Annotated in this window: 61 protein-coding genes, 1 tRNA gene and 1 pseudogene (1 of these 63 running past the window's edge); 47 read left to right on the top strand and 16 right to left on the bottom strand. The window is 35.6% G+C overall.

What is annotated here, in order from left to right; all coding sequences use genetic code 11:
• Nucleotides 1-601, top strand: the 3' portion of a protein-coding gene (locus tag MLD65_RS04010) for a Nif3-like dinuclear metal center hexameric protein (protein WP_243290585.1). 521 nt of this gene lie to the left of the window's left edge; the window shows 601 of its 1,122 coding nt (coding positions 522-1,122); its start codon lies off the left edge, out of view; it ends in the stop codon at nt 599-601.
• A gap of 32 nt (nt 602-633) precedes the next feature.
• Here MLD65_RS04010 and MLD65_RS04005 read toward each other — a convergent pair whose 3' ends face one another.
• Both MLD65_RS04005 and vrrA read right to left on the bottom strand, forming a co-directional pair.
• Nucleotides 634-1,578 carry a 4-hydroxy-3-methylbut-2-enyl diphosphate reductase gene (locus MLD65_RS04005; protein ID WP_243290584.1) on the bottom strand — a complete coding sequence of 315 codons (945 nt, stop codon included), beginning with the start codon at nt 1,576-1,578 and terminating at the stop codon, nt 634-636.
• A gap of 174 nt (nt 1,579-1,752) precedes the next feature.
• Nucleotides 1,753-2,340, bottom strand: a complete 588-nt coding sequence (gene vrrA, locus MLD65_RS04000) for a VrrA/YqfQ family protein (protein WP_243290583.1) — start codon at nt 2,338-2,340, stop codon at nt 1,753-1,755.
• A 151-nt stretch (nt 2,341-2,491) separates the two neighbouring features.
• Here vrrA and MLD65_RS03995 point away from each other — a divergent pair, with 151 nt between their 5' ends.
• The gene (locus tag MLD65_RS03995) at nt 2,492-3,805 is read left to right on the top strand and encodes a DEAD/DEAH box helicase (RefSeq protein ID WP_243290582.1); all 1,314 of its coding nucleotides are present in this window, start codon (nt 2,492-2,494) and stop codon (nt 3,803-3,805) included.
• A 13-nt stretch (nt 3,806-3,818) separates the two neighbouring features.
• The gene (locus MLD65_RS03990; protein ID WP_243290581.1) at nt 3,819-4,712 is read left to right on the top strand and encodes a deoxyribonuclease IV; all 894 of its coding nucleotides are present in this window, start codon (nt 3,819-3,821) and stop codon (nt 4,710-4,712) included.
• 36 nt (nt 4,713-4,748) lie between these two features.
• On the opposite strand, the gene MLD65_RS03985 is transcribed toward MLD65_RS03990, so the two are convergent.
• Nucleotides 4,749-5,003 (bottom strand): DUF2624 domain-containing protein, encoded by a 255-nt coding sequence (locus MLD65_RS03985; protein WP_243290580.1) that lies wholly within the window; start codon nt 5,001-5,003, stop codon nt 4,749-4,751.
• Between the two features lie 185 nt (nt 5,004-5,188).
• Here MLD65_RS03985 and MLD65_RS03980 point away from each other — a divergent pair, with 185 nt between their 5' ends.
• From MLD65_RS03980 to zur, 4 genes are all read left to right on the top strand, one after another.
• On the top strand, nt 5,189-6,013 hold the full coding sequence (locus MLD65_RS03980) for a YitT family protein (RefSeq protein WP_243290579.1): 825 nt from the start codon (nt 5,189-5,191) through the stop codon (nt 6,011-6,013).
• A gap of 110 nt (nt 6,014-6,123) precedes the next feature.
• Nucleotides 6,124-6,882, top strand: coding sequence for a metal ABC transporter ATP-binding protein (locus MLD65_RS03975; RefSeq protein ID WP_243290578.1), 759 nt, complete (start codon nt 6,124-6,126; stop codon nt 6,880-6,882).
• 20 nt (nt 6,883-6,902) lie between these two features.
• Nucleotides 6,903-7,751 carry a metal ABC transporter permease gene (locus MLD65_RS03970; RefSeq protein WP_243290577.1) on the top strand — a complete coding sequence of 283 codons (849 nt, stop codon included), beginning with the start codon at nt 6,903-6,905 and terminating at the stop codon, nt 7,749-7,751.
• Nucleotides 7,748-8,158: a zinc uptake transcriptional repressor Zur gene (gene zur / locus MLD65_RS03965; protein WP_243290576.1), complete on the top strand. Its 411-nt coding sequence runs from the start codon at nt 7,748-7,750 to the stop codon at nt 8,156-8,158. Before MLD65_RS03970 ends, zur begins: the two co-directional genes overlap by 4 nt.
• Nucleotides 8,159-8,193: 35 nt before the next feature.
• Here the strand turns inward: zur and MLD65_RS03960 are convergent, their stop codons facing one another.
• Complete coding sequence (locus MLD65_RS03960; protein WP_243290575.1) at nt 8,194-8,787, bottom strand: hypothetical protein; 594 nt, start codon at nt 8,785-8,787, stop codon at nt 8,194-8,196.
• A 151-nt stretch (nt 8,788-8,938) separates the two neighbouring features.
• Here MLD65_RS03960 and MLD65_RS03955 point away from each other — a divergent pair, with 151 nt between their 5' ends.
• On the top strand, nt 8,939-9,313 hold the full coding sequence (locus MLD65_RS03955; RefSeq protein ID WP_243290574.1) for a DUF4190 domain-containing protein: 375 nt from the start codon (nt 8,939-8,941) through the stop codon (nt 9,311-9,313).
• Between the two features lie 52 nt (nt 9,314-9,365).
• Here MLD65_RS03955 and ispG read toward each other — a convergent pair whose 3' ends face one another.
• Both ispG and MLD65_RS03945 read right to left on the bottom strand, forming a co-directional pair.
• A complete protein-coding gene (gene ispG, locus MLD65_RS03950; RefSeq protein WP_243290712.1) occupies nt 9,366-10,475 on the bottom strand; it encodes a flavodoxin-dependent (E)-4-hydroxy-3-methylbut-2-enyl-diphosphate synthase in 1,110 nt (369 codons plus the stop codon).
• A gap of 111 nt (nt 10,476-10,586) precedes the next feature.
• Nucleotides 10,587-10,922, bottom strand: a complete 336-nt coding sequence (locus MLD65_RS03945; RefSeq protein ID WP_243290573.1) for a hypothetical protein — start codon at nt 10,920-10,922, stop codon at nt 10,587-10,589.
• Nucleotides 10,923-11,002: 80 nt separating this feature from the next.
• Here MLD65_RS03945 and MLD65_RS03940 point away from each other — a divergent pair, with 80 nt between their 5' ends.
• Nucleotides 11,003-12,193 (top strand): MFS transporter, encoded by a 1,191-nt coding sequence (locus MLD65_RS03940; RefSeq protein WP_243290572.1) that lies wholly within the window; start codon nt 11,003-11,005, stop codon nt 12,191-12,193.
• Nucleotides 12,194-12,379: 186 nt separating this feature from the next.
• Here the strand turns inward: MLD65_RS03940 and MLD65_RS03935 are convergent, their stop codons facing one another.
• Complete coding sequence (locus MLD65_RS03935; protein WP_243290571.1) at nt 12,380-13,153, bottom strand: DUF1189 domain-containing protein; 774 nt, start codon at nt 13,151-13,153, stop codon at nt 12,380-12,382.
• A gap of 224 nt (nt 13,154-13,377) precedes the next feature.
• On the opposite strand from MLD65_RS03935, the gene MLD65_RS03930 reads away from it, so the two are divergent.
• The 10 genes from MLD65_RS03930 (at nt 13,378) to phoU (ending at nt 24,530) form a co-directional block, all read left to right on the top strand.
• Entirely contained in the window at nt 13,378-15,009 is a 1,632-nt protein-coding gene (locus MLD65_RS03930) for a Na/Pi cotransporter family protein (protein ID WP_243290570.1), read from the top strand.
• A gap of 111 nt (nt 15,010-15,120) precedes the next feature.
• Nucleotides 15,121-15,194: transfer RNA gene (locus MLD65_RS03925), tRNA-Ile, on the top strand.
• 195 nt (nt 15,195-15,389) lie between these two features.
• Nucleotides 15,390-15,998 carry a superoxide dismutase gene (sodA, locus tag MLD65_RS03920; RefSeq protein ID WP_243290569.1) on the top strand — a complete coding sequence of 203 codons (609 nt, stop codon included), beginning with the start codon at nt 15,390-15,392 and terminating at the stop codon, nt 15,996-15,998.
• Between the two features lie 241 nt (nt 15,999-16,239).
• Nucleotides 16,240-17,520: an MFS transporter gene (locus tag MLD65_RS03915; RefSeq protein WP_243290568.1), complete on the top strand. Its 1,281-nt coding sequence runs from the start codon at nt 16,240-16,242 to the stop codon at nt 17,518-17,520.
• Between the two features lie 221 nt (nt 17,521-17,741).
• Entirely contained in the window at nt 17,742-19,811 is a 2,070-nt protein-coding gene (locus tag MLD65_RS03910; RefSeq protein WP_243290567.1) for a peptidoglycan D,D-transpeptidase FtsI family protein, read from the top strand.
• 195 nt (nt 19,812-20,006) lie between these two features.
• Nucleotides 20,007-20,981: a PstS family phosphate ABC transporter substrate-binding protein gene (locus MLD65_RS03905; RefSeq protein WP_243290566.1), complete on the top strand. Its 975-nt coding sequence runs from the start codon at nt 20,007-20,009 to the stop codon at nt 20,979-20,981.
• 64 nt (nt 20,982-21,045) lie between these two features.
• Nucleotides 21,046-21,987 carry a phosphate ABC transporter permease subunit PstC gene (gene pstC, locus MLD65_RS03900; RefSeq protein ID WP_243290565.1) on the top strand — a complete coding sequence of 314 codons (942 nt, stop codon included), beginning with the start codon at nt 21,046-21,048 and terminating at the stop codon, nt 21,985-21,987.
• A gap of 1 nt (nt 21,988) precedes the next feature.
• Nucleotides 21,989-22,867, top strand: coding sequence for a phosphate ABC transporter permease PstA (pstA, locus tag MLD65_RS03895; RefSeq protein ID WP_243290564.1), 879 nt, complete (start codon nt 21,989-21,991; stop codon nt 22,865-22,867).
• Nucleotides 22,868-22,916: 49 nt separating this feature from the next.
• A complete protein-coding gene (gene pstB / locus MLD65_RS03890; protein WP_243290711.1) occupies nt 22,917-23,735 on the top strand; it encodes a phosphate ABC transporter ATP-binding protein PstB in 819 nt (272 codons plus the stop codon).
• A 135-nt stretch (nt 23,736-23,870) separates the two neighbouring features.
• Nucleotides 23,871-24,530: a phosphate signaling complex protein PhoU gene (phoU, locus tag MLD65_RS03885; protein ID WP_243290710.1), complete on the top strand. Its 660-nt coding sequence runs from the start codon at nt 23,871-23,873 to the stop codon at nt 24,528-24,530.
• 80 nt (nt 24,531-24,610) lie between these two features.
• On the opposite strand, the gene MLD65_RS03880 is transcribed toward phoU, so the two are convergent.
• Both MLD65_RS03880 and MLD65_RS03875 read right to left on the bottom strand, forming a co-directional pair.
• On the bottom strand, nt 24,611-25,165 hold the full coding sequence (locus MLD65_RS03880; protein ID WP_243290563.1) for an endolytic transglycosylase MltG: 555 nt from the start codon (nt 25,163-25,165) through the stop codon (nt 24,611-24,613).
• Nucleotides 25,162-25,524 (bottom strand): hypothetical protein, encoded by a 363-nt coding sequence (locus MLD65_RS03875; RefSeq protein WP_243290562.1) that lies wholly within the window; start codon nt 25,522-25,524, stop codon nt 25,162-25,164. The genes MLD65_RS03880 and MLD65_RS03875 overlap by 4 nt, the downstream gene beginning before the upstream one ends.
• A 654-nt stretch (nt 25,525-26,178) precedes the next feature.
• On the opposite strand from MLD65_RS03875, the gene MLD65_RS03870 reads away from it, so the two are divergent.
• The 6 genes from MLD65_RS03870 (at nt 26,179) to MLD65_RS03845 (ending at nt 32,138) form a co-directional block, all read left to right on the top strand.
• On the top strand, nt 26,179-28,521 hold the full coding sequence (locus MLD65_RS03870) for a sugar phosphate nucleotidyltransferase (RefSeq protein ID WP_243290561.1): 2,343 nt from the start codon (nt 26,179-26,181) through the stop codon (nt 28,519-28,521).
• A gap of 77 nt (nt 28,522-28,598) precedes the next feature.
• Nucleotides 28,599-28,748 carry a 50S ribosomal protein L33 gene (rpmG, locus tag MLD65_RS03865; protein ID WP_243290560.1) on the top strand — a complete coding sequence of 50 codons (150 nt, stop codon included), beginning with the start codon at nt 28,599-28,601 and terminating at the stop codon, nt 28,746-28,748.
• Between the two features lie 159 nt (nt 28,749-28,907).
• Nucleotides 28,908-29,480, top strand: coding sequence for a 5-formyltetrahydrofolate cyclo-ligase (locus MLD65_RS03860; protein WP_243290559.1), 573 nt, complete (start codon nt 28,908-28,910; stop codon nt 29,478-29,480).
• Entirely contained in the window at nt 29,470-30,258 is a 789-nt protein-coding gene (locus MLD65_RS03855; RefSeq protein WP_243290709.1) for a DUF92 domain-containing protein, read from the top strand. The genes MLD65_RS03860 and MLD65_RS03855 overlap by 11 nt, the downstream gene beginning before the upstream one ends.
• A gap of 61 nt (nt 30,259-30,319) precedes the next feature.
• The gene (locus MLD65_RS03850; protein WP_243290558.1) at nt 30,320-30,496 is read left to right on the top strand and encodes a hypothetical protein; all 177 of its coding nucleotides are present in this window, start codon (nt 30,320-30,322) and stop codon (nt 30,494-30,496) included.
• A 106-nt stretch (nt 30,497-30,602) separates the two neighbouring features.
• Nucleotides 30,603-32,138, top strand: coding sequence for a rhomboid family protein (locus MLD65_RS03845; RefSeq protein ID WP_243290557.1), 1,536 nt, complete (start codon nt 30,603-30,605; stop codon nt 32,136-32,138).
• Here MLD65_RS03845 and MLD65_RS03840 read toward each other — a convergent pair.
• On the bottom strand, nt 32,113-32,997 hold the full coding sequence (locus MLD65_RS03840) for a hypothetical protein (protein WP_243290556.1): 885 nt from the start codon (nt 32,995-32,997) through the stop codon (nt 32,113-32,115). The genes MLD65_RS03845 and MLD65_RS03840 overlap by 26 nt on opposite strands.
• A 137-nt stretch (nt 32,998-33,134) precedes the next feature.
• On the opposite strand from MLD65_RS03840, the gene MLD65_RS03835 reads away from it, so the two are divergent.
• From MLD65_RS03835 to MLD65_RS03805, 7 genes are all read left to right on the top strand, one after another.
• Nucleotides 33,135-34,598 (top strand): spore germination protein, encoded by a 1,464-nt coding sequence (locus MLD65_RS03835; protein WP_243290555.1) that lies wholly within the window; start codon nt 33,135-33,137, stop codon nt 34,596-34,598.
• A 217-nt stretch (nt 34,599-34,815) separates the two neighbouring features.
• Entirely contained in the window at nt 34,816-35,028 is a 213-nt protein-coding gene (locus MLD65_RS03830; protein ID WP_243290554.1) for a YqgQ family protein, read from the top strand.
• 12 nt (nt 35,029-35,040) lie between these two features.
• Complete coding sequence (locus MLD65_RS03825) at nt 35,041-36,006, top strand: ROK family glucokinase (protein ID WP_243290553.1); 966 nt, start codon at nt 35,041-35,043, stop codon at nt 36,004-36,006.
• Between the two features lie 492 nt (nt 36,007-36,498).
• On the top strand, nt 36,499-38,394 hold the full coding sequence (locus tag MLD65_RS03820) for an LTA synthase family protein (RefSeq protein WP_243290552.1): 1,896 nt from the start codon (nt 36,499-36,501) through the stop codon (nt 38,392-38,394).
• Between the two features lie 114 nt (nt 38,395-38,508).
• Complete coding sequence (locus MLD65_RS03815; protein WP_243290551.1) at nt 38,509-39,636, top strand: M14 family metallopeptidase; 1,128 nt, start codon at nt 38,509-38,511, stop codon at nt 39,634-39,636.
• 202 nt (nt 39,637-39,838) lie between these two features.
• Nucleotides 39,839-40,930 (top strand): YqgU-like beta propeller domain-containing protein, encoded by a 1,092-nt coding sequence (locus MLD65_RS03810; protein ID WP_243290550.1) that lies wholly within the window; start codon nt 39,839-39,841, stop codon nt 40,928-40,930.
• A gap of 17 nt (nt 40,931-40,947) precedes the next feature.
• On the top strand, nt 40,948-41,262 hold the full coding sequence (locus MLD65_RS03805; RefSeq protein WP_243290549.1) for an MTH1187 family thiamine-binding protein: 315 nt from the start codon (nt 40,948-40,950) through the stop codon (nt 41,260-41,262).
• An 87-nt stretch (nt 41,263-41,349) separates the two neighbouring features.
• Here MLD65_RS03805 and MLD65_RS03800 read toward each other — a convergent pair whose 3' ends face one another.
• Nucleotides 41,350-41,523, bottom strand: coding sequence for a DUF2759 domain-containing protein (locus tag MLD65_RS03800; RefSeq protein WP_243290548.1), 174 nt, complete (start codon nt 41,521-41,523; stop codon nt 41,350-41,352).
• A gap of 501 nt (nt 41,524-42,024) precedes the next feature.
• Between MLD65_RS03800 and MLD65_RS03795 the strand changes: the two genes are divergently transcribed.
• Together MLD65_RS03795 and MLD65_RS03790 are read left to right on the top strand one after the other, a co-directional pair.
• Nucleotides 42,025-42,666 carry an MBL fold metallo-hydrolase gene (locus tag MLD65_RS03795; protein WP_243290547.1) on the top strand — a complete coding sequence of 214 codons (642 nt, stop codon included), beginning with the start codon at nt 42,025-42,027 and terminating at the stop codon, nt 42,664-42,666.
• Between the two features lie 4 nt (nt 42,667-42,670).
• Nucleotides 42,671-43,771 carry an SAM-dependent methyltransferase gene (locus tag MLD65_RS03790; RefSeq protein ID WP_243290546.1) on the top strand — a complete coding sequence of 367 codons (1,101 nt, stop codon included), beginning with the start codon at nt 42,671-42,673 and terminating at the stop codon, nt 43,769-43,771.
• 39 nt (nt 43,772-43,810) lie between these two features.
• Here the strand turns inward: MLD65_RS03790 and MLD65_RS03785 are convergent, their stop codons facing one another.
• Nucleotides 43,811-44,056 (bottom strand): DUF2626 domain-containing protein, encoded by a 246-nt coding sequence (locus MLD65_RS03785; RefSeq protein ID WP_243290545.1) that lies wholly within the window; start codon nt 44,054-44,056, stop codon nt 43,811-43,813.
• A gap of 372 nt (nt 44,057-44,428) precedes the next feature.
• On the opposite strand from MLD65_RS03785, the gene comGA reads away from it, so the two are divergent.
• The 9 genes from comGA to MLD65_RS03740 are packed head-to-tail and all read left to right on the top strand — an operon-like array spanning nt 44,429 to nt 49,154.
• The gene (gene comGA, locus MLD65_RS03780; protein WP_243290708.1) at nt 44,429-45,499 is read left to right on the top strand and encodes a competence type IV pilus ATPase ComGA; all 1,071 of its coding nucleotides are present in this window, start codon (nt 44,429-44,431) and stop codon (nt 45,497-45,499) included.
• Entirely contained in the window at nt 45,486-46,517 is a 1,032-nt protein-coding gene (gene comGB, locus MLD65_RS03775) for a competence type IV pilus assembly protein ComGB (protein WP_243290544.1), read from the top strand. The genes comGA and comGB overlap by 14 nt, the downstream gene beginning before the upstream one ends.
• Before the next feature lie 11 nt (nt 46,518-46,528).
• Nucleotides 46,529-46,819: a competence type IV pilus major pilin ComGC gene (gene comGC, locus MLD65_RS03770; RefSeq protein WP_243290543.1), complete on the top strand. Its 291-nt coding sequence runs from the start codon at nt 46,529-46,531 to the stop codon at nt 46,817-46,819.
• 3 nt (nt 46,820-46,822) lie between these two features.
• Nucleotides 46,823-47,260, top strand: a complete 438-nt coding sequence (gene comGD / locus MLD65_RS03765; RefSeq protein ID WP_243290542.1) for a competence type IV pilus minor pilin ComGD — start codon at nt 46,823-46,825, stop codon at nt 47,258-47,260.
• Nucleotides 47,154-47,570 carry a competence type IV pilus minor pilin ComGE gene (gene comGE / locus MLD65_RS03760; RefSeq protein ID WP_347709263.1) on the top strand — a complete coding sequence of 139 codons (417 nt, stop codon included), beginning with the start codon at nt 47,154-47,156 and terminating at the stop codon, nt 47,568-47,570. Before comGD ends, comGE begins: the two co-directional genes overlap by 107 nt.
• Complete coding sequence (gene comGF / locus MLD65_RS03755; protein ID WP_243290707.1) at nt 47,554-47,997, top strand: competence type IV pilus minor pilin ComGF; 444 nt, start codon at nt 47,554-47,556, stop codon at nt 47,995-47,997. Before comGE ends, comGF begins: the two co-directional genes overlap by 17 nt.
• Nucleotides 47,990-48,367 (top strand): competence type IV pilus minor pilin ComGG, encoded by a 378-nt coding sequence (comGG, locus tag MLD65_RS03750; protein ID WP_243290540.1) that lies wholly within the window; start codon nt 47,990-47,992, stop codon nt 48,365-48,367. Before comGF ends, comGG begins: the two co-directional genes overlap by 8 nt.
• Nucleotides 48,368-48,418: 51 nt before the next feature.
• The gene (locus MLD65_RS03745; RefSeq protein ID WP_243290539.1) at nt 48,419-48,940 is read left to right on the top strand and encodes a shikimate kinase; all 522 of its coding nucleotides are present in this window, start codon (nt 48,419-48,421) and stop codon (nt 48,938-48,940) included.
• A gap of 25 nt (nt 48,941-48,965) precedes the next feature.
• On the top strand, nt 48,966-49,154 hold the full coding sequence (locus MLD65_RS03740; RefSeq protein ID WP_243290538.1) for a YqzE family protein: 189 nt from the start codon (nt 48,966-48,968) through the stop codon (nt 49,152-49,154).
• A 29-nt stretch (nt 49,155-49,183) separates the two neighbouring features.
• Here MLD65_RS03740 and MLD65_RS03735 read toward each other — a convergent pair whose 3' ends face one another.
• The 3 genes from MLD65_RS03735 to MLD65_RS03725 all read right to left on the bottom strand — a co-directional run bounded on the left by MLD65_RS03735 (nt 49,184) and on the right by MLD65_RS03725 (nt 50,282).
• Complete coding sequence (locus MLD65_RS03735) at nt 49,184-49,498, bottom strand: DUF3889 domain-containing protein (RefSeq protein ID WP_243290537.1); 315 nt, start codon at nt 49,496-49,498, stop codon at nt 49,184-49,186.
• Between the two features lie 66 nt (nt 49,499-49,564).
• Complete coding sequence (locus tag MLD65_RS03730) at nt 49,565-49,705, bottom strand: DNA-binding anti-repressor SinI (RefSeq protein WP_279325956.1); 141 nt, start codon at nt 49,703-49,705, stop codon at nt 49,565-49,567.
• Between the two features lie 199 nt (nt 49,706-49,904).
• Nucleotides 49,905-50,282 (bottom strand): helix-turn-helix domain-containing protein, encoded by a 378-nt coding sequence (locus MLD65_RS03725; protein WP_243290536.1) that lies wholly within the window; start codon nt 50,280-50,282, stop codon nt 49,905-49,907.
• Nucleotides 50,283-51,192: 910 nt separating this feature from the next.
• Here MLD65_RS03725 and MLD65_RS03720 point away from each other — a divergent pair.
• The 3 genes from MLD65_RS03720 (at nt 51,193) to MLD65_RS03710 (ending at nt 55,148) form a co-directional block, all read left to right on the top strand.
• Entirely contained in the window at nt 51,193-52,467 is a 1,275-nt protein-coding gene (locus MLD65_RS03720; RefSeq protein ID WP_243290535.1) for a glycosyltransferase family 2 protein, read from the top strand.
• The gene (locus tag MLD65_RS03715; protein WP_243290534.1) at nt 52,464-53,210 is read left to right on the top strand and encodes a WecB/TagA/CpsF family glycosyltransferase; all 747 of its coding nucleotides are present in this window, start codon (nt 52,464-52,466) and stop codon (nt 53,208-53,210) included. Before MLD65_RS03720 ends, MLD65_RS03715 begins: the two co-directional genes overlap by 4 nt.
• 165 nt (nt 53,211-53,375) lie before the next feature.
• Entirely contained in the window at nt 53,376-55,148 is a 1,773-nt protein-coding gene (locus MLD65_RS03710) for a DUF2334 domain-containing protein (protein WP_243290533.1), read from the top strand.
• A gap of 47 nt (nt 55,149-55,195) precedes the next feature.
• Here the strand turns inward: MLD65_RS03710 and MLD65_RS03705 are convergent, their stop codons facing one another.
• On the bottom strand, nt 55,196-56,788 hold the full coding sequence (locus MLD65_RS03705; protein WP_243290532.1) for a DNRLRE domain-containing protein: 1,593 nt from the start codon (nt 56,786-56,788) through the stop codon (nt 55,196-55,198).
• Nucleotides 56,789-57,219: 431 nt separating this feature from the next.
• Here MLD65_RS03705 and MLD65_RS03700 point away from each other — a divergent pair.
• Nucleotides 57,220-57,435, top strand: a pseudogene (locus MLD65_RS03700) (UDP-N-acetylglucosamine 2-epimerase); the annotation flags it as partial.
• Between the last annotated feature and the right edge of the window lie 236 nt (nt 57,436-57,671).

Here is a 57,671-nt window from a genome sequence, read left to right as displayed (position 1 = left end):
AGAAGGGACTGGCACGTTTAAACCACAAGAAGGAACAAACCCATTTATCGGTGAAAAAGGCAAGCTAGAAAAAGTAGATGAAGTCCGTATTGAATCTGTTTTTCCTGCCTCTATTCAAGGAAAGGTCATGAAGGCAATGATTCAAGCACATCCTTATGAAGAAGTAGCTTATGATATTTATTCTCTTGATAATGAAGGGGAAGTACTCGGTCTTGGACGAATTGGTGAATTAAAAGAACAGATGTCTTTAAAACAGTTTGCTGAGCATGTAAAGACGTGTTTCCAAGTGGATAGCGTGCGGGTTGTTGGCTCGTTAACAGATAAGGTGAAAAAGGTTGCTATAGTGGGTGGTGACGGGAATAAATATATTCATCAAGCGAAAATGAGTGGTGCAGACGTTTATGTAACAGGAGACATCTATTACCACGTTGCCCATGATGCGATGATGTTAGGGCTTAATATGGTTGACCCTGGTCACCATGTTGAAAAGGTGATGAAAGAAGGCGTTACCGAAAAATTAAAACACATTTGCGAAAAAGAAGGATTAAATGTAACAATCTTTCCGTCTGAACCGTCGACAGACCCATTTACGTTTGTATAAGAAAAAGCACTTAAGCTAAAGCGCTTAAGTGCTTATTTTTTTATCTTCACTTTCGGTAATATTTTTTCAATAGGAACGTTAGATTCGATGTTCCATGTTGATTCGTCGTTCGGATCATATTTTTCTATAAATTGAATGACTTCCTTTACGATTGGAGTTGGGGTAGAAGCGCCTGCTGTCACGGCAACTTTTTCAACTCCTTTTAACCATTCCAGTTTAATTTCAGTGACGTTGGCAATTCGATAAGCTTTTGTTCCAGCGATTTCTTCTGACACTTGGGCTAAACGGTTTGAGTTATTACTTCTTGGATCACCAACGACCAATGTTAAATCCGCTTCTTTTGCTTGTTCAGCGACCGCCTCTTGTCGAACTTGTGTTGCTAAACAAATTTCTTGATGAAATTCTACATGGGGATACTTTTCTTTCACCTTCTCCATTATATCGTGGACATCCCATTGACTCATCGTCGTTTGATTCGTTACGATTATTTTTTCACTATTTATATGAAGTTCCTCAACATCTTCTTCGTTTTCAACAAGATGGACGATATCTGGTGCTACCCCAACAGCACCTTCTGGTTCTGGATGCCCTTTCTTTCCGATGTATATAACTTGATACCCTTCTGCTTTTTTCTCTCGAATTAAGTCGTGTGTTTTCGTCACATCAGGACATGTTGCATCAATGGTTACAAGTCCTTTCTCTTTTGCAAGCTTTCGAATTTGAGGAGACACCCCATGTGCGGTAAAGATGACGGTTCCTTTGTCTACTTTTTTTAATATTTCAAGTCTATTTTTACCATCTAATGTAATAATTCCCTCAGCCTCAAAAGCATCTGTTACGTGTTTATTATGAACGATCATTCCTAAGATGTAGATCGGTCTCGGTAATGTTTTGTCTAGTGCGGCATTTTTGGCAATGACCATTGCATCTACTACACCATAACAGTAGCCGCGAGGTGAAATTTTAATGACTTCCATTAGAGTTTCCTCCTAATGCATAGTACGAAATGAAAAAAGCCGTCAAAACGGCTTGTTCTTCTTCGTCTTCTTCTCCCATTATATCTGACATTGAAAGATAATACAAAGCCTTCATGAACTTTACGGAGAGTAAACGTCAAAAAGAAAACCCATTATAAAATAACGGGTCCGGTCTTAAATATATAGTTTTGGTGTAGATTGACCTGATGAGGTTTTCTTTTTTTCACTTTGCTTTGACTTAACTCTTGAAGAGGCCTTCGCTTTATCTTTTTGTGTCTTATTTTCTTCTTCATTCTCCTTAGTGCTATCCTCTTCTTCTGACTCTTCTAAAATATCTACATCTGAGGTTTCTTCCTCTTCATCAGCATCATCACTGCTTTTCAATTCTCGATACAGCTTAAACATGGCAGGTAAATTTTTTACTAACGGACCATATTGTTGGACAACGGGTGTAATTTGCTGTGCCATCCCTAGAGCCTTTTGTACATTCCCAAGCATACTAGAAATATTTGTAGGGTTTGTAAGTCCTTGCACTCCTCCTGCAACGTTACTCGCAGTATTCATCACTCCCATCGGTGCTTGACTCGATGGGAAAACCCTTGATATAAGCCCTTTTAATCCACCACCACGCCCAACTGCTCCGCCCATCATTGGATTCGGTCTTACAGGCATTGGTCTGAAAGGTTGAAGGAAAGGATTCATCGGTGGTCGTGGTACCATCGGCTGCTGTGGAAACGGAGGACCTGGTCGTCCAGGAAACATCTTTTTTCCCCCTTTCTATTTGCTTCACTACAAATAAAGTATGCAAAACATAGAGAAAATGTTTTTTCGAATTGGAGTTTTTCTCTTATTTTGTTTATAATCAAGAAATGGATTTAATGAATTTCGTATGTAAAAAGGAGTTGTAGAAGGAATGGCAACGAAATTTACAAAGTTTTCGTTTCAACCTTTTCTAATAGATGCGATTGAATCGTTACGTTTTTATGAACCAACTGAAATACAAGAGCGAATGATACCGCTTGTATTAAGTGGTAAAAGTGCAATCGGACAATCGCAAACCGGAACGGGAAAAACACATTCGTATCTTTTGCCGTTAATTGAAAAAATCGATCGTCATAAGCAGGAAGTTCAAGTTGTTATTACAGCACCAACGAGGGAATTAGCGAGACAGATTTATCAAGAAGTGTTGAAAGTAACAAAATTCAGTGAAAAAGATGTGCCAATTCAGGCACGTTTATTTATCGGTGGAACAGACAAGCTTCGTACAATTGATAAACTAAAAACGCAACCGCATATCGTCGTTGGTACACCCGGTCGTATTTTTGACTTAGTGAAAGACCAGGCGTTAAATATTCATACTGCAACAAGTCTTGTCGTTGATGAAGCAGACTTAATGCTTGATTTAGGGTTTATTTATGAGGTAGACCAAATAGCCAGTCGCTTACCTGAAGATTTACAAATGCTCGTATTCTCTGCAACAATTCCAGAAAAGTTAAAGCCCTTCTTAAAAAAGTATATGGAAAATCCTGAATATGCTCATGTCGAGCCTAAAAAAGTAACAGCTGAAAAAGTTGAACAAATTCTTGTGCCTCAACGCCATCGAAATAAAGTAAATTTAGTTCATGATATTCTCGTTTCACTTAATCCGTATTTAGCTATTGTTTTTGTGAATACGAAAACGAAAGCTGATGAAATGGCTGATGCCCTATTACAGAAAGGGTTAAAAGTGGGGCGTATTCATGGAGGATTAACACCGCGCGAACGAAAGAAAATGATGCGTCAAATCAATGATTTAGATTTTCAATATATTGTTGCGACAGATTTAGCGGCTCGGGGAATTGACATAGAAGGTGTATCTCATATTATTAATGCCGAAATTCCGTCGGATTTAGATTTTTATATTCATCGCGTCGGACGAACAGCTCGAGCAGGTCATTCCGGTTTTGCCTACACCATATATGACGAAAAGGATGAAGAAGCGTTACTCCAGCTTGAAAAAAGAGGGATTGAGTTCGAAAACATGGATATTCAAGCTGGAACGTGGAATAAAATCGATGATCGTCACCGTCGTAAAAAGAGGAAAAAGCAAGCGAATGAAGCAGATATGATGGCAAAACGAATGGTGAAAAAACCGAAAAAAGTAAAGCCAGGATATAAGAAGAAAATGAAAGAACAAATGGAACAAATAAAAAAGAAACAATATCGCGCAAGAAAAAAGGGAAAGTAGGGAGAGGGAAAGAATGTTGAAAATTGGTTCTCATGTTTCCATGAGTGGGAAAAAGATGTTACTTGCTGCAAGTGAAGAAGCAGTATCCTATGGCGCCAATACGTTTATGATTTATACAGGTGCTCCGCAAAATACGAGAAGAAAAAAAATTGAAGAATTAAATATTGAAGCGGGAACAGAGCATATGAAAATGCACGGCATTGAGGAAATTGTCGTACACGCTCCTTACATTATTAACATTGGGAATACGAATAATCCTAGTACGTTTCAACTTGGTGTTGACTTCTTAAAAATGGAAATTGAGCGTACGGAAGCTTTAGGAGCAAAACAAATCGTTCTACACCCTGGCGCACACGTTGGGGCAGGTGCAGAAGCAGGAATCAAAAAAATTATTGAAGGTTTAAATGAAGTGATTGAAAAAAATCAAACTGTTCAAATTGCATTAGAGACAATGGCGGGTAAAGGATCTGAGTGTGGACGTTCGTTCGAAGAAATTGCCCAAATTATTGATGGTGTTACTTTTAATGAACATTTATCGGTCTGCTTTGATACGTGTCATACACACGATGCAGGCTATGATATTGTGAATGATTTTGATGGTGTGTTAAATCAATTTGATCAAATAGTAGGCTTAGATCGCATAAAAGTTCTTCATATTAATGACAGTAAAAATGAAAAAGGAGCAAGAAAAGACCGACATGAAAATATCGGTTTTGGTCATATCGGGTTTAAAGCATTGAACTACATCGTTCACCACCCGCAATTAAAAGATATTCCTAAAATCTTAGAAACACCATATGTAGGTGAAGACAAAAAAAATAAAAAACCACCTTACAAAATAGAAATCGACATGCTTCGAAATCAAACATTTGACGAAGATGCTTTACAAAAAATTGAACAACAATAACAAAAAGAGCTGCCATGACATTTGGCAGCTCTTCTACTATTCAATAAAATCTAAAAAAATCTTATTTACTTTTTGAGCTGTTTCATTTGACGTGATCTTTGCTATTTTTTTTAGAAGGTTTATACGTTCTTGATCGTCAAAAATATTAATGTTTTTGCCCCGAATAAGTTTGACGATTTGCTTTGCTTGCGTTTCTGATAATGCAATTTGATGCTGCTTTGCATAATTTAATAATTCATCATACTTTAAATTATTTATTTTTTGATTCACTATTTTTTGAAATAAAATCATACCCTCTCCTCCCTCTTCAATGTTAATGTATGGTGAAATAAAAAAAAGTTGAGTTATTTCTGTGAATAATGAAGCTTTTTTATCGTGATTGTCATCGTTTTTTAATACAATAAAGAAAAGGGGGGATTGATATACAGAAGCAACATAAGAAGGAAAAGATAGGCCATATCATTTTCCGTTTTTGCATGATTTATATTGGTGCATCACTTGCAGCATTAAGTATCGAGCTTTTATTAATGCCAAATAATATTATCGATGGAGGAATTATCGGCATTTCGCTTATCATTGATTATTTATTTGCGGATAAAGTATCGCTATTAAACTTTGCGATTGTTGTCGTTTTATTAAATTTACCATTTATGTATTTTGGGTATAAGCAAATTGGTAAAACGTTTATGTTTTCCTCTTTATTTGGAATTATTAGCTTAGCGATAATGGAACGGTTTCTTCATCACTTTGATGCCTTTACGACAGAGCCGATACTTGCAACCGTCTTTGGTGGCTTAGTATTAGGAGGGGGAGTAGGCCTTGTTATTCGCCACGGTGGCTCCCTTGACGGAACCGAGATTTTAGGGATTTTATTAACGAAAAGGCTACCATTTTCTATTGGGGAATTTGTCATGTTTTTTAACGTTTTTATTTTCCTTTGGGCCGCGTTTGTTTTCGGTGTAGAACAAGCGATGTATTCAGTTATTGCCTATTATGTCGCCTTTAAGATGATCGATGCCGTCATTCAAGGATTAGACGAAACAAAAGCTGTCATTATTGTATCGGATAAATATGATGAGGTGTCTGAAGCGATTTTACATCGATTAGGGCGTGGAACGACAAAGTTAAAAGGAAAAGGCGGTTACACAGATGATGAAAAAGAAGTTATCTATGCTGTCATTACAAGGCTTGAAGTAACAAAATTAAAATCAATTATCCATGAAATTGATCCAGATGCATTTATTACCATTATGAATACACAAGAAACAAAAGGGGCAAAATTTAAATCGGCCATCCATTAATGGGGTATATAGCCATGAGAATTGATTTCTTTACAAACAATTTTCATTGCTGTATACTCTTTTTGTTATATAAATAAATCGTAATGATTCTGAAAAGTAAGGTGAAAATTATGATAAAGGACCCGGTTATTGACATACGGAACTTATCTTTTCAATATGATCAACGGATTGTACTTGAAAATATAAATTTAACCGTTGAAAAAGGAGCCTTTTTAGGACTTGTTGGTCCAAATGGATCTGGAAAGTCAACATTATTAAAATGTATACTCGGTTTATTAAAACCGCAAAAGGGTAATATTCAATTATTTGGTCAAGACATTCAAAAATTTAAAGAGTGGAGTCGAATTGGTTTCGTTTCCCAAAAAGCGAATAGTTTTAATTCTGGATTTCCGGCAACGGTTTTTGAAGTCGTTGCAAGTGGGTTAACAGCGAAAATAGGCCTGTTTAAATTTTTTACTCGTTCGTATCATCCGAAAGTGTTTGATGCTTTAAAAGCAGTGAAAATGGAGCAATTTGCTAACCGAAATATTGGAGAGTTATCCGGAGGTCAACAACAACGAGTTTTTATTGCAAGAGCACTCGTAAGTAATCCGGATGTACTCATTTTAGATGAACCAACAGTTGGAATTGATGCAGATACTGTTCAAAGCTTTTATGAACTGTTAGAAAAATTAAATAAAGAATTGAATATTACACTTATTTTAGTTACACATGATACAGGAACGGTTACAGATAAAGTGACACATGTGGCTTGCTTGAATAAGTCACTGCATTTCCATGGAAAGTCAAAGGAATTTAAGGATATTCAAGAAAAAGAGCTTACACAATTTTACGGACATTCTGTTCATGTGTTAACACATGAGCATTAGTAGTAGGTGGAGGAAATCAAATGCTTCAAAACATTTTTCAATATGAATTTTTACAAAATGCATTTTTATCAGGGATTTTAATTGGCTTAATTGCTCCTTTACTTGGTGTGTTTATAGTCGTAAGAAGAATGTCCCTAATAGCCGATGCCCTAAGTCATGTCACGTTAGCTGGCATTGCTGCTAGCTTACTTTTATCAAAAAAAGTACTTATTTTTTCTCAAGTAAATCCGATTTATTTAGGAATGGGCTTTTCTGTTACAGGTGCTCTCTTTATTGAGAAGCTTCGTACGGTGTATAAACATTATGAAGAGCTTGCTATTCCAATCATTTTATCTGCTGGAATCGGGTTAGGTGTCGTATTTATTTCTTTAGCGGATGGCTTTAATACCGATTTATTTAGTTATTTATTCGGTAGTGTAAGCGCCGTGACGAGAACAGATTTATACGTTATTATAGGTGTAGCCACTTTAGTTTTTTTCTTTGTTATTTCATTTTTTAAAGAGCTGTTTAATTTGTCATTTGATGAGGAACATTCTGTTGCTTCGGGAATTCCCGCAAAGTTTATTCACTTTTTATTTATATTAACGGTTGCTCTTGTGATAAGTGCTTCTATGCGAATTGTCGGTATTCTTTTAGTGTCATCTTTAATGACACTTCCAGTCGCTGCAAGTCTACGTTTAGCCAATGGTTTTAAACAAACTGTCATACTTTCTGTTGTGTTAGGAGAGGTTGCTGTCATCTGTGGGTTATTTTTAGCTTATTATTTAGATCTTGCCCCAGGTGGAACGATAGTTGTCCTTTCTGTTCTCATTTTAATCCTCTCTATTCTTTGGACGAAGGCTAAAGTTAAAAGGAGTCAAGAGATATGAACGTACAAGAGGCTTTAGAATGTTTAAAGGAGCAAGGATATAAATATACTGCCAAGCGTGAGGAAATGCTTGAAATTTTTGCACGTTCAAATAAATATTTAACAGCAAAAGATGTATTGGAAATGATGAAAGACGACTATCCTAGTTTAAGCTTCGATACGATTTATCGCAACTTGTCGTTGTTTGCACAATTAAATATTTTAGAAATGACGGAGCTTTCTGGTGAAAAGCATTTTAGGTTTAGTTGTAATTTAAACCATCATCATCACCATTTTATTTGTTTGGATTGTGGAAAAACGAAGGAAATTCATTCGTGTCCAATGGACTCTTTAAAAGAGCGTTTAAGTGGGTATGAAGTAAGTGGACATAAATTTGAAATATACGGGACTTGCCCTGATTGTAAATAAATTGAAACAAGAAAAGCCGCTTGAAGCGGCTTTTCTTATGGAAGAATCATTTTATTTGATTGTTTATCCTGATTCCAAAAATGGTTAACCCATGTTTTTGCTTCAAGCCAATTGGAGATACGAATCACATTGTTTGGAATCGGGTCACGATTATACGGAGCATCAAAAAGTAAAACTGGAATACAAAGTTCTTCTGCTAACATTACGGCATTATCATGTTTGTCTTCGAAAAAAATATCGATTTCATGATTTTTTGCTGCAGATAGCTTATCATGTGTCCCAACTAAGTCAATGTGGTGATAAGAAACTTTATTTTCATGGAACCATTTATAAGTTAGCTCCTCTAAATGCTTTCTCCTCGCTGTTATATAAATTAACTGGTGCGTGTCATTCCATTCATTTAAAACTTGTTTAGCATATGGAGCAGTTGGAGCTTGTTGATAAATAGTCGGTTCATGATGATCCATCCATTTCCAGAACTCCTCTTGGTTAATGTTTAAAATGGTCGTTAAATCATATTGTTTAATATCCTCTAATGTAATATTTAACCCAAAGGATTTGTTTAAATATGGTACAAATGTTTCGGCGGCTGTTACCGTTCCATCAATGTCAATTCCGAGACGTAACATGTTTTATATACACTCCTTAAGTCTATCTATTCCAATAAAGTTAGTGTACCATAACCTGTTATTAACTTTGACTGTAAACTTTTACATTCATAAGAATTATGTCTAAACCTATACTATAAATGCTCCTACTTTTGAAAGCGAGGGATTTAGAGTGGCAAATGACCGACAGTATGATTATCATGATGGAGCTAACTTCCATGTTGAAGATGACCGAAAAGCCATGAATGAAGACCGCGATTATATGGAGGAAACTGCAGCAGAATTAGATGTGCCAATGAATGCAGTAAACCGAGAGGAAAGTAAAGAGGAGCGCGACTTAGGAGTAGACAATGGTCGAACAACGGGGTTTGTAAGTTTAGCCTTATCGATTATTTCACTATTCGTTTTACCTGTATTATTAGGAGCTGCAGGTATCGTTGTTGGATTTATGGCAAGAAGAAGGGGAGCACAATCACTTGGGAACTGGGCAATTGGTATAGGTGCCGTTTCCATTCTGTTAGGCATTTTCGTCTTGCCTTTTTTCTAATAAAAATGGGCTTGGAGCGCACCGCTCCAAGCTTTTTCAATTCAAGAAAGTCTTAAGCTTTTTCTTCTGCTGCTTTTTTCGCAAAATATTCTTCTGCTAACTTATCCACTTCTTTTTTTAATTCTTCAACCATTGTTTCTTCAGGAACTTTACGAACGATTTGGCCTTTGCGGAAAAGTAAGCCTTCACCGCGTGCGCCAGCTATTCCAATATCTGCTTCACGCGCTTCTCCAGGTCCGTTAACGGCGCATCCAAGAACGGCCACTTTTAGTGGTGCTTTAATTTTTGAAATGTATTCCTCTACTTCATTCGCAATACTAATTAAATCGATTTCAATCCGTCCGCACGTTGGACATGAGATTAATGTAGCTGCATTTGAAGCTAAACCGAATGTTTTTAATAATTCGCGAGCAACCTTCACTTCTTCAACAGGATCAGCACTTAAAGAGACGCGAAGTGTATTTCCAATTCCCTTATTTAAAATTACGCCTAGTCCAGCTGCGCTTTTTACTGTACCAGCAAACAATGTTCCAGATTCCGTAATACCTAAATGTAACGGATAATCAAATGCTTTCGCCGCCTTTTCATAAGCTTCGATAGCCAATGGGACATCGGAAGCTTTCATGGATACGATAATATCATGGAAATCCAAATCCTCTAAAATTTTAATATGATGCAACGCGCTTTCAACCATTCCATCTGCTGTTGGATATCCATACTTTTCTAAAATGCGTTTTTCTAAAGATCCGGCATTAACACCAATACGAATTGGGATACCGCGCTCTTTTGCTGCGTTTACAACAGCTTCAACTTTTTCACGTCTTCCAATATTACCTGGGTTAATGCGAATTTTATCTGCTCCGCCTTCAATTGCTTTTAAAGCGAGACGATAGTCAAAATGTATATCGACAACTAGAGGAATGTTAATTTGTTGTTTAATTTCCTTAATGGCATTTGCTGCCCGTTCATCTGGGCAGGCAACACGCACAATTTGGCAACCAGCTTCTTCTAATCGATGAATTTCTTTAACAGTTGCCTCCACATCGTGTGTTTTCGTCGTTGTCATACTTTGAATTACAACTTCGTTATTTCCACCTATTGTTAAATTCCCAACTTTAACGGGACGTGTTTTAGTACGGTGTGTAATTTCATTCACGAGTATATCGCTCCTTAAATTAGTAAGTTGTTTTACACCATGTTCTCTCCCAATATTTTAACAATGTGTTCATCCAATTGACAAGAAAGAAAAACTAATATTGCATATCTTTGTTGGTTACTTATACATTGGAAATTTATACGTTTGCCCAATAATAATCTTATTTGCTTTTGTGTTTTCATTTAATCGTTCGAAATCTGACACAATGGTATCAATGGGGACAGGAACTGATTCTTTATGTAATTGCTCCACTATCGATAAAACGGTTTCCCCTTGTTTCACTTCTTTCGTTACATACTGAATATCATTTTCTGTACTATTTGTATTCTCTTTTTGTGCAACTACTTCCATTACATTTTTTTCTTGAAAAGTGGGTAAAGTCCCGACCTTCAAGTCATAATAAACGATATATATAAACAATAGGAACAGGAAGAAACTAACGATACGTTTCATGATTAACCCCCAGGAAGGTTTTTCTCTTTATTTACTCATATGCTTGTACAATGAAAAAATACATGTTTGAGGAGATTTTTATGCTAACTTTCGTGTTAGGAATGCTCCCGTTTATTATGGTTTTAGGAAATTCTATGTTAATTCCGATTCTTCCAAACCTAGAGCATTCACTTTCTTTATCTCATGCAGAAACGAGCTTGATCTTGACGGTTTTTAATATACCTGCAGCGTTAATTATTCCTTTTGTTGGCTTTTATTCTGATCGGTATGGGAGAAAGAACTTAATCATATCGTCACTCATTCTTATTTTTTGTGGTGGTGTGATTTGCTTTATTAGTGGGTTTTTGCAAAGTAAAGAACTTGCCTTTCATACATTATTAGTAGGTAGGTTCCTTCAAGGATTAGGAACAGGAGGGACAACTCCACTCTCAATGGCACTTGTAGGGGATTTATATCGTGGGGAAAGGAGAGCAAAACAATTAGCGATATTAGAGGTATTTAATGGATCTGCCAAAGTACTTGCACCGATTATCGGTGCAATGTTGGCTTTAGTTTCTTGGTATTTTCCATTTATCGTCTTTCCATTATTAAGCTTCCTTTTAATTATAACGATTTCGTTTAATGTGCGAAATCACGCATCAGGAAAAGATTTTATTCCATTACAGTCATACATGGAGACAGTTTTGACCATTTTTAAAAAAGAGAAGAAATTATTGTTTAGTGTTTATTTATTCGGAGGAACCGGTTTATTTTTACTTTTCGGCATGCTTTATTATTTGTCCTATCAAATCGAAGAAATTTTTCGAATTGATGGTTTCTTTAAGGGAATTACGTTCTTCTTCCCGCTCAGCGCCTTAACGTTAAGCTCTTATTGGACTGGAAAGCGACTTCACTTAGAAGATAAGAAAGACCTTTACTTTATCCTGATCGGTTTTAGCCTTATGACCATTTCTTTTTTATTCCTTATCTTTTTTCAATCCTTTTCATTATTTATCTGTTTTTTAACGATTGGGTTTGGAGGTTTAGGGTTTGTTCTACCTACACTTAACTTGCTTATTACGTCAGCAGTTGATGATTCAGAACGTGGCGTTGTTGTTGCTCTTTATGGTGTAGCAAGATTTTTAGGAGTCGCATTAGGACCAACTTTATTTAGTCTCTTATTAAATAATAGGTCTTTCCTATTCTTTTTATCTTTCTTCCTGTTGCTCTTAACTCAAATTATCCTTCTGTTATCGCTTGTGAATAGTTATAAAATCATCAAAAATACATAATGACATGATTATTATTCGACAAAATTCCTAAGTCAGCTTAAAGCGATTGAATGGCATATTCCACAGATGGAGCGGATAAAAGATTCTTATTCGATTAGTGTAACGCTCTCACAATTAGCCAAAACACTATCCTACTCAACAAAAAAATTTTCTGTATAAAAAAGAAGCACGCTTTTTGTGCTTCTTTCAATTACTATTTTGTTTAGGGCTAGGAATCTCTTTTAACGTTAAGAATAGGATCATTAAATGGATAAACCAGTTGATATAAATTTTAAATGGAACAGTTGTTTGTAATGCGTCCATAATGATAAAAAAGGTTGTACTTAATGTAATGGCATATGCTGATAAGATCCATAACTGCTTGAAATTCAGTTTCTTATTTAACTTATTTTTGAAAATTATCGCGATTAGAGCTAAAATCGTAATTTCGAAAAATTTGGCAAAGGAAGCTCCGAAATATAACAAAAATAGTAAAACGGAAAGGATAATTGGTAAAAGCTCCTTGACTTGTTCAACTATATCTACAAGATCTGTTTTCGTCATCGGACTTTCCAATAATCCATAATCAAAAGATTGAGCAGTCCCATCAGAAACCAAAACAAGCTCATGCTTTAAAAAACCAATAGCGTTTTCTCGAATCTCGATCTCTTCTTTCGTAAACATTCCTTCATTATCAAAGATAACTATATAATCTCCACTTTTTCGTTCAATCGTTTTTTTATTATCAGACGATAATATGCCATCTTCAATTGTAAACGAAGGAAGGTCCGTTTGGATAATATGATCCAAATCTTTTAGTCCATTTACGATTCCGTAAGAGAAATGAATCGCATTCGGTAAAAAGGCTAAAAATGAAAGAAGAAAAGCATAAAAAATAGGCTTTCCTATTTTTTGAAAACGGAATAACGCAATTGATTGTGGGGAATATAAGCTTTTTACAAATTGAGAAAAAATATTCATCTGATTCACATCCCTTGATTGAAATCCTCACTTATTGTATCTTTCTCCAAGTAAATAGGCAAGATAATAGACTTATTAACAAACGGAAGAAAATAGTATGTAAAGGCTTTGTAAATTTTTTATTACATATTTGATTTCCTCTTTACAAAAAATAAATAAATCGTTAATAATGGTAAAGGTTGTAGATGTTTGTCGAAAAAGACAAAATGAGGGGTTGAATTTAATTGGAATTAGATATTCAGAAAATGATATTTGAATTCATTGGCGGCCTAGGTATTTTCTTATTTGGTATTAAATTAATGGGCGAAGGTTTGCAAAAATCTGCCGGAGACAAGCTAAGAGACATTTTAGACAAATTTACAACGAATCCGATTATGGGTATCCTAGCAGGTATTATTGTAACAGTGTTAATTCAATCGAGTAGTGGGACGACAGTCTTAACTGTAGGATTAGTCTCAGCAGGATTTATGACGTTAAGGCAAGCGATTGGCGTCATTATGGGAGCAAACATCGGTACAACTATTACTGCATTCATTATTGGTATTGAAATTAAAGAGTATGCCTTGCCGATCATATTCATCGGTGCCGTACTTTTATTCTTCTTTAAAAATAATAAAGTAAATAGTATCGGCCAAATATTTTTTGGTTTCGGTGCCTTATTCTTCGGACTTAACTTAATGGGCGATGGTATGAAACCGCTTCGTTCATTAGAAACATTTCATGATTTAACGGTTAGTATGAGTGATCAGCCGTTACTTGGTGTATTAATTGGGACGCTTTTCACGGTTATTGTCCAAAGCTCAAGTGCAACAATCGGAATTTTACAAGAATTACATGGGCAAGGTTTAATTGATTTAAAGGCTGCATTACCTGTATTATTCGGTGATAATATTGGGACAACGATTACAGCTGTTTTAGCATCTATCGGCGCTTCAATTGCTGCAAGACGAGCAGCGTTAACACACGTTATTTTCAACTTAATCGGTTCAACAATTTTCTTAGTTTTATTACCCGTTTTCACTTCAATCATTGATACAATCAAAATAAATATGGGGCTAAACCCACAGATGACCATTGCGTTTGCACACGGAATTTTCAATACGACTAACACGTTAATGCAAGCACCGTTTATTGCTGGATTAGCATGGCTAGTGACAAAAATTATTCCGGGTGAAGACTTAGCGATTGAATATAAACCGAAACATTTAGACCCTATTTTTATCGAGCAATCGCCGTCAATTGCTATTGGGCAGGCAAAAGAAGAAGTGTTAAGAATGGGTAAATTTGCTTCGGTTGGTTTAGAAGAAGCGAAGAATTATTTGTTTACGAAGGAACGTAAGCATGCTGAAACAACGAAACAGCTTGAAGATGCCATTAATAATTTAGATCGTAAAATTACGGAATACCTCATTTTGCTATCAAGAAAAGATATGTCAAAAGTCGATTCTGAACAGCATTCTGTATTGATGGATACGGTAAGAGATTTTGAACGAATCGGGGACCATTTTGAAAACATTGTAGAGCTTGTAGATTATCAAATTTCAAATAAAGTAACATTAACAAATCAAGCACTTGAAGATATAAACGAAATGTTTGATTTGTCAATCGAAGCAGTTAAAACTTCGATGCATGCATTAGATGATAATGATACTTCGTTAGCATCAAAAGTATTAAAATTAGAAGAGAAGATCGATAAGTTAGAGCGTTCGAATCGTAAAAAACATATTCTCCGTATAAATGAAGGAATTTGTACAGGGCAAGCAGGAATTATTTTTGTAGATATTATTAGTAACATTGAAAGAATTTCAGACCATTGTGTCAATATTGCCGAAACAGTGTTAGAAGTTCGGAACTAATAGTAAGAGATCCTTAACAGGGGTCTCTTACTTTTTTGCATAAGCGACGCGTGTGATGTATTGACTTTAATTTGATACGGTGTTAAAATATCTTTTGTCAGCTTAATAATTGGACCCTTAGCTCAGCTGGTTAGAGCAGACGGCTCATAACCGTCCGGTCGCAGGTTCGAGTCCTGCAGGGTCCATCTATCTAAAAATCGCTACAAATTTTGTAGCGATTTTCTCTTTTTACAGATCGATTTTGAAACGTACAAAGGTTAATACAATTTTGTGCATATAAATTGCAACATGTTGGTAAGTTTGGTAATCTGAAAAGGGAGCTTATACAGAAATAAGCTTTTGATTTTAAGTACATACAAACAATAAGGAGGAGTTTTACAATGGCATTTGAATTACCTAAATTACCTTATGAGTACGATGCATTGGAGCCTCACATTGACAAAGAGACAATGAATATTCATCACACAAAACATCACAACACATATGTTAACAATTTAAACGCTGCACTTGAAGGCCAAGAAGAACTATTAAGCAAAAGTGTAGAGGAGATTGTTGCAAATTTAGATGCTGTTCCTGAAGAAAAGCGTACAGCAGTCCGAAACAACGGAGGTGGACATGCTAACCATAGTCTTTTCTGGACCGTTCTTTCTCCAAACGGAGGCGGTGAGCCTTCAGGTGAATTAGCGGATGCCATTACGACTAAGTTCGGTAGCTTCGAAAGCTTTAAAGAGGAATTTACGAAAGCTGCTGCAACACGTTTTGGATCTGGTTGGGCATGGTTAGTCGTAAATAACGGAGAGCTTGAAGTAACAAGCACACCTAACCAAGATTCTCCTTTAATGGAAGGTAAAACACCAATCTTAGGGTTAGACGTTTGGGAGCATGCATACTACTTAAACTATCAAAACCGTCGTCCTGATTATATTTCTGCATTCTGGAATGTAGTAAATTGGAGCGAAGTTGAAAGACGTTACGCAGAAGCGAAATAATGTTTGAAAAGCAAGGGCATGTCGCCCTTGCTTTTTTTGAAAGGAAAAAGTATAAGTTTTTTTATTTACTCCTTTTGGTTATAGATTTCATACTTCAAGATCATTGAAATCGGTTCTTTCGCCGATTCTGACCTCTAACTTCTGAGTTCTGAACAAAATCGCGTTAGCGATTTTGTTCTCAATACATAACTTCTTCTTCAACAGGCAAACTAATTTGTAGAAGTTGAAGGGGAGTATAGACATGTCAAAATTTCAAAAAGTTATTGGTGACGTCGAAATTAATCGTGATTTAGTATTACTTCTTCTCATCGGGGGTCTATATTCGTTAAGCATTGCTTTGTCCAATACATTTGTGAACGTATATTTATGGAAGCAATCTGGTGAATTTATAGATCTCGGCGTATACAACTTATTTAGTGTTATTTTTCAGCCATTAACATTTATCCTAGCTGGGAGGTTAGCGAAAAGGGTAGATCGAGTAATCGTCCTTAGACTGGGTGTGACGTTTTTAGCTATTTTTTTCATGACCGTATTAGCAATAGGGGATAAAGCATCAAATTACATTGTGTTATTAGGGTCATTAATCGGTATAGGTTATGGATTTTATTGGCTTGCTTTTAATGTATTAACATTTGAAATTACAGAGCCTGAAACACGTGATTTCTTTAATGGGTTTCTAGGTGTATTAACATCAACCGCAGGAATGGTTGGTCCAATATTAGCTGGATTTATTATATCTAGGCTTGAAAATTTTAAAGGGTATACGACTATTTTTACCATTTCGTTACTATTGTTTTCATGCGCAGTTGTCTTAAGTTTATTTTTAAAAAGACGCCCTGCAAAAGGAGATTATATTTTGTGGCGGATTTTTAAAGAGCGAAAAAGAAATCGAAATTGGCGCTTAATTACGAATGCACATTTTGTTCAAGGACTACGTGAAGGAACTTTTATTTTCGTTATTAGTGTTTTTGTGTTTATTACAACGAATAGTGAATTGGCCCTCGGGACATTTGGACTGCTTAATTCTGTTGTTGCTTTCTTTGCTTATTATTTAGCGACAAGATTTATTACGAAGAAAATGAGGAAAAAAGCGATACTTTTCGGAGGTGTCATCCTTTATCTGTCTATATTTGTAATTATTTTTAAGTTAACATATACAAACCTTTTAATTTACGCTGTCCTAATAGGGATGGCCTATCCGATGCTGCTTGTTCCTTATATATCGATGACATATGACGTCATTGGTAAAGGGTGGAATGCTGCAAAGGCTCGAATTGAATATATTGTCGTAAGAGAAATCTTTTTAAACTTAGGACGTTTCTTATCCATTGTATCGTTTATCTTTGTCGTCATGTTTACAAATGAGAAGGAAAGCCTTCCTTACTTATTAAGCATTCTTGGGATTGGTCATGCTCTTATCTACCCTTTTATAAGAAAGGTTAAATTACAAGAAAGCAATCGTACGATGAAAGATGAGAAACGAGTTCGGCAGCCGAATTTAGCAGATGGAAGAAATGGATGACAAAAGTGGTGGCAAGCCTATTAATTTGAAATGAACGGGAATGATGTAACCGTATAGGATGAACGTATCGCTAAAATATTACTTGTATAACAAATTTATTAAAAAACAATGAGAATTCTTTATTAACGCGTTAAAATTTTATACACTATTAGACACCGGAAATCGGTGTCTTATTTTTGCGTATAATTGAATGATATAGATGCTTTTAAGGAGGCTACAACATGAGAAGCAAGCGAATGAAGCCTATCTCATTTCGACTTAATTTGTTGTTTTTGTTCGTCTTTTTAACATTTACAGTCCTCATTCTACGATTAGGTATTGTCCAAATCGTTCACGGCGAAATGTATAAAGAAGAGGTTGAAAGAACGGAAGAAGTGGAAGTAAGTAATTCCGTTCCAAGAGGTAAAATATATGATCGGAACTACCAGCTTGTAGTGGATAATGAACCGTTAAATACGATTACATATACTCGTTCAACATCTTCTACTCAAGCAGAACGATTGTCTCTTGCGAAGAAGTTAGCAAAGATTATTGAAGTCGATACAAACAATGTGACGGAAAGGGACATAAAGGATTATTGGATGTTAACAAGACCGGATGAAGCGAAACAAAAAATTACCGATAATGAAAAAAAGTTGTTAACCTCTGGTGATATATCGGATAAGGAAATTTATCAACGTCAATTAGAAAGGATTTCAGAAGACGATCTTACTGAAATCCGGAATGAAGAAATGGAAGTTATTGCGATTAAGAGAGAAATGGATAGTGGCTATGCATTAACACCGCATGTCATCAAAAAAGGAGCTACTAATGAGGAGATTGCCTATATTAGTGAACATTTAAGTGAATTTCCAGGTATTAATGTGACAACCGATTGGGATCGGAGATATGTTTACGATATGACATTAAAAACATTACTTGGAAATGTTTCATCACAAAATGAAGGGTTACCAAATGATTTGCTTAATTATTATTTAGTACGAGACTACAGTCGTAATGATCGTGTTGGGACAAGTTATATTGAACAGCAATATGAAGAAGTTTTACAAGGTGAGAAAACAAAAATTAAAAATATAACAGATCAAGCAGGAAACATCATTGATTCAAAAGTCATTGCTGAAGGTTCCGCAGGAAAAGATTTAATCTTAACAATTGATATGGAGCTGCAACAACAAGTTGAAAAAATTATTGAAGAAGAACTATTAAAAGCGAAAAAGCAACCAGGAACGGAATTGCTTGACCGAGCATTTGTCGTGATGATGGATCCGAATACTGGTCAAGTATTAACGATGGCGGGTAAGAAAATAGTCAAAGGTGAAGGCGGAGCATATGAATTAGAAGATTTTGCACTCGGGACAATGACCACCTCTTACACGATGGGGTCTGCAGTTAAAGGTGCTACCGTTTTAGCAGGATTTGAAGCAGGAGTAATATCACCAGGAACAGTATTCGTTGATGAACCACTATATATTAAAGGGTCTCCGCCAAAAAAGTCTTGGAAAACGATGGGTGCTATAAACGATGTACAAGCGCTAAAAATGTCATCAAATGTTTATATGTTTAAAACAGCAATTGCTATGGGTGGAGGGGAATACAAATATCAACAAGCACTTCCACTTGATATATCCGCTTTTTCAACAATGCGCTATTATTTTAGTCAATTTGGATTAGGTGTACCAACAGGAATCGATTTGCCGAATGAGGCTATTGGATATAAAGGACAATCAACGACACCTGGTTTATTACTGGATCTTTCCATAGGTCAATATGATACGTACACGACGCTTCAACTTGCGCAATATATATCTACAATTGCAAACGGCGGGTACCGTATGAAACCGCAAATTGTGAAAGAAATACGGGATTCGGAGCCTAAAGAACATTTAGGATCCATTATCGAATCGGTTGAACCGGAAATATTAAATCGAGTTGACATGGATGAAAAATATATTGACCGAGTACAAGAAGGACTGAGACAGGTATTCTTAGAAAAAGGTGGAACAGGCTATTCTTATTTTTCAGGAGCCGAATATCGTCCTGCAGGGAAAACTGGAACGGCAGAAGCGTTTTATGATGGTCCGAATAAAGAGAAATTTTTAGAGTCAACATATAATTTAACACTTGTAGGATATGCACCTTATGATGATCCAAAAGTTGCTTTTTCTGTCGTTGTGCCTTGGGCTTATCAAGGTGCATCGAATGACCATGCTATTAATAAGATCATCGGCCGGAAAGTTTTAGATGCTTATTTTAAATTGCAAGAACAAAAAGTCCAAGGTAAGAATGAGTAAGCAACAAAATAGGTATAATAAAGAAGAAAGTTAGCATTCAGTGCTAGCTTTTTTCTTTACTGTATTTGTATATGTTGGAACAAAAAAGCTGTAGCATTTACAAAACCTTTACATTTGTTTAAAACCAAATTAAAGTTTAACCGTTATTCTATTACTCGTAGGGCATAAACACGATACATTAGGGGGAATTAAGAAATGAAAAGCTTTAAATTTTTAGCGATGTCTATCATGTTAGGTTCGATGATGGCATTTGCTGCTGCATGTGGAAACGGAGAAACAAACACAGAAACAAATGATGGACAAGCAACGGAAGAAACTGCTGGTGAAAAGCAGTTAGAAGGTGAAGTTGCAATTGATGGTTCCTCAACAGTTGGGCCAATCATGGAAGCTGTTTCTGAAGAATTTGGTTCAAAATACCCTGAGGTAAAAGCACCAGTAGGTATTTCTGGTTCTGGCGGCGGATTTAAGCGTTTCGTTGTTGGTGAAACAGATCTTTCCAACGCATCTCGTCCAATTAAAGATGAAGAAAAAGAACAAGCAGCATCTAACGGTATTGAGTTGACTGAATTTAAAGTTGCTTTTGACGGATTGTCCGTAGTTGTAAACCCAGATAATGATTGGGTAGACAAATTAACGATTGAAGATCTTAAGAAAATGTGGACTGGCGAAGCGAAACAATGGTCTGACATCAACGCTGAGTGGCCAAGCGAGCCAATCAAATATTTCTCTCCTGGTACAGATTCTGGTACTTATGACTACTTTAACGAAGTAGTTCTTGAAGAAGAGCAAATGGTTAAAGATGCTACATTATCAGAAGATGACAACGTACTTGTTAAAGGTGTTCAAAACGATAAAAATGCAATTGGTTACTTCGGATATGCTTACTACTTAGAAAATAAAGATACGTTAAAAGTTGTACCAATTGTAAACTCTAACGGAGAAGCAGTAGAGCCTACTAATGAAACGATCGAAAACGGTACTTACGAGCCTCTTTCTCGTCCGTTATTCGTATACGTTAACAATGCTTCTGTTAAAGATAAAGAGCAAGTTTACGAATATGTTAAATTTACATTAGAAAATGCTGGCGATTTAGCCGAAGAAGTAGGATATGTACGTTTACCTCAAGAACAATATGATGAGCAATTAAAAACACTTGAAGGTTTAAAATAAATATTATGATGAGAAGCATTTTGCTTCTCATCTTCCTATGCAAATGGGAAAGGGGTTTTCGAAAATGGCTTTATCAACTAAACAATCAGTAAGGGAAATGATTAGAGAGAAAAAAGCAAAAAAATCTGGACTGCAAATAGTTGAAAAACTTGTACCAAAGTTTTTATTTGTTACCGCAATCATTTCTATTTTAACAACGATTGGTATTTTATTAACGTTAACAACAGAAACACTTACTTTTTTTACTCGCGTGTCAATTGTCGATTTTTTTACAGATACAGAATGGTATCCGTTCTATGAAAGTGATCCTTCCTATGGAATTATGGCTCTTATCTCGGGTACGCTTTTAATCGCCGTTGTGGCGATGGTCGTTGCATTACCTATTGGATTAGCTTCAGCTATTTTCTTGAGTGAGTATGCATCAGATCGAACACGTAGAATTATTAAACCGATTCTTGAAGTATTAGCAGGTATTCCAACCATTGTCTATGGTTTTTTTGCGTTAACGTTTGTGACGCCATTATTGCAAAAAATGATTCCAGAATTGGGGTTTTTTAACGCATTAAGCCCAGGTATTGTTGTAGGTATTATGATTATTCCAATGGTTGCATCCCTCTCTGAAGATGCGATGAGCTCTGTTCCTAACGCGATGCGTGAAGGAGCGCTTGCTTTAGGTGCTACGAAGTTTGAAGTTGCGATAAAAGTTATTTTACCAGCAGCTATTTCCGGAATTGTAGCTTCATTCGTTTTGGCTGTTTCACGTGCAATCGGGGAAACGATGATTGTAACGCTTGCTGGTGGTGCTACACCTAAATTAACATTTGATCCAACAGAGTCTATTCAAACGATGACAGCGTATATTGTTCAAGTAAGTTCTGGTGACGCAGGGTACGGTACGACGATTTATTACAGCATTTACGCTGTAGGTGCAACGTTATTTGTGTTCACCCTTCTTATGAATATGCTTGCACAATATATTTCTCGTCGATTCAGGGAGGAGTATTAAAATGAAGTTAGTTGATCAATCTTTAGTAGCTAAACGGATGGCGGGTCGTTTAGCGAAAAATAAAATCTACTACGGAATATTTATGGTTGCAACAGGATTTGCCCTTGTTGTTCTTGCAGTACTTCTGTATCGGATATTCACTCAAGGAATTAGTTATTTAGATCTTGAGTATTTTACAAATTATGCTTCTCGTCGTCCTGAAGCTTCTGGAATTAAGGCAGCTTTAGTCGGGTCTTTATGGTTGATGGGCGTAGTCATTCCCGTTTCGCTTATACTCGGTGTGGGTACAGCGATTTATTTAGAGGAATATGCCAAGAAAAATAAGTTTACTAGCTTTATTCAAACAAATATTTCTAACCTTGCAGGGGTTCCATCCATCGTATTCGGTTTATTAGGATTAACGGTTTTCGTTAGAGCAATGGATCTTGGACGCAGTATTTTAGCTGGTGGACTAACGATGAGTTTACTCATACTTCCGGTTATTGTCGTAGCTTCGCAGGAAGCGATTCGAGCCGTGCCGAATCAACTAAAAGAAGCATCGTATGGAATGGGAGCGACAAAATTGCAGACGATATATCGAGTTATACTTCCATCTGCAATACCTGGTATTTTAACAGGAAGTATATTAGCTTTTTCACGTGCGATAGGTGAAACTGCACCATTACTTGTAGTCGGAGCATTCGCATTCGTTAACTATTTACCAGAAAACTTATTAAGTACGTTTACGGTTATGCCAATTCAAATTTATAACTGGGCTGGACGTCCTCAGGCGGAGTTTCAAAATGTAGCTGCGGCAGGTATTATCGTATTATTCATTTTCTTAATTGTCATGAACTCAATTGCCGTATTTATTAGAAATAAATATCAAAAACGATACTAATTTTTTGTGTCATAGGATGAGGGAGGTTTTTATAATGACGATTACACATATGAAGAGTGAGTCTGTAAAAACGGTGGATAAAGGAAGTCATAACGTGCAAGATAAAAAAGAAAAAAATATTGTTTATCATACAAAAAACTTAAACTTATGGTACGGAAATGATCAAGCATTAAAAAATATTGATTTAGATATTTATGAAAATGAAGTAACAGCAATCATTGGTCCTTCTGGTTGTGGAAAATCAACGTATATTAAAACGTTAAATCGCATGGTTGAATTAATACCGATTGTTCGTACATCTGGTGAAATATTATATCGTGGTAAAAATATTTTTGATAAATCATACCGTGTGGAAGAACTTCGTACTCAAGTAGGAATGGTATTCCAAAAACCAAATCCGTTTCCAAAATCTATTTATGACAATATTGCCTATGGTCCACGTATTCATGGAATCCGTGACAAAAAAGTATTAGATGAAATAGTTGAAAAAAGTTTACGTGGTGCAGCAATCTGGGATGAAGTAAAAGACCGTTTAAATGAAAATGCATACGGATTATCTGGTGGTCAGCAGCAAAGAATATGTATTGCAAGGTGTTTAGCAATTGAACCGGATGTTATTTTAATGGATGAACCAACTTCCGCTCTTGACCCAATTTCTACGTTAAAAGTTGAAGAGCTTGTTCAAGAGTTGAAGAAAAATTATAGTATTATCATTGTTACACATAATATGCAACAAGCAGCACGTATTTCTGATAAAACAGCATTTTTCCTAAATGGAGAAGTCATCGAATATACAGCTACAGATAAGCTTTTCTCTAACCCTTCAGATAAGCGCACGGAAGATTATATTACGGGTCGTTTTGGATAAAAGTCACAATGAACACAATGAACCTTACATTAGCTTCAAATCGGGGGTTAACTTAACAGTAGTCGAATATTAAAAGACTGAGTCGTGGGCAAAGTCATCCACGGCTCTCTATATACGAATCAGGTTTTCGGAGGTATCATCATGAGAGAGAAATTTCAATACGATTTACAGGAGTTACAATCGAAATTAAAGGAATTGGGGGATTTAACGGCTAACGCGTTAACACTTTCCGTTCAAGCATTAACGAATCAAAATATAGACTTAGCGTTAAAGATTATTGAAGATGATGTAAAAGTAGATCAATTGGAAGAGGAAATCAATGATTTAGCTATTCTTTTAATTGCAAAGCAACAACCGGTTGCGATTGATTTACGACGTATCGTAACAACAATTAAAATCGCTGCTGATATCGAGCGAATGGCGGATTTCGCCGTAAATATTGCTAAATCAACCATTCGAATTGGCAATGAACCATTCATAAAGCCTATTGAACATATAAAACAAATGCAAAAGCTTTCGACAGAAATGCTATCCCTTTCCATCCAGGCGTTTTTAGAAGAAGATACCGTGGTTGCAAAAAAAGTTGCTGATATGGATGATCAAGTAGATGATCTATACGGTCAGGTCATTCGTGACTTATTTAATTTAATTCAGTCTGAATATCAGTATATAAGCCAAATGACACAACTTGCATTTGTCGCACGGTACTTAGAACGGATAGGAGATCATGCGACGAATATTTCCGAAAACATTTTTTATTTAGTAAAAGGTCGTCATTATCAATTAAATAAATAAAAAAACGAGAGGTGTACGCATTCATGCGTACACCTCTCGTTTTTTACTTACCGGGGATGATCGAGGCACTTGCGCTTTTCTTATCGAGTAATAGCTTCTGCAAGCTCATAGAAACTCATACCGTTTTTTACTTCAAATGTGCCGATTTGGACACGGGTATGATATTCATGCTCAATTAAATACTTACTGAATTCAGACGAAGATTTGATGACACCAGCCGATTCGAGTAAATTCGAAACGTCACTTGTTGCCATTCCTTCTTTTATCGTAATCGATACGGCTTTAGGTTGTTCTTTTTTCTCTTCCTCTTGTTTAGGTTGTTCTTTAGGTTGCTCTTCTTTTTTATTGGATTCGGTTTGTTCATCCGTTTCTTTCGGTGTTTCTTCTACCGGTTTCTCTTTTTTTACATTCGTTTGTTTTTTCTCATCATTTTGTTCTTTTACTAATTGATCGTATTCCTGCTTTGATATTGCGACTTGTTCATTTTTTTCAAGATAGCTAATAACGTCTGCATCTGTTACGTCCGCTTTCAACGTAGTCGGTTTATGATACCCGCCGAGATAAAAAGTAATAGTTAAAACGGTCGTAGAAGCAATCATGCCTGCTGCAAAAGTTTGTAAAAGCCTCTTGTTCATGATAAATCCCTCTTATTCTGTTCGATCATTAATTTTACTTCTTCGGCAGTCACATTTTCTGATTTCGCAATATCTGAAATAGACATTCCTTGCTCATATTTCGTTAGAATTTTATTTTTTGTATAATAATCAAAATGTAACACAGGTTGAGTGTGTTGTGAAAAATTTCCGCTATCACTTTGTAAAAGCTCTTCTTCAAATACACGCATTTTCTTCTTCATTTTGTAGATCTCTTGCATTGCCGAAACAGATAGTTGCTCAACTTCTTCCTCTAATTCCTTGTAGTGATCGCGTTGTGAAAAAGATAGTGCTAATAAAACAACGCTTATGACAAACAGTGCAATAATTACAAATTCCATTTTCTCACCTTCTTGAAGATTATCCATTTACCTTTATAACATAAAAAGCGAAGAAACGAAACGAAAAAAACGAAGAAATATGTAGAAATTTGTATAAAAAACACAACAATTAATGAGTTTTCCTTTCTTTGTAAGGATGTTACAATGAGTTAAATACCTCTAATGAAACGGTTGTCCATTAAAATTTTGTTGTTGAAAGAAACACTGCTTATATAATTCGTTACCCTTCCTTTTTTTAAGGGGATGTTTTAATATATTTTTCCATAGTAATTAATTCATCTCTGTTTTACTTTTAATACCTTACCAGAAAATTTCCTACACACAAATTTCATAAATCTACATATTAACATATTTTATCCCACTCTTAACGGGCAGTAAGACCCCCACCTCAAGATTTTGTAGCAATGCGAAGAAGGTAGGTGGGGGCCAACTGCCCGTAAAGGTCAGAACATAAAGAACACAGACTAAGAGCGCCACGTCCTGTGGCAACGTCTGTGTAACCCACATCCTGTGGGTCACAAGGTCCTTTAGGTCATCCCGTAGGGACTAACATTCAGTGGGGGGTGAAAAAAACCACTGAATGAAGTTTCACTTTATTCAACTAACTACTTTTAAAAGAATGCTTTTTGAATGAATGTAAAAGAGGGTGGAAACATGAAAGCTGTTATTTTAGCAGGTGGAAAAGGAGAACGTCTAACACCGTTGACATGTCACCTTCCAAAGCCTATGGTACCGATTTTAAATAAGCCTTTAATGGAATATACAATTGGGTTGTTAAAACAGTACGGGATTACAGATATTTATATTACATTAAATTATTTAGGTTATGTAATAAAAGACCATTTTGGGAATGGAAAAGAAAGCGGTGTTCATATAACGTATATTGAAGAAGAAAAGCCGTTAGGTACAGCAGGAGGGATCAAGCTTTGTGAACAACACTTAAATGAGACATTTTTAGTCATAAGTGGCGATGCTCTTACAGACCTTCATTTGGACGAAGCTTTATCCTTCCATAAAAGCCACCAGCAAATTTGTACCGTTATTGCAAAAGCGGTCAATATGCCGCTTGATTATGGGCTTATAATCGGAAACCCAAGGACAAAACAAATAGAAGGTTTTATCGAAAAGCCTGAATGGAACGAAGTGTGCACGAATTTGGTTAACACAGGAATCTATATTTTTGAACCGGACATTTTCCACTTTATTAAACGAGAAGTTCCTACCGATTTTAGTCAAGATATTTTCCCGCAATTGTTGAAACAGAAGATTCCGCTTCATTATTATGAAACAGCGGGCTATTGGTCGGACATTGGTAGCTTAGAGCAATATAGACAAGCGCAGTTTGATTTGCTTGATCGAAAAGTAAATCTCCCACTTCATGCAAAAGAAGTACAAAAAGGAGTTTGGCTTGAAAAAGATGTTTATATAAGTAATCGAGCAAAATACAACCCACCCATTTATATAGGTAAAAACTCAGTCATTTCAGAAGACTGTGAAGTAAAGGCATACACGGTTATAGGAAATGATTCGTATATTCATCATGGAAGTTACTTGGAACGATCCATTCTTTGGCCGCAGCAGACCGTAATGGAAAATAGTCAGATTATCGGGGCAACAGTTGGAACCGGCTGTATTTTTGAAAAAAATTCGATTATTTTTAATGGTGCCGTGATGGGAGAGAACGTACATGTTAAACGTGAAGCTAAAGTAGGCGAAAATGTATATATATGGCCTGCTAAAAAAATCCCGCCGTATTCGTATGAAAAAGAGTATGTAAAATGGGGGAGTATTGAGAACGGTTCGCTATTTAAAGCACGTGGCGTCCAAGGGCTTTCGAATGTCGAATGCACACCTGAATTTTCCTTAAAGTTAGCACTTGCGTTTGGTAGTACGATTAATCAACATTCATTAATTTTAGTAGGAAGTGATGGCCATCCATATTCAAAAACAGTAGCTGAAATAATGAATCAATCTCTACTTTGTACGGGTGTTCAAACGATGTGTTGTGCGGAAGATTTAGCAACACCAATTTTTCAATACGCATGTCGCCATGAACAAGTTTCTTACGGTGTCTTTATTCAAAGTGACCGAAAAGGAAGAGAGACGTCAATAGAGTTTTATACGAACAAAGGGGTTCCGATCGACACAAAATTAGAGCAAGCGGTTCGGAAAGCTTTTCAGTACTTAAATTTTCGTCGAGTTGAGGGAGATAAAATTGGATATGAGTGGAGGAAGCGTAACGTTCTTGATTCTTATTTTTCTATATTAAAGAAAAAGATGGATGGAGTGAGCCATGCAAATTACCATTTTGCTGTTATGAATGAAACACCAGTTAAGCATCATTTTTCAAAAATGCTTCAAGAATTACCTTGTAAATTCACGGAATTTTCAGAACCTATAACGACTGAACAGTTTTCGTCTATTATTCAATCAAACAATTTGGATGGAGGCTTTTGGATTGATCGCCATGGGGAAAGATTAAAAATATTTGATCAGTTTGGACATCTATTAGACAAATTTAGGATGGAGGGATTGTACCTTTATTTATCTGCCGAAGTCGATCATAAAGAAAAAATTTTCATATCTCCAATTCATGATCGAAAAAAAGAATTAAAAACATTAGGAACTTCTTTTTCTCTCCAATACGATGCTTTCTTTCTTTTTTTCTCTTTCGTTAAAACATTATCGAAAAGGAAGGAAGACATCACATCTTTTCAAATAGATAGCAATAAGTATCATATGATGTATGAGGAAGTATCATGCCATTGGCTTAAACGAGGGGAAATTATGCGAAGATTAATTGAAGAATTTGGTGGGATCGTTACATCGCTTCAAAATGGTATTAAAATTCATCATGATAAAGATGATTGGACATTGATCTTCCCACATGCAGAGAAGCCAATTATAACAATCTTAACAAAGGCTTCCTCTCTTCAACGTGCGAAAGAAATGACCTCTTTCTACACAGGGAAAATTGTTCATTATCAAAAATCCTAAATTGCTGTGGATTTTAGTGCACAAAAATGATATGATAGTTAAGTCTGATTTATAATAGTTTATGGAGGGAAAGAAACATGCGCGTAAATATTACACTTGCTTGCACAGAATGTGGTGAGCGTAACTATATTTCGACAAAAAACAAACGCACAAACACTGAACGCGTTGAATTCAAAAAGTATTGCCCAAGAGATAAAAAGCATACTTTACACCGTGAAACAAAGTAAGCAGTAGGAAATGCATTTCCTGCTGTTTTTTTATTTATACATAATGTCTTTGCTAGTGGGGATATTTAAGGTGCCCTGCGCTTTTTCTTGTTGAAAAGGCAAGGGCACACGAGACTACTAATGTTATAATAGAACTGCAAAAGGAGGCGGTAAACAAGCATGGAAAAAAAACGGTTACGACAACAAATGAAAGAAACATTAACGCAAATAGATGGTGATACATATGACGAATGGTGTCAAAATATATCGCAAATTTTAGTTGCTACTGATATGTGGAATCATGCGAGAACAATTGCCATCACGCTTTCGAGAGGAAGGGAAATTAACACATTTCCGATTATTGAGCATGCTTGGAATGAAGGGAAACAAGTAGTCGTACCGAAATGTTATCCGAATGAAAAACGTATGGAATTTCGAGTAATCCAATCCTTGCATGAGCTTGAAATCGTTTATTTTGGATTGCAAGAACCAATTATCGAAAAGACCGTTCCATGTCAAATTGATGAGATAGATCTCATCATCGTACCTGGCATTGTATTTGATGTAAGCGGATATCGTATTGGCTATGGTGGAGGATATTATGATCGATATTTAGAAAATTTTAAAAATCGCACAATTTCACTTGCTTTTTCTTTACAAGTGATACCATTTGTACCTCGTGAAGATCACGATATTCCAGTTCAATACATAATAACGGAGCGAGGAATGAAGAAATGTGTCCATGACGAATGAGATGGTTGTGATTATTTTTATTTTATCTTTATCATTGATAGGGTATTTAATTCGCTCACTTACTTTTTTAGGTGCATGTACAGCGTGTTTAGTAGGGTCTAGTATTTATATAAGCTTTGGTTGGGACGGAATCATTTTATTAGGTATTTTCTTTGCTAGTTCGAGCTTATGGAGTCACGTGAAAAGTCAACGGAAATTAATTGCTGAACAAATGAATGCAAAAGGGAGTCAAAGAGACAGTGTTCAAGTGATTGCTAACGGTGGGATCCCGCTCTTAGTCTCAATACTTGCCCTATTGTGGCAAGATTTCGAACAGTGGAACGTGTTATATGCTATTGCGATTGCAAGCGCTAATTCAGATACGTGGGCTTCTGAAATTGGGACATTAAGTAAAAGAAAACCTAGACTTCTGTTAACATTTAAAAAAGTTGAGACGGGTACATCAGGAGCGGTGTCAACATTAGGGACTATCGCGGCATTTTTAGGTTCAGCCATCATTTCGATCAGTGCCACAATATTATTTGAACTGTCTTGGCAGATTAGCTTTCTCATCTTGTTAAGCGGTTTTTTCGGTCATGTTGTCGACACATTGTTAGGTGGGACAATTCAAGTCAAATATCGATGTACCTCTTGTCATGTCATGACAGAAAAACAGGTTCACTGTAGAAAAAAGACAGCTTATGTAAAAGGTCTGCCGTTTGTGAACAATGACTTTGTCAACATTGTTTCCATTAGCTTTATAACAGCTTTCTCCCTTATTATATTAATTCTCCTTTAGTAAAATGAACAAAGGATAAAATCTCCTCCCTTTACAAACAATAAAGGCAGGAGGGATGAATATGAAGCGTATGTTATTATTAATCATCGGAGTATTAATGCTCGTACAATTTCGGTATAAAGTATTAAACGTTCTCCTTGGAATGAAGGTCGTTCGACAATTTTTTATTAGTTTAGCTATAAAGATGCCGTTTTTAAAAGACAAATTTATGCATAATGCTTTTCGGTTTCAACCTTGAAGGCTGACTCTTTAGAGGCAGCCATTTCGTTTTTCTAACGCACTTTCATTTATTTCGTTTAGAACCCTTGTTATAATAGATAAAAACATTTCGGAGAGATGAACTTATGATCATCCAGCAAGATTTTTTATTTTGGAAATTGATTGAACAATTTGTCATGAAGCATCGCTATCGGCTTATTCATATTTCACCTGATCATCGTGAAGTATGGCTTGAGCCGAGTGGAAAAGGTGACGTACAGCTTCTCCGCTTAAAAAGAATCGATGTGGATTGGGGAAACTGGTTGGCACGTGATATGAATGATGCTGTAACAATGTTTGAAGCAGTAAGAAAAGAGTCTTTGAAAAGGAATTTAAACGTCTTAAATGTCTATATATCAACATATGAACCTGTTGATGATTGGCACATTCATGTTGAAAAACCAATGCAGCAAGGACATACAACTTTGAAAACGATTTTCATTGACCTTGCTCATGTACATAATAGAATTGTGCAACTTGAAGAAATTCTTGGTATCTCATTAGTAAATGTAGAAAAAGATGGACAACGAGAAAAACATGATTATGAAGAACTTCACCATATAAAACAAGGTGTTTTGAACTTTGTTAACCAGAATATGAAACAAGAACGAGAACTATTTGAACATGGAAAGCCGTTTTTCACAAAAGTTTTTTTATTGATTCAAATTTTCATGTTTGTTGTATTAGAATTGTTTGGAGGCAGCACGAATACGGATACGTTATTGAAATTTGGTGCAAAAGTAAATGAACTTATCTATGCAGGTGAGTGGTGGCGATTTGTTACACCTATTTTTCTACATATTGGCTTTTTACATTTATTAATGAACTCGTTCGCCCTTTATTATATTGGGGTGGCTGTTGAGAAAATGTATGGGTCTTTACGGTTTTTGTTCATTTATTTATTTGCTGGGATTACAGGGACGATTGCGAGTTTTGTGTTTAGTCCGGCTATTTCGGCTGGAGCCTCTGGTGCAATATTTGGGTTATTTGGTTCTCTATTACTATTAGGCCTTTTAAAACCGAATTTGTTTTTTAGAACAATTGGTCCTAACATTTTAATTGTTATTGCCATTAACTTGAGCTTAGGGTTTGCGATCCCGAATATCGATAACGCAGGACATATTGGGGGACTTATTGGTGGCTTTGTAGCTGCATTAATCGTTCAACTGCCAAAAATGTCTCGCAATACGTTCCGTTTAGTCGGAATTGCCTTATCCGTTATGATGATAACAAGTTTGCTTTATTATGGATTTAAGCTTATGCCAGAACGGGATAGTTACGCGGCGATCGCTGTAAGTAAACAGTATTTAGCTGAAGGAGAGTTTAAAAGGGCGAACGATATTTTATGGCAGGCTAACAAGTTAGAAGATGCTCCTCCTGAAGTCACCTTTCTTCTTGCTGTATCGCAGCTAGAACTAGGAGAAATGGAAAAAGCCATTCCGAACTTATTACATGTCATTAAAACGGATCCAACATATCACCAAGCCTATTATGTGCTAAGTGTCGCATATCATGAACGAAACGAATTACATAAAGCAACCGAAGCGATTAATGAAGCAATAAGGCTAGATCCGAAAAACGATGTCTATCGTTCCTTTAAATCGACTCTTCAACTTCAATAATTTTTTGATATAGTTGATACGGATATCCACTTTTTCCCTCAATTAATACAATTAAATGTGTTTTGTCTTTGGCAAGTAATAGGAGTGGTAAGCTACTACCAATCGGATCCTCAATGGATCCGTCTTTTCTTTTTAAGCCGAGAAAATATTGCTTATACAATCCTTCCCAAAGTGTTCCGATAATCGTTTGCGTTTCGTTCTTTGTAAATCCTTCTAACGGTTTTTCATTATATTTCGGCAAGTCTGTCAGCGGAAATTGGATGTATTGAGATGGATTGATTTGAAAATGACCGATTAACCGTTCCCATCGATAATGTAATTGCTGCGACTGAATATGGTCTAAAATCTCTTTCCATTCTGCTTCTTCTTCCGTAACAGGATTTTTGAATGATGTTAGCTTGCTAAATGATGAGTCGATAACATATAAGTGATCCTCGCTCATCTTTTGAACACTTCGAATTTTTTCTTCATTTTCATGAATTTCACCATAATGAAAGGAAATCGTTTCATAATGACTACTATCTTGACCAGTGATTTTTTCATATTGGGCTAATTTTTGACTATGGTCTTCCCATTCTGCCATTGTATGTTTTAATTCGCCATCAACAAATAATAGTGAAATATCTTGACGTAAATATATTTCTTCACTTGTTGCTGAATGAACATCCCATTCTAAAATATGATCTTCAGCATTCTTTTTTTCGATTAAAGAGACAGTCGTATTAGCATCTGTAAATAGGACATTTTCACTTAATGGAAAAAATATGATACTTTCCTTCACAGCGAGTCTTTTTGAAAGATAAAAGCTTAATGCAATAAGCAGTGAAATTATAATAAATATCCACCAATTTTTCTTCATCACCATCACTCCGAATTGGACGAGTTTGTAAACAATTATGCGTAAAATAGCTGAAATATGCCTTGTAACGTATGGATTAGAAAATATTCGTCAAAGATGGTTAAAGAAGAAATATTTGGAAATGGAGTAATAATGTGATGAAGCAGAAGAATATTGAGCATAAAGTATCTCCGGACTTAAATGAAAATCGCAACTTTTTAAGTGAAAAATTAGGGGTCGATAAAAGCTTTGACGTCATCCAGCTCGAAGTAAATTATGCTGAGCGAGAAATGATGTTATATATGATTGATGGATTTGTAAAAGATGATATATTACACTATTTAATGCAATTTTTAGCGAAATTATCGAAAGAAGCACTTGAAGGGGATACGTTAGAAAAACTTTTAAAAACATATATACCATATGTAGAAATTGACCAAACGAACGATTTAAAGCAAGTAGTTGATTTTGTTTTAGCAGGGCCAACGGTTTTACTCGTGGAAGGACTTGAATATGCTATTGTTATAGATGCGAGGACATATCCTGTAAGAGGTCCAGAAGAGCCGGATATGGAACGTGTCGTTAGAGGATCGCGTGATGGTTTTGTTGAAACGATCGTATTTAATACGGCGCTAACGAGAAGAAGAGTACGAGATCCGTCTCTAAGAATGGAATATATGCAAATAGGGAGAAGGTCAAAAACAGATGTTGTAATTAGCTATATTGAAGATATCGCTGATCCATCTCATGTGAAAGAAGTGAAAAAAGCGCTCGCAAGCATTGATACAGACGGATTGCCGATGGCTGAAAAAACAGTCGAAGAATTCATTTCCGGACGGCATTGGAACCCGTATCCAATCGTTCGCTATACTGAAAGGCCAGATACAGCAGCGGTTCATTTATTTGAAGGTCATGTCATTATTTTCGTAGATGGTTCACCGAGTGCTCTTATTACACCAACAACGTTTTGGCATCATTTGCAACATATGGAGGAATATCGGAATAAGCCTTTATCTGGGGCTTATCTACGATTTGTTCGGTTTATGGGTGTATTTGCTTCGATTTTTCTATTACCTTTATGGTATTTATTAGCGGAAAATGGTGATTTACTCCCTAATCAAATTGATTTTATTGGATTAAGTGAAGAAGGGGCGATTCCATTATTATTTCAATTTCTAATCATTGAAGTCGGGATCGACTTATTAAGGATGGCGGCTATTCATACGCCATCGTCATTAGCAACCGCTTTAGGTCTCATTGCGGCTCTTATGATCGGCCAGGTCGCTGTAGATGTTGGGTTGTTAACGAATGAAGTCATATTATATTTATCTATAGCAGCAATCGGAACATTTGCTACACCAAGTTATGAGCTTGGACTTGCCAATCGTTTAACACGAATTGTCTTATTGCTATTAGCAGGCTTTTTCGGAGTCAGTGGATATTTTGTAGGAATTACTTTATGGGTGCTCATGCTAGCTCGGTTAAAGTCATTTTATGTTCCGTATTTATGGCCATTTATCCCGTTCAATTATAGAGCGTTGCGAGATATCTTTATAAGGTCACCGATTCCTTTGAAAAATCGCCGGCCGACATTCCTTCATCCACGCGATCCAGACCGTTAAGGAGCAGTGTGAGAAGTTTATATATAAGGCATTTCAGTATTAAGACCCAAAGAATGTTGATTTTACAGCTTTCTTTGGGTCTGTCTTTTTAGGTTTCGGAGCGTATATACTACGTTTCGGTCAAACCTTTTTTTATGCATTTTCCATTTACCTTGACGGTTTGGATGGAATCTTTATACTTGAAGATAGTCATAAATCTAAAAAGGTGTGAGCATCGTTGAAGACGATATATGATGTACAACAGCTGTTAAAGCGATTTGGAACTATTATTTATATTGGGGATCGTCTAGCAGACTTAGAATTAATGGAAGAAGAGCTAAAACAACTTTATCAATCACAGTTTGTTGATACGAAAGAATTTCAAATGGCTGTGCTCTTGTTAAGGCAAGAAATGCAAAAAGAAAAGGATAAAAGAAAATCGAATGTGTAAAGGGTGAGGATATTGGAAAACAAATATTTAGTTGGGGTTGATTTAGGTGGAACAACCGTTAAAATAGCTTTCATTCGTCTAAATGGGGAAATAGTCGTCAAGTGGGAAATTCCGACGAATAAAGTAAGTAATACAATTGTGCAAGATATTGCTGAAGCGATTAAACAAAAAGTAAACGAGATAGGATTTGAATATAAAGACCTTATTGGAATTGGTATGGGTGCCCCTGGACCAGTTGAATTAGAAACAGGTTTAGTTTACAACGCCGTAAACTTAGGTTGGGATCACTATCCGTTAAAAGAGGAATTGGAAAAATATACAGGTCTTCCAGCCATCATTGATAATGATGCGAATATTGCTGCATTAGGTGAAATGTGGAAAGGTGCAGGAAATAACGCGAAAGATTTAATCTGTGTTACACTCGGGACAGGCGTAGGTGGAGGAATTATTGCAAATGGTGAAGTCATCCATGGTGTGCTTGGCGCCGGGGGAGAAATCGGTCATATTACAGTAGTTCCTGAAGGAGGCGCTCCTTGTAATTGTGGGAAGACAGGATGCTTAGAGACGGTCGCATCGGCAACAGGTATCGTCCGTTTGGCACTTGAGCGTATTCAACATCAAAACGTAAACAGTACACTAAAAGAAAAGTATAAACAAGCTGGATTTATATCGGCTAAAGATGTTTTCGATGCTGCTCGAAAAGAGGATGCCATCGGAAAAAGTGTTATTGACGAGATGTCATTTTATTTAGGACTCGCAATCGCCAATCTTTCTACTAGTCTAAATCCAAAAAAAGTGATTATCGGTGGAGGCGTTTCCAAAGGAGCGGACTTATTCTTACATAAAGTGCAAGATTATTTCAAAAAATTCGCTTTTCCAACAGTTGTAAAAGGTGCTGAAATAAAAGTGGCGACATTAGGGAATGATGCAGGTGTTATTGGGGGAGCATGGCTTGTCAAGACAAAGCTTATGAAGTGAATATAAGATAGGAGGATGGGGCTGTCCGAAACGTAGTAATTACGCCCCGAAATCTAAAAAGGCAGACCCGAAGAATGTTGGTTTACAGCATTCTTTGGGTCTTAATTTTAGAGTGCTTTATCCTAATAGAGGCTTTTAGACAGCCCCTTCTTACCCATTATTTTAGCAATTATATGAAAAAAACTTCTAACTCATAAGGTGAATGTCATATTGTCTATGTTTAGAGTGGGTAAAAACACCTATTTCTTATAAAAAGTGAAGAAAAAATATTAGAATGATGAAACTTTTTACTGAATAACTCGTCTAAAATATGGGTAAGGTCAGTAAGGTTAACATTACAATTCTAGCATCCTATTGTAAGTTACGTATTAAAAAACATTGATTTTTTGTAAAAGAAGTATTAAGATATGTCTTAGTTGAATTTATATCGACCTAAAAAATGGAAATACTTATAGGAAATACGCAGTTCCACCGATGGAGGAGGTTATATCATTGCGTAAAAACACATTTTCAAAAATATCTTTTTTACTACTTGCCACAATCATTATGTGGTTAAAAACGTATGTTGTCTACAAAACTAGCTTTGACATAAAGATAGAAAATTTTACACAAGAATTCATTTTATTTATTAATCCTTTAAGCTTCTTGCTGATCATATTCGGCTTAGGGTTGTTTATGAAAGAGCGAAATCGGAATCGCTGGGTCATTGGGACAAGTATATTAATGACCGTTATTTTAATTGCTAATATGATTTTCTATCGTTTCTATAACGACTTTCTTACGATACCAGTGTTATTCCAGGCAAGTAACATGGGGGATTTAGGAAGCAGTATAACAGAGTTGATTCAGCCTGTTGATTTATTAATGTTTGTTGATATTGCCTTGTTAATTTGGATTTCGAAAAAGCCATATTTTAGTAAAGCTGCTCAAACAACTAGAAAAGAAAAAACTGCGTACTTTTTAATGGCAGCTGCTGTTTTCTTCTTTAATTTAGGTTTAGCGGAAACAGAACGTCCACAATTATTAACACGTTCGTTCGACCGTGAAATGTTAGTAAAGAATATTGGTGCTTATAATTTCCATATTTATGATGCGCTACTTCAGTCGAAAACATCTGCCCAACGTGCTCTTGCTGACAGTAACAATTTAGTTGAAATTGAGAACTATTTAAACGCAAATAAAAAAGAAGCAAATAAAGAAATGCACGGAATTGCAGAAGGTCGAAATGTTTTTATCATTTCTTTAGAGTCTGTTCAAAGCTTTGTGATGAATGAAGAATTGAATGGACAAGAAATTACACCATTTTTAAATGATTTAATTGAGAAAAGTTACTATTTCGATAATTTTTACCACCAAACTGGTCAAGGGAAAACGTCTGATTCAGAATTCTTATTAGAAAACTCCCTTTACCCGCTCGGTCGTGGCTCTGTATTCTTTACGAATGCGAATAATGAATATCATGCGACACCAGAAATATTAAAGGATTATGGCTATTATTCAGCTGTTTTCCATGCGAATAACCGTACGTTCTGGAACCGTGATATTATGTATAATACGTTAGGTTATGACCGTTTCTTTGATGTAACGAATTTTGATGTGAATGAAGAAAACTCAGTCGGTTGGGGATTGAAAGACGTTTCATTTTTCGAGCAATCTGTACAATTATTAAAAGATGTTCCACAACCGTTCTATACGAAGTATATTACGTTAACGAACCATTTCCCATTTGAATTAAACGAGGAAGACAAATTGATTGATGAGTTTGACTCTGAAGATGGAGTAGTAAATCGATACTTTACAACGGTTCGCTATACAGATGAAGCTGTGAAAAGGTTTATCGAGGAGTTAAAAGAGGCAGGGTTATACGAAAATTCCGTTTTTATTATGTATGGTGACCATTATGGGATTTCAGAAAACCATAACCCAGCGATGGCTCAATTTTTACAAAAAGAAGAGATAACACCGTATGATACGGTGCAGTTACAACGTGTACCGTTTATCGTTCATATTCCTGGTATAACAGATCAAAACCCTAAAGTTTTCCATGATGTAACAGGTCAAATTGACTTAAAACCAACCATCTTAAACTTGTTAGGTATTGACACAAAAAATGATATTGAATTCGGTACGGACGTATTTGCAAAAGATCGTTTACCATTTATCGTGCTACGTGATGGAAGCTTTATTACAGATAAGTATGTTTATACTCGCGGCACATGCTATGATGTTGAAACCGGAGAACCAACGGAAGATGCTAATGCATGTGAACCGTACATGGAAAAAGCTAAGAATGAACTAGATTACAGTGATAAAATTATTTACGGAGACTTGTTACGCTTTTTTGAAACAGATGAACAGCCTGAATCCGAACCGACAACAAATGAATAGAACAAATGATAAAGCTCTGATCGATCGATCAGAGCTTTTTTAAAAATAAATTCTATCTCAAGTGCTCCATTACATACATTTTATTAAAGATGTAATGAAGGGGAGTGCGCTTGAATGGAAATCTATTTAACAGAAGATACGACTGTAGAAAATGTTGCTAAGCATTTTAAATTAACAAAAAAGATACTGTATGCTGCAAACCCAACTCTTAATGGTGATGACCTAGAAAGAGGGAATGTATTACATATACCAGGATGGTATAAAAAAGAAACTAAAGCGTTAGACGCTCATTCTCAAAATGTAAAATTTGACTACCCTGATGATTTGAAATTTGCGATGAATATCACGATGCCGACAATCGAGACGAAAAAAAACTATGATTTTTTTTTAATGGAAAAAGATATCGAAACACTACTGAAAAACTTTCCGTTTATTAAAAAACGAGTTATTGGTGAAAGTGTGCTTGGCCTTCCTATATATGAATTAATCATTGGCAATGGTAACTTGTCGGTTCATATGAACGGGGCATTTCATGCAAATGAGTGGATTACCTCTGCCGTTATGATGAAGTGGTTAGATGACTACGCACGAGCAATTGTAATGAATGGTGATTTTAACGGAATCTCAGTTCGTGAGTTATATGAAAAAACAACATTATCTTTTGTGCCGATGGTGAACCCTGATGGAGTCAATTTAGTATTAAATAAAGAACAAATAACTGAAGATGTGTTGACATTTGTTCAATCATTAAATCAAGAAAAGGATGATTTTTCAAATTGGAAGGCAAACATTCGAGGTGTTGATCTAAACAATCAATATCCAGCGTATTGGGAAATTGAAAAGGAGAGAAAAATTCCGAAGTCACCTGCACCAAGCGATTTTCCGGGAAATTTTCCGTTAACGGAGCCTGAGGCTATTGCAATGGCCAATTTAGTTCAAAAATCAAATTTTGATCGAATTGTCGCCTTTCATACACAAGGAGAGGAAATCTATTGGGGATATTTAAACTGTGAACCGAAATTAGCTGCAAAAATTGTCAGGGAATTCAAAAGATTAAGCGGCTATAAAGCAGTACGGAATATTGATAGTCATGCTGGGTTTCGGGACTGGTACATTTATAAATATAAAAGGCCGGGTTTTACAGTGGAATTAGGGAGAGGGGTTAATCCGCTACCGATATCACAGTTTGACGAAATATATGAAAAATGTCGAGGAATTTTTTGGGCCATTTTATATATGTAAGAGAGAAAGTGAAACTTTTCTATGTTACGATACGTATATATAAATGGCTATTATGCAAGGATGATTTAAAGAATGTTGTGATGATGTCTAGGCTCTTTGTTAGTCCACTGAAGATGGAAGAGCCAAGGTAAGAGAGGCAATCGGTAATTGACCGTTTGCCTTTATCAATAAATTTTTATGATGCAAAGTGAGGATGAAGTTGGTGAGAAGTAGAAGTTGTGTTTTTTTTATCGTCTTAGCTTTTTTACTCGTCGCATGTGAGTCTCATCAACTACTAGAAGACCAGAAAGCTGAAGGACAAAAAGAAAACGGTGCCAAAGAAGATAAAAAGATACTCCCTTTAACGGTGGATGAAGATTATTTTCAACAAGTTGTTGGCTGGTTTGATCATGAAACCATTTTATATATTAATAATAAGCCAAATACATCAGAAATTGTTCGTTACAACTTCGTTTTAGGTACATCAACAACATTTTTTCAATCAGAATCACCGATCATTCAAGTCGTTCCAAATGAAGACCGTGAGTTGTTTTTCATTCATGTTAGTCCAAATAATTATGAAGCTCATACGATGGTAGTGAATCGAAAAGGAGAGATTCTTTTTGAATGGGATGTTAGTTCCTTTGATTTAATTGTTTCATGGAATCCTTTCAATACGAGCCAGCTTTTCGTAACAGCTTTTTATGAGGATTGGACTTACGACACATATTTTATTAACGTTTTCGAAAAAGACATTCAGGAGAATGTAATCGATGTTCCTTTTATTCAATGGGCAGATCAATCAAAGGTCGCATATATAAAATGGAATAACGATGAGCCGGAAATAAGTGGTCCCTTTTATCTGCTTAATTTAGCAGATCGAACGGAGCAATTAATAGCTCAAAATGTCATTGGACATGTGCATTATCCATCTGGTGTTATTTATTTACAAGAAAATCCTTTGGAAAATGGGAGTGGCACTTATAAGTTTTTGAACTTACGGACGATGAAAGCAACAGAGCAAATGGAAGTACCGCTAGTGTCTCAATACTCACAATGGTTATTTCCTTATTATGAACTAGATAAAAAGGGAGAACATTTTTATACATTTATTCCTCTTGATACAATGGAAGAAGAACCTTCCTTTCAATTATCGAAAATAAACATCGAGACGGGTCATCAATCTCAAGTTATATCAAATTTAGTCAACGAACCGATCTCGTTATCTCCTGACGGGAACTATTTATTATACGGATTCCGATTTGAAAAGCTTGTCAATCTAGACGAAAAGAAAGTATTCGACATTATTAAGTGAGAAAGGTGATTTTACAAATGGCAATCGTTGATATAACCGTCATTCCGATTGGAACGGAAAATCCTAGTGTAAGCTCATATGTAGCAAATATACAAGAAATTTTAAAAGAATACGAGGAGAAAGGTGTCATTCGGTACCGATTAACACCGATGAGCACAATTATCGAAGGAGAACTAGGTCAGCTTCTAGAAGTCATTAAATCCATTCATGAAGCTCCGTTTCAACGAGGTGTGCACCGCGTTGCAACAAACATTCGAATAGATGATCGTAGAGATAAAAAAGCTACCATGGAAAGAAAACTTGAAAGTGTGGAAAAGCATTTACATAAATAAAGGATAGTTTGATACTAGAGGAAGCCTTCCGCTAAAATTAATAAAGAAAAAAGCTTATCCAACTATGAGGATAAGCTTTTTTCTTTATTAGTGCGCTACTGGATATCCGTGGTGAATAAATGTCATGACCGTAAACCAACCGAATACAGCAACTGTACCGAAAGCAAATAAAAGACCAAGGACATTTTTTTCTTTAATCGTACGGAACATCCCTACAACTCCGAGCAATGTAACTAACGTAAAGATAATAACTAAACCCATTTTATAAGCCCCCTAACTATGTAAAAATCAATACCCGATAAACAAATAGAAAGACTCCCTTAATATTTTAATCGCTTTCTTTTGTTTTGTCGAGGTGAAAAATGTAATCTTTATACGATAAGCTGTGGCAATTTTTTGAACAAGGTCCCTCCATGGCTGATCGACAAATAAGTGTCCTAATCAATCGAAAGACTTTTTTAATTGAAACATGGCCATTATATCTTTGTTTGATATAAAACCGTAGTCCCTCCATAGGTTTAACAATTTTGACTGATTTCATGCAATAACGGAAAGGCCGAGTTCCTTTATAAACGTCTGCAAAATTACACCTCATCTTGAGTAGCTGGTATAAGTATCGTATCCGAATAATCAATCAAGTGAATAACCGTTGTGATCTCCTTTCTTTTTTGACGGAAATCCAATTTGTCGGTATGATGATTGTAAATATAGTTATTTTTAGTTTTATTGGAAATTGATGATACTTTCAATGAGGTGAAGAAAATGAAATGGGAAAGAATTCCTTTAGGGCCGCTACAAACAAATGCTTATCTTTTATCTAATTCTAATAATGAATGCATCATCTTTGATCCAGGGAGTGAAGGTGAAAAACTAATACATATTATTGAACAAAAGAAATTATCACCGATTGCCATATTATTAACACATGCCCATTTCGATCATATTGGTGCAGTAGACGGAGTGAGAGAACGGTTTAACATACCGGTCTATGTTCATGAAAAGGAGCAAGGTTGGTTAGAAGATGCAACCTTGAACGGTTCGCAATTTTTTTTGGCAGATCCTGTTTCAGTGAAAAAAGCAGACAAACTAATTTCGGGCGAAATGAAGCTTGATATTGGATCGTTTTCGTTTCAAGTGTACGAGACACCAGGGCATTCGCCAGGAAGTGTGTCGTATTATTGTGAGAAGGCTGGAGCCGTATTTTCTGGTGATGCACTATTTCAAGGAAGTATTGGACGAACGGATTTGCCGGGGGGGAATCATCCACAGCTCATTCAAAGCATTCATGAAAAATTACTATCACTTCAAGAAGAAACCGTCGTTTTATCTGGACATGGTCCTGAAACGACAATTTATGATGAAATGGAATCAAATCCATTTTTAAATGGGTTTTCATTAGGGTGATAGGATGAACGAACGACTCAAAGGGGAATTGGAGAAAAACGGCGGTCTATTGTCATATGCTGATTATATGTCCTTCATGCTGTACGATCAAAATAATGGGTATTACATGAAGGATAAAGAGAAGATTGGCAAAAATGGCGACTTTATCACGACGAGTTATGTCTCTAATGTGTATGGAGAAATAATTTATTCGATCTTTAGGCGTTTAGTAGTAAAGAACAAAATACCACCACTATTTGTTGAATTAGGAGCTGGTGACGGTACGTTCTTACTTTCCTTTTTAGAAGCTTGGGAAAAAGATAGAAATAGCATTCCCCTGACTGTCGTTGTGGTTGAAAAAAGTAAGACACACCAAAAAGCACTTATTCAAAAGGTGAATAAATACTCGTCACTTTTATCTATGTATAGAGACCTTAAAGAATTAGGAGAAGGTTTACAAGGTTTTATCTTTTCAAATGAATTTTTTGACGCGTTTCCGGTACATGTTATTCATAAAAGAGAAAACCGCATTTATGAGCTATTTGTCGGAATGGATGAAATGGGCAATCTTACGGAAATACCTCAATCACTTAAACGAAAAGAAATCATAAATATACTACAGAAAAATGATGTTCAACTACAAGAAGGGGGACGATTAGAAATTCCCCTTTCGATGATTCATTATTTACACGAATTAAACACTCATTTGGATAAATGTGTAATGGTAACGGTCGATTATGGGTATTTCGATGAAGATTATCGACAGCCGCGTTTACAAGAAGGAAGTTTACGCGGCTATTATAAGCATCAAGTCATCAGAAATGTATTAGACCATCCAATTGGAATGGATATGACGTCACATGTCCACTTTGGACTTTATCAACGTACTTTAACAACACAAAAATGGAATCACGTTTTAACAGAGCGACAGCATTCATTTTTCTTAAGAGCAGGGATTTTAAATGAGCTAACGAATCATGAAAATGTTGATCCATTTTCAGTAGTAGCGAGACGAAACCGTGCGATTCGAACACTCATAATGGGCGGACATATAAGTGAATCCTTTCATGTTTTAGTACATACAAAAGGAATTTCTTTGCATGAAGAAGAGTTATTTGAAAAATAAAAGGCAACTCCTACTTTTATGTAGGAGTTGCCTTTTATATTAGTGGCCGCCTTGTCCTGGAATCATCATAAAAGTTGACCAGTATGTAAAGCCAACGAAGAAAATAGTTAAATATGCACCGAAAACATAAATATACATACGCTCAGATAATTTTAAATAGGATAAGAGTACGAAAAATCCAGTTTGACCAAAGAAAAGCAAAGATGCAGTAGGCATGTGGCCTAAATAAAACATAACCGCAAATATACCTGTCCAAAATCCAAGCACACGGAACATGCGATCCATAATGTCTCCCTCCTTTTGTCTCAGGTTTCACCGCTTTTCTTATTATAAAGTACCGCCATACAAATTGTAAATATACCGTTTACAATACATTTCATTTCCTTTCATAAAAAGACAAAGTTGTTAGAAAATATTCAAAAATTCATTGTTAACGTCATTGACTTCGTAATGAATTTTTTAAAAGTAACAGCATTAAAAAAATAGTTGTGAATAGGAAATTTTCATTTTGTAAAAGTAAAAGTGAGTAAAATGTAATTTTAGTATGAGTATTTTCACATTTTTTATACATCTTCAAGGATGATAATCACATTTTACTTATTCGTCTCCTTTCTAACCCTTCGATAAAATGTACATAAAGAAAGGAGGAAAAACATGATGACATCAATTGAGAAATTTAGTGAGCAATTAATAGAGGAAGCATGCCAGGCACAAGCGTCAGATATTCATATCATTCCGCGGGAAGGAGGTGCTACCATTCAATTTCGAATTGATGAGGATATGATTCATAAATATTCAATTTCGAAGCGGATGAGCAATCGGTTAATTTCTCATTTGAAATTTTTAGCTTCAATGGATATTGGTGAACGGAGAAGACCGCAAAATGGAGCCCTTTCTTTACCTACAAAAAATATGACCGTTCATTTACGGTTATCCACATTGCCGACTGTTTATGAAGAGAGTTTAGTCATTCGGATTTTACCACAGCAAGTCGTCCAACCGTTATCACAGCTATCATTGTTTCAACAGTCGACTCAACAAATTTTATCCTTTTTAAATCATGCGCACGGCTTAATTGTGTTCACTGGTCCAACGGGCTCAGGGAAGACGACAACTTTATATTCTTTATTACATTACGCTAAGAAACATTTTAAACGAAACATCATTACACTAGAGGATCCTGTCGAAACAAAAACGGAAGAAGTGTTACAAGTGCAAGTCAATGAACGTGCAGGCATTACGTATGCAACAGGATTAAAAGCGATATTGCGGCATGATCCCGATATTATTATGGTCGGAGAAATTCGAGATGCAGAAACAGCTAAAATTGCGATACGAGCTGCGTTCACAGGTCATTTAGTCTTGTCTACCATGCATACAAAAGACACAAAGGGAGCGATTTATCGATTGTTAGAATTTGGTGTTACATTATCTGAAATCGAGCAAACATTGATCGCACTCGTTGCCCAAAGGCTTGTTAATATAGCCTGTCCATTTTGTCGCGGTGAATGCTCCCCGTACTGTAAAGCTTTGCGCCAGACACGAAGGCTTAGTATTTATGAATTATTGTATGGGCGAAACCTATCTCAAGCCATTCATGAAGCGAGAGGAGAGGAAGCAGCCTTTGATTATAAACGATTAAAGGATGTAATCAAAAAAGGAATCGCACTAGGCTACTTATATCCGAAAACATATGAACGTTGGGTACTTGATTATGAAGAAGTCTAAATGGAGTTTAAAAAAACAAGCGCAAGTTTTAAAACGGATAAGCGATTTGTTAGAACAAGGCTATTCGTTAAATGAAGCGATTACCTTTACAATGCTTCATTTACCTCCTCCATTAAAAAGAGATATGAAAGCTTGTGTACAAACTCTTACAAAAGGAAATTCACTTCGGAGTGCCTTACAACAGCTCGGGTTTCATCGCCATGTGCTCAGTTATTTATATTTTGCTGAAAACTACGGTGATGTAAAAAGGGCTCTCCATGAAAGCAGTCGTCTATTAAATAAGCAATTATTACATGCTGAAAAAGCAAAGCAAATTTTACGTTACCCCCTATTTTTATTACTGTTTATGGGAATGATCTTGTATGCTGTCGAGACAATCATTGCTCCGCAGTTTATCCAAATGTATGAATCAATGAACGTGCGTTCTTCTATTTTCTTATTTTTGTTGTTATCACTATTCGACTTTTTAACGGCTTCGATTATCGTCATTGGCATTGTTTGTGTACTAGTGATTCCTTTTTATTTCTTCGTTTTTCGTAACTATTCGGCAACGAAACAAATCGCTTTTATTTTAAAAATCCCGTTGTTGAAAAGAATTTTTATGTTATACCAAAGCTACTATTTTTCCTTTCAAATGAGCTTTTTATTAAAAGGTGGGTTATCGATTTTTGAAAGCTTAATGCTTTTCAATAAGCAGCCTCTACTTCCGATTTACAAAGAAGAAACAGAACGAATGATTTCTGATTTAACAAAAGGGAGAAGATTGGATGAAATATTGAGTGAATGCTCCTTTTTCGAATCAGAACTGGCTGCTGTTGTCCATCATGGACAAACTTCAGGAAGGCTCGATCGCGAACTGTATACGTATAGTCAAATGATTGTAGATCGTTTAGAGCAAAGTATGATGAAAATAATGAGCTATATCCAGCCGGGTATTTTTTTAGTCATTGGTATTCTTGTGTTAGCGGTCTACTTATCCATTATGCTACCGATGTATCAAATGATGGAAACTGTATAGGAGGGCGAACGATGAAAAATGAAAAAGGTTTTACACTTGTTGAAATGTTAGTCGTACTACTTGTCATTTCGATCTTGCTATTAATTACAATTCCGAACATCGCTTCTCATAACAATTCGATTAAAGAGAAAGGATGTGAAGGGCTTAAAGATATGATCCAAGGACAAGTTCTTGCATATGAAATGGAACATAATGAAACGCCGACGATGCAAGATTTAATCGATAAAGAGTATGTTCAAGAGAGTGCTTCAACCTGTCCAAATGGAGATGCCGTTACAATCGAAAATGGGGTTGTAAAATAGTAAATGAACCATAATCGGGGGTTTACATTAGTCGAAAGTTTAATCGTATTAACAATAGTCATGATTATGGGATCAATTTTGTGGTTGACTAGTTCATCTATTCATGACAAAAAAGTGATTGATCAATTTTTTCGCCAAATAGAAAAAGATATTTTATATGCTCAGCAATATGCAATGATCCACAATGAACCTGTTCATATTTATTTGAACCGATATGAAAACTATTACGAAATTGAAAGGTATGCGTTTAAAGGGGAGTTATTGAAGCAAACGTATGATTCTTCCATTGATGTCCATCCGATGACGATGGAGTTGCCGATCACATTTTATCCAAATGGCTCTATTCGTAAAGGAGGATCTTTTTATATTTATTATCAAGATGAAACGTATAAAATTATTTTTACGATTGGAAAAGGGAGATTTCGTGTGGAGAAACTGTAAAGGAACTTCATTTGTCGAAACAATCGTTGCTTTTTCAATATGGTGTTTTATTACCATGACAATCATCCCTCTATTAACATCAATATTTATGAACGAACAACAAACAAATATAAAAGTAGAAGCTCACCGGCTATTAACAGAAGAACTAGCAAAGTATGCTCATGAAAATGTTCAAACGAGCGGAAAGGTGGAAAGAGGACAATACACGTATGTATTACAATGGACAAAAGAAGGAGAGTTTGACCAGCTTTGTATTGAACTTGAAGAAGCAAAAGGGAAGAAAATTTGTGGCTATGCTTATAAACCGTAACGGCTATACGTTTCTTCACTTATTATACAGTTTAACCGTGACGATTCTCATCATCTCAACATTTTCCGCCATCTTAACCTTTTTCTTAAAAACTTCTGAACACTCAACTGATTTACATCCATACGAATGGCACGTATTTTTAATTCAATTACAAAAAGATATAAAGAGAGCGAACCATTTTCACGTTGAGTCAAACAGCATTCAATATGAAAATACGAAAGGAGAGCAAATTACGATTCATCAATTTGGACAAGTGCTTCGCTATCAAAATAATGGAACAGGACATATCGTCATGTTGCAAAATGTCAAGGAAGCCACTTTTCAGCAAGTAACGAATGGCGTTGCGATTCAAGTGAAAAGTTTAAATGAGAAAATCTATTCTTCAATTATTCGGGATCCAAAAGGGGCTGCACAGCAAAATGAATGAAAAAGGCTATATTTTCCCGCTCACGCTCTTCATCGCTTTTCTTTCCCTTTTTATCGCGACAACAAATGTAACGATTTATATACGTGATCTTGCATTTTATGAAGATACAATTGAATTTTATTTAGTTGAAAATTTAACGCAAGTTGCCATTCAACATTCTGTCATGCATTTGGTAGATGGTACAAATGAAACATTGCAAACACCAAATGGCACCGTCTCCTACAATGTGAAACGAATCGATGAAAAGATAATGGACGTTTCAGTCTCATGTACAACGATAAATGGGACAGACTATGACTTTTCGTATCAGTATGACAATGTAGAAAATAGAATTGTTTATTGGAACATACAATACCCGTATTCAACATAAAAAGCATGGTATGATAGTGTTACATGATGAGGCGAAAAAAGGAGAGGAAGTATGAAAGCGATCTACTTAACGGGCTTTATGGGAAGCGGGAAGACGACGATAGGGCAACTATTAGGAAAATATTTAAATGTACCTGTTATTGACACAGATCAAGAAATCGTTCGTTTAATGGGGCAATCAATTCCAACTATATTTCAAAAACATGGTGAAGCCTATTTTCGAAAGCTTGAAACAGAATGTCTACAAAAGCTACCTACCGAAAATGTGATTGTCACGACTGGAGGCGGTATTGTTGTAAATAAAGAAAACCGAAATTGGATGAAAGATCATGGCATCTTCATTTATTTACAATGTGACCTTTCGATTCTTTTTTCAAGAATTGAGCAAGACGAAAATAGACCATTAGCGAATCAAAAAACAAAGCATGAATTAGCGGAGCTTTTTGCAAAAAGAAAATCATTTTATGAAGAAGCTCATGTACATATTGCTACGACAAACTTAACGCCGATAGAAGTTGTTGAAAAAATAAATCAATGTATACATGAGTACAAAATGGGTGACAATAATAAATAAATTATGCCAATAAGGTGTTGGGAATATGTCAACAAATGATTATATTAAATTTGTCACCGAACAAGTCGTCAAATATATGGATACTCCAATAGAAGAACGAAAACAACAGAAAAAGAAACGGAAAAATGAAAAAACACCGTTGTTAATGAGGTGGTTTGGAATCATTCCCTATGCGATCAGCATGTCCATGAAAAAAAGGAAAAAATCGAAGTAAAAATCCAATTACGTTTTGTAATTGGATTTTTACTGTTTGAACACTTGAATATGTTCGACCTTATTCGTTTTGTTATTAATCGAAATCGTCACATTTACTTGATATTGTTTACCTTGTTCATTCATCGTTACTACATAATGCTTAATCGTTTGTTTTTTATTTTCTTTATCCCACACTTTTTGAATGAAAAGTATTTGCGCTAATGGATAGTTCTTTTTCGCTTCTTTTTTCGCAATCTCTGTATAGTTTTCATTTTCAGCAGCGGCTACAATAGGTGTTGGAGAAAGAATCATATTCACGCCATAAACAGTTAAGAGCATGGAGACAATAAGAGCTTTGGACATCGTATCACCACCTAAATGGTAGAATTCCACATTTAGGTAAAAACTATTCTTTCATTAGATGGTTTGTTAATCATTCTCCTTACCCTCGTTACAGTCCAAATGTAGGAAATGTTGAATATCTTCTATCGTTAATCCTAACTCTTTAGCCTCTTTTATTAAGCGTACCCATTCTTGATCTAATCGTTCATATGTTACCGGCTGCTCCAATATTTAGCCTCCTTTTGTGGGACTTTGTTTTATTCTTAATTAATTTAGAAGTTTTGGCATACAATGAAAAGACATCAGTGTTGAGGGTGTCAAGGTTGAAACAATCATTCGTTTGTGAGTGAACACTAAGGAACTATTAAAGGTGGTGATAACATAATGTATTAGTTAATTCCTAATAATTCGAATATTCGTTTATGCATTACGTATTATCTTTATTGTTTTCATTCGTTTTCCCTGTATTTTTTCCCATTCTGAAAAAACGTATATAATCTCTAAAATGTTGAAAATCTTCTTTACTCATCCCTTCATTAATGGCATTTTCAATCATTTCTCTCCATTCTTCATCTAAAAATTCTTCTATTGAAGCCTCTGTTCTAGTTTCTTCATTACCTAATAAATACTCAATAGAAGTATCTAACGGAGCCGCTAGTTTAGATAAAAATTGGAGTGATGGGTTATTCTGAAGATTCCGTTCAATGTAACTTAAGTACGATTTGGAAACACCCGCAAGCTCAGCCATCTCAGTAATCGAGTATCCCTTATTTTGTCTTAGCTTTTTAATGCGCTCCCCGATCATCACATTCTCCTATCTTATTTATTTTACAATTTACATCTCTGTTCATTATAAAGAACTTTTGGTGCATGATAAAATTACAAAAAAGCAAGAAAATGAAAGTTTTGGCGAGGTTTTGAAAGAAAAATGTTCTTTATAACAAAAAAACATAAAATGAATGAATTTTCCAAAAATAGCGAATGTTATGTTGACGTGTTCTTTATAAAGAACTAAACTAAGAGTAGGTGTAGTCACGTAATATGAAGTTTCCTTTGTAATCTTTCCAATATTTTTAGAAACGAGTTCTTTATTTAGAACATCTGTAATAGGATGTGAAAAAAGTATTGAATGAATAAAGGTGAAATGGTGAAAAAATTAACTTTAGAAAATGAAGTTATTTTGAGGGAAAATGAATTAGTGTCCAAAATAAAATAGTTAAGAAGACTAAACGAAAAGCTATAACGAGTTCCATAAGGTGAAACATAAAATTTTTTGGTTGTTTTGTTCTTTATAAAGAATTAAATATACTTCTAAAAAGAACTTATTGTGAAATCTCCTTACCCTTATCAAAGGAGGTACTCGGTGTTCTAAACTTAGACGGTAGTTGACGATAGTGTTATGTGGGGATGGGGGAGATGCCCTTATTTTTATTAAACTTTTACCTGCTTTTTAAAAAGTTGGTAAATGCTTTATTAATGGATCGGCGTTAATTCTAGTTGCGTTTTCTTATACTACACCCTATTCAGCAAAAATAGGTAAAACCTAAAAATGATCGAGGCCATAACTAGGAATTAGTATTTCATATTCTATCTAACAGTAAACGCATTATTAAGCAATTCTTAAAGAGATGTTACATCTGAGAATTTAAAAAAATTTGAAGTGAAGCTTTTTAAAAAGGTGCTTTTATTTGAAAAATATCTTAGGGGGAAATGACTTGGATTATGTACAATTGGGCTTTACCCTATTTCAGTGGTTATTAATCTTTTTCTGGGTGTATTGGATTGTACTTAGCATGTTTGGTTTCGGGAAACCTAAATTGTTAAAATCCTCTAACCCGAAAAAACGATTTTTAATTTTAGTCCCTGCCCACAACGAAGAGGCAGTGATTGGGGATTTAGTTGAGAACCTATTAAACTTGGATTACCCCAATAGATTGTATGATGTTTATGTTATTGCTGATAATTGCTCTGACGATACTGCTAAGATTACTCAAACATTAAGGGTTGGTGTAATTGAACATACATCTCCTCCTGGGGAACCAAGAGGAAAGCCCTATGCCATTCGATATGCTTTGCAGAAATTCGGAGATGACTTAGTCAATAAATATGATGGTGTGGCTATTTTTGACGCTGATAACTTAGTCGCTTCTAACTATCTCAAGGAAATGAACAACCATTTTATTAAAGGAGATAAAATTATTCAGTGTTATCTCGATTCAAAAAATGCAAATGATAATTGGGTATCACTTTCTTATTCTACCTCGTTTGTTTTTGCCAATCGGTTTATGCAATTAGCGAAAACTCGCTTAGGATTAAGTAACCTCATCGGTGGAACAGGTTTTTGTGTGGATACAAAACTTTTAAATGAAATTGGGTGGAATGCCCAGTCGCTTACGGAAGATTTAGAGTTCACCATCCAAAGTATCATAAGGGGCGTTCCAGTTAATTGGTGTCATACGACAAGGGTATTTGATGAGAAGCCCACGAGTTTCGTGGCCTCCTGCGTACAAAGACTACGTTGGTCAAGAGGTCATTGGGACGTCACATTTCGCTATTCTCATAAACTACTCAAAAAAGTGTTTTTAAAAGGAGACATCAAATCTTTCGATGCCTTTTTGTTTTTGATTAACCCGGGAAAAATGGTCTTAGCTTCGTTCACTAGCCTATTAGTCTTTGTTGATTTCGTAACAAATCAACAAAGGCTGGAATCGGTTATTCCATGGCAAACTTGGATTGTGCTTATTCTCTATTATTTTATATTTATATCTTATCCATTAATTGTTGATATCGGGCAGAGAAAAATTGGGAAAATTATAAAGTCTTGTATAAGTTTATGGTTATTGCACTATTCGAATGTTCCTTTATATTTTTGGGGATTGATTACTGTAAAAAATAATAGCTGGAATCCAACCAAGCATTCTAGAAAAATGTCATTAGCAGACATGGTGGTAGCTCGGCGACAAGTAGCCGCTGGTCGTGAGAAAAAATGACAGAAATATTTGGAATCTCATTTTATGATGGGAATATTAATGAGTTTATAAAAGACATGGATGATGTTCTTACCTTTCAGCAAAAAAAGTTTGTCGTCACCGCTAATCCCGAAATCATAGTGAATACCCAAAAGAATGAGGATTATGGAAAGGTAATCAAAGAAGCAGATTTTATAATTCCAGATGGTATTGGAGTAATACTTGCTTCTCGTATACTTGGCCATCGCCTTTCTGAACGAATCACTGGGGTGGATACGATGTTTAGACTCTTGGAGAAAGCGAATCAAAAGAATTACAGTGTTTATCTTTTAGGAGCTACACCACTGGTGGTAGATAAAGCTGTTGAAACAATTAGATCAATGTATTCGAATGTCACAATTTCAGGTTATCATAATGGCTATAATTTTCAAGACACTAAAGTAACGAGTGCAATTAGAGACTTGAAACCGGATATTATTTTTATAGCTCTAGGGGCTCCTTTACAAGAAAAATGGATTGCAAAACATATTGGGCAATTTGAAAAAGGTCTATTCATGGGAGTCGGAGGTAGTTTTGATGTGCTATCTGGGACCGTGAAAAGAGCTCCTTACCTGATGAGAGCCTGCCATTTAGAGTGGTTTTATCGATTAATAATCAAAAAAGGAAAACGAAAAAAGGTTATCAAAAACTTGTTATCATTTGTGAAATTAACCTTGGGAGAATGGGGGGCATGTCCCGTACTTTTTTATCGAAAAGGAAAATGAAAAAGAAAGATTATGAGATTTGAAAATGTGAGAAGTTTACTCAAAAAATTTAGGTAGGCACTCTTGTGAAATACAATAAAAATTAATCAACAACAGTCAAGAATGAAATATTTTCTGTAAATGAAAACGTGTCACGACAATCTAATCGAAAGGATAGTGATCCGTTTGGGTACATTATCGAATGGTTGGATAACAAGAGGAATGTCAAGATTCATCTTATTTGTTATCATAACCATTTTCCTCTCGGCTTATATTTTGCTTACATTTTCTACTAAAGTACAGGCAGAATCTTCAAAGGAAGAACTGAATGTTTTTGTTGCCTACTCAACTAAGGATGGTGAAGTGAATCAAAATGTAAGAATGTTGGATATGTTAATTGGGCATTTCACCAGAAACATAACGTTTAAAAGCGTTCACGATGTGAAGAAACAAGATTTATCAGGGATCTCGCACTTATTTTACCTTGGGGATGTAGAGGCGAAACTTCCATCTTCTTTTCGAAATATTAGCGAAGAATTTTCAGGCTCTTATGTAGCAATTGGAGCCAATGTGGAACAATTGGGGGATTCCTTCTCTTTTGTAGGCGAAACTACAGAACAATTAGTCTCAGTTAAAGAACTGATAATAGACAAGGGAGTGAATCCACTTCCTGAAACCAGTTTAATCTATAATGTAGACGCCGGAGACTCCGCTACCACTCTTATTAATGGAAAATACGGAGAAAAAATACACCCCGTTTTTGTACAACAAGAAAATCGATACTATTTCGCTAAAAAAGAACTCACCTCAGATTTTTCGCTTTACTTAGCCGAAGGACTACATCATGTATTTCAAAGTGATAAACATAAAACTCGCTCCGCCTACATTAGACTGGAAGATGTTCACCCAATGTCAGACCCTAAAAAATTGATAGATATTGCACACTTTCTTCAGGAAAAAAACATTCCGTATATGATAACCGTTATTCCTGTATATACTGATCCTGATACACATAAAGAATATCACTATAAGGATGCCCCCAAAGTAGTCGAAGCGTTACAATACATGCAAGACCATGGCGGAAGTATCATACTTCATGGGTATACTCATCAATACAGAAAAAGTGAAACCGGTGAGGGGTTTGAATTCTGGGACGTAGAAAATAACACGCCAATTTATTTCCCAGAAGACCAAAACAAGAAAATCCGAAGTCGTGCGGATTTTGAAGATGATAAGAGTTACAAGGAATATGTTCAAACTTTAAAAGAGTTTGAGAAAGAATATATTCGAGAAAAGATTACTAAAGGAATACAAGAGCTAGTCAGTCATAATCTATACCCTCTTGCATTTGAGGCCCCTCATTATACGATGTCGTTGGAAGGGTATCAAGAGTTGTCAAAGTATTTCTCAACTTATGTGGGACAGCTTCAACTCTCTAATGAAAATTGGCAAGTGTTACATTCTGCGCCATATTTTACAAGGCCTGTATTTACTGGAGGGATGAATGTTATCCCTGAAACTATAGGATATGTTCAAGAGGGAGATCCTTCTGCTATCGATACTATGATAAATAAAGCCCATCGACAACTCATCTTACGAGATGGAGTAATTGGCGGATTTTACCATCCTTATCTTGGAGTAGAAACTCTTAAAGAACTGATTAATCAGATGGAGAAAATTCCTAACATAGAATGGATGGATTTAAAGAGAATCCCCAATGAGGTCGAAGTTGAAAGTGTTCACATAACATCTGGGCCAGAGGGAATAAAGCTGAAGAAGAATCTTTGGTTTACACAGTATAATTTTAATCTCATCATGGAAAGTTTTCGGAATAGTATTTTGTGGATTATGATACTTCCATTATTTTGGGGAATAACGGTTGTCCCAATCACCTTGTTTATTTCTCATATCAAAAAGCGAAAAAAACAAACCAGATCTTTTCTTTATGATACGAAATAATAATAAAAATTTGATCCTTCTCTGAAGAGGAGAAGGATCAGGTTTTCTTAAACATAATGAATAATTAACCTCGGTCTCTGTGTAGGGTTTGTCGTATAATCTGATGACCTAAAATACTTAGCTTGATCACGAATAGTTTCATTTGCTAGTTTCAACATGACCCCGTGATTAGGTACACCATTCGACACCCAACGATGCACTAATGTGGTAATATCAAAGGATTTCCATCCTGTATTAGCATCTACCAAATGAGTGGAGGTTGGCTTGGATTTAACGTGTGGAGCTTCAGCCCAATTTATGTTTTCGCTCCAATTTTCTATTACCTCGTAAAGTTCTATCTCGTTAGTAGTGTAATTAGAATAACAGTAGAGTTCTAATTGAGCAGAAAAGATTTGGACACCTTGTGTGAGACTTGATAAATCAAATGAAAGGAAGGTACGAAACACTGCATTTTCATTAGAATCAGTAACCGTTCCAACCTTGAGGCTTGGATTATTTTTGTATCGAGCTTGTTGGTATTTTGAAACGATCATAGTATCTTTTCCAGTCGTACCGTCAGGTTGAAGGATGACCATTTGAAGGGTAGCGATATCGATATAGTCTATACCATTATAATAACGAATGGTATTGGAAGATGGATCGTACTGAAAATCACCTTGCTTAGGAGCGGGTGGTTCTGGGGTGAGGTTACCAAAGAAAGCCAAAATGATTGACTCTGCTTGTTTTCCAATAACTTTGTATGAATCATCAGAGTTGATTGTCCAAACGCTAAAACCTAAGAAGAACGACTCCTTTGAAAATACTAGTTGATAGGCTTTGTATAAGTTAGCTTGAACTTCTTCATTATACACAGAGGAAACCGCAACATCCCATGGGAATTTTGGGCCATAATCTAGGCTTGGACACCCAAATCCTCCAAAGAATATGGGTTTACCTGTTGCTACCGCCAAGTCTTTGATTTCTTGGAATACGTTTTGGTTGCGATTGTACACTTCTGTAGATATTAGGTCGGATACTAAATCGTCCACACTTGGAGACGGATCATTATCTAATTCAAACCATGTATCTATTGCTACAAAGTCTACCAAATTCCATAGAGGATTACTTTTCTTAAGATCTCTTGATTGACTTTCATGCCAATAGTTTGTTCGATAAATAACCTGACCTTTAAAACGTTTACGAATGAGAGTAAACAGATTAGTCCATTGTTGAGTGTATGGATATGTTTTTGTATCGAAATCGTATTCTATATACCTAAGATTACTGGCTACATTAAAACACCAAACGTTATAGGGATTCGCTATTTCATTAATCAAGCGCTCACATATGTCGGTCCAGTTCTGAAACCACGAGTATTTATCTTGAGGATTCCATTCGGTTTCTCCTATCGCTCCTCCACGAATATACGTAAATGGTTCTAAAATGACTTTTATGTTGTTCTCATGAAGAAGTTCAACAATTCTTCTAGAGAATTCATATCGTTCTTCATTGAAGATCATCGTATTAGAAGTTGTATTTGGTACATCAACTTGAAAAGGAACATTGACTGTATTAAGACCAAGGCGTCGAACGTTTTTTAGTATTTGTTGAGGATTTGTCAAAAACTCCGGGTCTAAGCTCCCGCATTTAATCTTTTCCAATTTATCACACCTTTTGAACTTAAATTAATGGTTCCAAGCAAAATGGATTACCAATTCTAGTGTATGCGTATATGGTAAAAGAGTAACGGCTCAAGAACTAATCTTTGCTGTAAAGATCGGTAAAGTGTGTGCGTAATTTACATAACATGGAGAGTCGTAGGTTCTTTTGGAAATTCATTCTGGGAAATTAAAATATATTTATAAATTAACAAATTATGAACAGTTTAATCAATTTTCAATCAACCTCAAATCTTAAAACATATTTTTATGCTAAAGGAATGTTTCAAAAGTAAAAGGGGGAATCAGGCTTATAGAAGAAACGTTTTGACATTTTAATGGATGTATAGCAGTTCAGAATATATGAATAAGATGATTTTGAATTTTCAAAATACTTAAGTTGAAGTTGAGGGATAAAAGTGAGGAAAAAAATAATGGTAGTTTTCGGAACACGACCAGAAGCAATTAAGATGTGCCCATTAGTTAAGGAACTAAAAACAAGGGATAAATTAGATATAACTGTTTGTGTTACAGGTCAGCATAGAGAAATGTTAGACCAAGTTCTTGATGCATTTAATGTTGTACCAGACTATGATTTATCAATCATGAAAGCAAACCAGACATTATTTGATGTGACTATAAATATTGTAAATCATCACTTTATTCCCTCTAAAAACCTTTAAAAATTTTCAAATTCCTCCAGAACTTACATGACACGCCTCTGAGATAATATGCTACATTTTTTGCATATTAATTGGGGGAGTGTTGAACGTGATCATTTCCTATGATTTTGGCATCGGTTTAAAAGAATACGCAAAAAGAGGAAAGATGAATGCCTTTCCTGTGCTTGATACTTGTCCAAAATGCCAGTGTCACGGACCAGGCA

Source organism: Bacillus sp. FJAT-47783 (assembly GCF_022808615.1).
GTDB lineage: Bacteria > Bacillota > Bacilli > Bacillales > Aeribacillaceae > Bacillus_BZ.
The sequence above is the reverse complement of the archived record's forward strand: the minus strand, read 5'-3'. Positions and strand labels throughout refer to the sequence as shown.

Excerpts from the sequence above, each read along its gene's own strand:
- MLD65_RS03970 (WP_243290577.1), top strand. The coding sequence starts at position 6,903 with ATGCTTCAAAACATTTTTCAATATGAATTTTTACAAAATGCATTTTTA.
- vrrA (WP_243290583.1), bottom strand. The coding sequence starts at position 2,340 with ATGTTTCCTGGACGACCAGGTCCTCCGTTTCCACAGCAGCCGATGGTA.
- pstB (WP_243290711.1), top strand. The coding sequence starts at position 22,917 with ATGAAGAGTGAGTCTGTAAAAACGGTGGATAAAGGAAGTCATAACGTG.
- MLD65_RS03875 (WP_243290562.1), bottom strand. The coding sequence starts at position 25,524 with ATGGAATTTGTAATTATTGCACTGTTTGTCATAAGCGTTGTTTTATTA.
- rpmG (WP_243290560.1), top strand. The coding sequence starts at position 28,599 with ATGCGCGTAAATATTACACTTGCTTGCACAGAATGTGGTGAGCGTAAC.
- zur (WP_243290576.1), top strand. The coding sequence starts at position 7,748 with ATGAACGTACAAGAGGCTTTAGAATGTTTAAAGGAGCAAGGATATAAA.
- MLD65_RS03805 (WP_243290549.1), top strand. The coding sequence starts at position 40,948 with ATGGCAATCGTTGATATAACCGTCATTCCGATTGGAACGGAAAATCCT.
- MLD65_RS03835 (WP_243290555.1), top strand. The coding sequence starts at position 33,135 with ATGAAGCAGAAGAATATTGAGCATAAAGTATCTCCGGACTTAAATGAA.
- MLD65_RS03880 (WP_243290563.1), bottom strand. The coding sequence starts at position 25,165 with ATGAACAAGAGGCTTTTACAAACTTTTGCAGCAGGCATGATTGCTTCT.
- MLD65_RS03860 (WP_243290559.1), top strand. The coding sequence starts at position 28,908 with ATGGAAAAAAAACGGTTACGACAACAAATGAAAGAAACATTAACGCAA.
- MLD65_RS03985 (WP_243290580.1), bottom strand. The coding sequence starts at position 5,003 with ATGATTTTATTTCAAAAAATAGTGAATCAAAAAATAAATAATTTAAAG.
- MLD65_RS03740 (WP_243290538.1), top strand. The coding sequence starts at position 48,966 with ATGTCAACAAATGATTATATTAAATTTGTCACCGAACAAGTCGTCAAA.
- MLD65_RS03745 (WP_243290539.1), top strand. The coding sequence starts at position 48,419 with ATGAAAGCGATCTACTTAACGGGCTTTATGGGAAGCGGGAAGACGACG.
- MLD65_RS03815 (WP_243290551.1), top strand. The coding sequence starts at position 38,509 with ATGGAAATCTATTTAACAGAAGATACGACTGTAGAAAATGTTGCTAAG.
- MLD65_RS03910 (WP_243290567.1), top strand. The coding sequence starts at position 17,742 with ATGAGAAGCAAGCGAATGAAGCCTATCTCATTTCGACTTAATTTGTTG.
- MLD65_RS03915 (WP_243290568.1), top strand. The coding sequence starts at position 16,240 with ATGTCAAAATTTCAAAAAGTTATTGGTGACGTCGAAATTAATCGTGAT.
- MLD65_RS03990 (WP_243290581.1), top strand. The coding sequence starts at position 3,819 with ATGTTGAAAATTGGTTCTCATGTTTCCATGAGTGGGAAAAAGATGTTA.
- comGB (WP_243290544.1), top strand. The coding sequence starts at position 45,486 with ATGAAGAAGTCTAAATGGAGTTTAAAAAAACAAGCGCAAGTTTTAAAA.
- pstC (WP_243290565.1), top strand. The coding sequence starts at position 21,046 with ATGGCTTTATCAACTAAACAATCAGTAAGGGAAATGATTAGAGAGAAA.
- comGG (WP_243290540.1), top strand. The coding sequence starts at position 47,990 with ATGAATGAAAAAGGCTATATTTTCCCGCTCACGCTCTTCATCGCTTTT.
- comGA (WP_243290708.1), top strand. The coding sequence starts at position 44,429 with ATGACATCAATTGAGAAATTTAGTGAGCAATTAATAGAGGAAGCATGC.
- MLD65_RS03980 (WP_243290579.1), top strand. The coding sequence starts at position 5,189 with ATGATTTATATTGGTGCATCACTTGCAGCATTAAGTATCGAGCTTTTA.
- MLD65_RS03735 (WP_243290537.1), bottom strand. The coding sequence starts at position 49,498 with ATGTCCAAAGCTCTTATTGTCTCCATGCTCTTAACTGTTTATGGCGTG.
- MLD65_RS03995 (WP_243290582.1), top strand. The coding sequence starts at position 2,492 with ATGGCAACGAAATTTACAAAGTTTTCGTTTCAACCTTTTCTAATAGAT.
- pstA (WP_243290564.1), top strand. The coding sequence starts at position 21,989 with ATGAAGTTAGTTGATCAATCTTTAGTAGCTAAACGGATGGCGGGTCGT.
- comGC (WP_243290543.1), top strand. The coding sequence starts at position 46,529 with ATGAAAAATGAAAAAGGTTTTACACTTGTTGAAATGTTAGTCGTACTA.
- comGD (WP_243290542.1), top strand. The coding sequence starts at position 46,823 with ATGAACCATAATCGGGGGTTTACATTAGTCGAAAGTTTAATCGTATTA.
- MLD65_RS03855 (WP_243290709.1), top strand. The coding sequence starts at position 29,470 with ATGACGAATGAGATGGTTGTGATTATTTTTATTTTATCTTTATCATTG.
- MLD65_RS03790 (WP_243290546.1), top strand. The coding sequence starts at position 42,671 with ATGAACGAACGACTCAAAGGGGAATTGGAGAAAAACGGCGGTCTATTG.
- MLD65_RS03945 (WP_243290573.1), bottom strand. The coding sequence starts at position 10,922 with ATGAAACGTATCGTTAGTTTCTTCCTGTTCCTATTGTTTATATATATC.
- MLD65_RS03940 (WP_243290572.1), top strand. The coding sequence starts at position 11,003 with ATGCTAACTTTCGTGTTAGGAATGCTCCCGTTTATTATGGTTTTAGGA.
- MLD65_RS03785 (WP_243290545.1), bottom strand. The coding sequence starts at position 44,056 with ATGGATCGCATGTTCCGTGTGCTTGGATTTTGGACAGGTATATTTGCG.
- MLD65_RS03845 (WP_243290557.1), top strand. The coding sequence starts at position 30,603 with ATGATCATCCAGCAAGATTTTTTATTTTGGAAATTGATTGAACAATTT.
- comGF (WP_243290707.1), top strand. The coding sequence starts at position 47,554 with ATGCTTATAAACCGTAACGGCTATACGTTTCTTCACTTATTATACAGT.
- MLD65_RS03975 (WP_243290578.1), top strand. The coding sequence starts at position 6,124 with ATGATAAAGGACCCGGTTATTGACATACGGAACTTATCTTTTCAATAT.
- MLD65_RS03870 (WP_243290561.1), top strand. The coding sequence starts at position 26,179 with ATGAAAGCTGTTATTTTAGCAGGTGGAAAAGGAGAACGTCTAACACCG.
- sodA (WP_243290569.1), top strand. The coding sequence starts at position 15,390 with ATGGCATTTGAATTACCTAAATTACCTTATGAGTACGATGCATTGGAG.
- MLD65_RS03850 (WP_243290558.1), top strand. The coding sequence starts at position 30,320 with ATGAAGCGTATGTTATTATTAATCATCGGAGTATTAATGCTCGTACAA.
- MLD65_RS03795 (WP_243290547.1), top strand. The coding sequence starts at position 42,025 with ATGAAATGGGAAAGAATTCCTTTAGGGCCGCTACAAACAAATGCTTAT.
- MLD65_RS03905 (WP_243290566.1), top strand. The coding sequence starts at position 20,007 with ATGAAAAGCTTTAAATTTTTAGCGATGTCTATCATGTTAGGTTCGATG.
- MLD65_RS03800 (WP_243290548.1), bottom strand. The coding sequence starts at position 41,523 with ATGGGTTTAGTTATTATCTTTACGTTAGTTACATTGCTCGGAGTTGTA.
- MLD65_RS03725 (WP_243290536.1), bottom strand. The coding sequence starts at position 50,282 with ATGATCGGGGAGCGCATTAAAAAGCTAAGACAAAATAAGGGATACTCG.
- MLD65_RS04005 (WP_243290584.1), bottom strand. The coding sequence starts at position 1,578 with ATGGAAGTCATTAAAATTTCACCTCGCGGCTACTGTTATGGTGTAGTA.
- MLD65_RS03840 (WP_243290556.1), bottom strand. The coding sequence starts at position 32,997 with ATGAAGAAAAATTGGTGGATATTTATTATAATTTCACTGCTTATTGCA.
- MLD65_RS03715 (WP_243290534.1), top strand. The coding sequence starts at position 52,464 with ATGACAGAAATATTTGGAATCTCATTTTATGATGGGAATATTAATGAG.
- MLD65_RS03935 (WP_243290571.1), bottom strand. The coding sequence starts at position 13,153 with ATGAATATTTTTTCTCAATTTGTAAAAAGCTTATATTCCCCACAATCA.
- MLD65_RS03960 (WP_243290575.1), bottom strand. The coding sequence starts at position 8,787 with ATGTTACGTCTCGGAATTGACATTGATGGAACGGTAACAGCCGCCGAA.
- comGE (WP_347709263.1), top strand. The coding sequence starts at position 47,154 with ATGGCTCTATTCGTAAAGGAGGATCTTTTTATATTTATTATCAAGATG.